We start from the raw sequence: 57,671 nt of genomic DNA, 5'->3' as shown, positions 1-57,671 counted from the left end.
GTGGTGTAATACAGTTCGGTATCGGGTAACTCATGGCTGATAACCACATCGAGTAAGCCACCGGGCCCCTGCCGTTGCACCGTCACGAAGGGGTTGAGGTAGCTGCGGCTGTAATTGACTCCCGCCGCATCGAACCGGACAAAATGCTGCTCGACCCGTCGGATGAAATCGGACCAGTTGCGGCTGCTTTTGGGCGACCACAAGGCCTCGGCAATGGCGAAGGCACGGGGCCACACCATGTACTCGGCGTGGCGCGTGGTGGGTATCGATTCGGTCCAGAGGTTGGCCTGCCCACCCAGAATCAACTCGGTCCGAACGCTGTCGGGGACGGGTTCGAAGGCATACGAATTACTGAGGCGGCACAGGCTGTAGGTACTCGGTTCGGCCGATGGGTCGCCCTGATACAGATCGAGGTAGCAGTTCTGGTAGGGCGTCATGATCACCGGTCGGCCCTGTTTGGCGGCGGCAATACCCCCGTTCATGCCCCGCCAACTCATGACAGTAGCGCCGGGCGCCAGGCCCCCTTCCAGAATTTCGTCCCAGCCAATGAGTCGCTTGCCTTTGCTGTTGACGATCTTTTCCACGCGCCGCACGAAATAGCTCTGTAGTTCTTCCACCGTCTTCAGCCCGTTGGCGGCCATCAGCGGTTTGCAGGCCTCGCAGGTCGCCCAGAAGCCTTTGTAAGCTTCGTCGCCCCCAATGTGGATGTAAGGCGCCGGGAACAGCGCCGCCACTTCGGTAAACACCTTATCGACAAATAGATATGTACTGTCGCTGCATGGATTGAGCGTGTTGTCTTCCAGCTTGTAGAACTTGCCATTGGGGTAGATGGGTACTTTTTTACCACTGCACGTCAGCGACGGGTAGGCCGAAATAGCCGCCAGCATATGCCCCGGCATGTCGATTTCGGGCACCACCATCACCTGCCGTTCGGCCGCATAGCGCACCACCTCCCGAATCTCGTCCTGCGTGTAAAAGCCGCCGTAGGATTGGGGTTCGCCGGGAATAGGGTTCTCGCGGCTGTTCCATGGGCCAGTGCGGGGGGCTCGCCACGCGCCCGCCTGCGTCAGGTTGGGCAGGCTTTTGATCTCGATTCGCCAGCCCTGATCGTCGGTCAGGTGCCAATGGAACACGTTGTATTTATAGCGAGCCATCAGGTCGATGAAACGCTTCACGTAATCTTTCGTGAAAAACGAGCGGCTCACGTCGAGCATCATACCCCGCCAGCCAAACCGGGGCTGATCGCGGATGGTGCAGGCAGGCAGCGTAGTCGTGCGTGCAGGTACGTTACCCGCAAACCGGAAACCGGGCCGTTCGCGGTCGGGCGGCAGCAGTTGCCGTAGCGTTTGCAGGCCGTAAAAAATACCCGGCACATCGGGAGCCGTCAGCCTGATTCCCGTTGATGATACCACCAGCTCGTAGCCTTCGCGGCCCAGTCCCGCCACGGCGGCCAGTCGCACGGTGATGTTGTTGGCAGGGCGGGCCAGGTCGTTGATGCGCAGGCCGGGCAGGTTGGTCTGCACGATCTGCCGCACCTCGGCTACGGGCGTTTGTAGGGCCAGCTGCGTTTGAGGCGTGATTGTGAACTGTCCCTTATCGAGCTGAATAGACTGCGGCTGTGGAATCAGGGCGGGTAGGGTAGGCTGGGCAAGGGCGGAGATAGGGAAGCTGGCTGCGGCGCACAGCAGGTGCCACCAGCCCCGACGGTGGGCTGTACGGGGTACTTTCGACGAATTCATGCCGTAAACAGGGCGGATACAGTGAAGTGAATGGTAGTAAAAAGGGGAGACGCCGAAGGGGTTACTCCATCGTCAGCCGCAGGATGCGCCCCGGCCCTTCGACCGACACATAGATGCTGCCGTCGGGGGCCTGTTTGACGTTGCGGACCCGGTTACCCTGAAGCAGCTTTTCTTCGCGCACGACGGTGTTGCCGTCCAGTTCGAGCCGGCTCAGGTACGTTAGCGCCAGCCCACCTGCCAGCAGGTTGCCGCTCCAGGCCTTAAACATTGGACTGTTCACGAACGTCAGGCCGCAGGGGCCGATCGATGGTGTCCAGGTGTACACCGGGTTTTCGACGCCTGTCATCGTGGGTGTGGCCGAGATCGTCGTGCCATCGTAATTGACGCCGTAGGAAACCAGCGGCCAGCCGTAGTTTTTGCCTTTCTGGACGATGTTAATCTCATCACCGCCTTTCGCACTGTGTTCGGTTTCCCAGATCGCGCCCGTCGTTGGGTTCAAGGCCAGCCCCTGCGGGTTGCGGTGCCCATACGAATAAACCGTGGTCGGGGCCGAGTTGCCGGGCAGAATCGGGTTGTCGGACGGAATGGCGCCCGCGTCGGTCATGCGGTGAACTTTACCCCACTCGGTCTGCACGTTCTGGGCGTTTTTGTTGGGCGAATTGGCGCCGCCGTAGCTGCTGGGACCACCTTCGCCCACGCTCAGGTACAGCATACCCGCCTGATCGAACACGATGCGGCTGCCGTAATGCCCTTTCCACTGATTAGTCGCTGCCGCCTGAAAAATAGGCTGCACGTCGGTCAGCGCGTTGCCGTTGAGTTTGAAACGAATGAGCTTCAGCGCCGTATTCGACGTACCGGATACCGTGGCGGCGTAACTGGCGTATATCCAGCCGTTTGCCGCGTAGTTGGGATGCACGCGCAGATCCAGCAAACCACCCTGCCCGCTGGTATTGATGTCGGTGGGCAGTCCGGTCACTTCGGCAACCGTCTGGCCCAATCGGCGATACATACGACCCCGCTTTTCAGCAAACAACAGCTCGCCGCTAGGCAGAAAATCCATGCCCCAGATGATCTCGTAGCCCGTCAGGAGAGTCTCCGTGCGCAGGCCCGCCGTTGTCGTGCCTGTTCCCGATTGGGGCGGCGTGGTGGGGTTGGTTTCAGTCGACGTAGGGTCGTCGGATCGTTGGCAGGCGGCGAAACCCAGTGCAGCGGCCAGCGTTAGGGAGACAAAGATTGATGAGCGGATCATAGCGTTATAAGTCGTTGAGTGTTATAGCGCTAACGACGGTGTTGGCGGCTTTGTTATTAGCGTCGGGTTAGGCGGCGCGGGAGGCACCTACAAAAACACGCCGCTTTCCGAAACCTAAGGCCGTTCTTCTTTCTTATTAGAACTATGGCAGATACTGTTCAAAATCATATCCGAACCGCCCTTGTAACGGGCGGTTCAAAAGGCATTGGCTACGGGGTAGCCGAAATGCTCATCAAGGAAGGCGTGAAAGTGGCGATTACGAGCCGGTCGCAGGAAGCCGCCAATAAGGCCGCCGCTAAGCTGAACCAGTTGAAAGACGGCTACGCGCTGGGTTTTGCCGCCGACGTGCGCGATCTGGCATCGCAGCAGCAGGTGGTCGACCAACTGCTTGGGCAGTGGGGACGGCTCGATTACGTCATCGCCAACGCCGGGGTAGGTCATTTTGCGCCCATTCAGGAACTGACGCCCGAGCAATGGCAGGAAACGATCGACATCAACCTGACGGGTGTATTCAACACGGCCAAAGCGACAATTGCCGAGCTGAAGAAAACCGAAGGCTATTTCATCAGCATCGCGAGTCTGGCTGGTACCAATTTCTTCGAGAAAGGCTCGGCCTACAACGCCAGCAAGTTTGGGCTGGTTGGTTTCTCGCAGGCCATCATGCTCGACCTGCGCAGCGAAGGTATCAAGGTCAGCACCATTATGCCCGGTTCGGTGGCGACGGAGTTTGCCGACCACGTACCCAGTGACGCCGACGCCTGGAAAATCCAGCCCGAAGACATCGGCAAACTGGTAGTCGATCTGCTGAAGATGCATCCGCGCACCCTGCCCAGCAAGATCGAAGTCCGCCCCACAATTCCGGGTGGAAAGAAGTAATCGTGAGGTTTAAAGTCCAATGTCCAACGTTCAATGGCTGACGTTCAACTAACTTGCTAAAAAAGACAAGTGCTGCTGACTTTAGACATTGGACTTTGGACTTTGAACCCTGAACCTTGAACATCATCTCCATGCGCCACATCGTCATTATTGGGAACGGCATTGCCGGGATTACGGCTGCCCGCGAACTGCGCAAAGGCAGTGATGATCAGATCACTGTCGTGTCGTCGGAAACCGATCATTTCTTTTCGCGGACGGCTCTCATGTACATCTACATGGGCCACATGACGTATGCCCACACGAAACCGTATGAAGATTGGTTCTGGGCCAAAAACCGCATCGACCTGCTACGGGCACACGTAACCGGGGTTGATTTTGACCAGAAACAGCTCACCACCGACGCGGGGCAGATACTCCGCTACGACGTGCTATTGCTGGCGCTCGGCTCGCAACCCAACCGACCCGGCGCGCTGGCGGGTGAACGCTCAGGTACGTTGCTACGGGGTGTGCAGGGACTCTACGGTATGCCCGATCTGGAGCAACTGGAGGCATTGACCGCTGAAGGCATCAGTCGGGCGGTGATCGTTGGGGGTGGGCTCATCGGTATCGAACTCTGCGAAATGTTGCTGTCGCGGCAGATTCCGGTGTCGTTTCTGGTGCGTGAAAAAAGCTTCTGGTCGAGTGTGTTGCCCGCCGAGGAATCAGAACTGGTCACACGCCATATTCGCGACCATCACGTCGATCTGCACCTGGAAACCGAAGTGGCCGACCTGCACGATGATGGCAACGGCCGTGTGGCGGCCGTATCGACTACGGCCGGGCAACGCCTCGACGCGCAGTTTGTGGGCGTTTCGGTGGGTGTCTCGGCCAACATCGGCTGGCTGCGGGGTACGTCGCTGGAAACCGACCGGGGCATTCTGGTCGACGAATACCTGCGCACCAACGTACCTGACGTGTATGCCCTCGGCGACTGTGTGCAGCACCGCACGCCGCCGCCGGGCCGCAAAGCCGTTGAGCAGATCTGGTACACGGGCCGGATTATGGGTGAAACTGTGGCCAAAACCCTGCTGGGGCAACCCACGCCCTACCAGCCCGGCGTATTTTTCAACTCGGCCAAATTCTTCGACATCGAGTACCAGACCTACGGCGACGTACCTGCCCGCCTCCCCGACGACGGTACGGTGGCGACGTTCTATTGGGCGCACCCCGACGGTAAAAAAGCGTTCCGCGTCAATTACCGCGCCGATACGGGCGCCGTAACCGGGATGAACGCGCTCGGTATCCGGCAGCGGCAGGAGGTCTGGACGCGCTGGATCGACACCAAACGACCCATTGGGTACGTGCTCGAACACCTGCCACAGGCCAACTTTGACCCCGAATTTTTCCGCCAGTACGAACGTGACATTATCGAAGCCTACAACGCACAACAGCCCGGCGAGCCCGTTCGGCTTAGAGCGAAAAAAGGCTTGTTCGGGTTGTTTGCGTGAGCGGTTTAGCTTTGAGTAAGCAGGTTGATGCTACTTTTGATAGTATCATTTGATACTATCATGACCTCGTCCTACACGATTATCCCCACGTAATGGTCACGGCCTGTTCCAGATCGGGGTGAAGGCTAATGGCGACGGGGCAGGTGTGAGCAATCTTTTCCAGCTTTGTTTTCTGGGCCTCCGTGATGGGCGTACCATCGGCGGTGGTGGCACGCAGGGTCATGGCAATCTCGATGCGGGCAATGCGGCGCGGCGGCTCCGTCGACATGACTTTGGTCACGCTGGCGTCGCTGTTGAGCAGTTCGATGCCGTCGCGGCGGGCAAAAATAGCCATCGTCGTCAGGATACACGTACCCAGCGCATTGGCGACCAGATCGGTGGGGGAGAAGGCTTCGCCCCGGCCCTGGTTGTCGGTGGGGGCATCGGTGTAAATCTGGGTGCCCGATTGCAGGTGGGTATCCTGGGTACGTAGGTCGCCGAGGTAGCTGATCTGGATGGTTGGCATGCCGACAAGTAAAGTGAGTTGAGGCGGTAAAAATCGACATTCGCTAGACAATCCGGCCACGCTTTTCCCGAAAACTTTTCTGGCAATAATGACCAGCAAAGCGATCAGGTGCTTGTCAGGCAATCAGGCCAACGCCACTCAACAGGCTCACTGCCTGCAAAACGGCTCCTATCTTCCTGGTGATGTCGTCCAGGATGAGCGCGATATTGGCCAGATGATCCGACGTCTCTTCAATCTTTTCAGACAGGGCAGTCAGCTTCGCTACCTGGGCCTCGATCTCGTTGGCTTGTTGGGCTAAATCCAGAATCAGAATATCGTTGGCGAGTTGGTCTAACTGCTTAATTGCCTGGCGGAGCAGGGTTTTCTGGGCTTCATCCGTGAGGCTATCCCGTTCGGCAATGAGTGCGGCTTGCGCTTCGTTGATCGCTTTAAACAGGGCAATGAGGGTCGTTTTCATGGCTAGTGGGGGTTATAGCTTCACCTCTTTGTAGGTCGTCTGTAAATCCTGAACGGCGTTGTACAGCCCCAGCAGTTGCTTGCCAAGGCTGGCCAGGGTTTGTTTGGCCATCAAGGATTGCTTCAGTTCTGCGTGGGCCAGCCGTACCTGCCTGAAGGCCAGCACGGTTTGTTTATTCAACTGCTTGAGTTGCTGCTGTTGGGCAACCAGTGCAGACACGTTTACGGCCATCTGATAGCGCTCAACAGCAGCCCCGGTTGGTATGGAGCGTAACAGGCCATCGACGTTGCGCGTGTTGACCAGTTCAATGCCGTCGATAAATACGCTGACGTTGTTTTGAAAGTACGTTTCGTTGGATTGGCACAGCGCTGCTACCAGCGCATCGCCCTCGGCAACGAATCGCTGAATAGCCTTTGTCTGTTTGCCACTGATATAGCGCCCGCTCAGGGCTTTCAACGTGCCGCTCAGCGCCGCCCCAACCCCCGATACGCCGGGGATAAACGCGGCTACTTTGTCGACCGATTCTCCGAGGGCATCGGCCGATGTGCCGGCCGTAGTGGCGAAGTCAGGCGATGAAAGGCGTTGAAGAGCGGTGGCGTAGGCGCTGATAGCGGCCATGCTGGCTTTGAAACGGCGGGCTGTGTCCAGGCTTCGTAACTTCTCGCTGTGAAGGTCAGCTATGGCTTTATAGGTCAACGGATCGGTTGCGCCAACGTTCTGGCTGGCGTTTAGTACGCGCCGTTTGTATTGGCTGTCAAGTACTTCATTTAGTACTTTCTCCGGATAGTCGACCCCTTTGCCCGTTAGCGTAGCAAACTGGTTGACGGCTTCGACCTGCGATTGGGTCAACGTGGCGCAGCCGGTCAGCGCGGAGGCACCGGCAAACAGCAAGACGATGAGAAGACGTGACATAGGCGTATAAGGGGTAAGGGAGTGGTGTACAAATGCGGTGTTGGGTGATCAAAGCTACACAGACCTGTACCATAAGGGTAGCGCCTTTTTCCCATATAAGCAAAGGCGTATTTACCGTTTATGTGGTTAGTTTTGTTGACCGCACCCGTCGGCGTCGCATGGTCAAAGGCATTGGCCAACGGGCCGCAGTGGCTGCGCTCCCTACATTTAACAAACCTTTACTCATGGTTAACGAACCCGTAGCCTCTTCGGGCCAACCCCTCACGGAACAGACCGACAACCGATCGGCCCTGTACACGCTCATGACTGTCTGGTTTTTCTGGAGTTTTGTGGCGGCTTCCAACGGTATCCTCATCCCACTGTTCAAAGACAAATTCAACCTGTCGCAGACGCAGGCGCAGTACATCGACTTTGCTTTCTACGCGGCTTATTTTGTGGGATCCATTCTGTATCTATTGGTGTCGGCGTCGATCAAAACCGACGTATTGAACCGAATTGGCTATAAAAACGGGATCATCTACGGCCTGCTGGTATCGGCTGTGGGTACGTTGCTGTTCTATCCGGCGGCGCAGTTACAGTCATATTCGCTGTTACTGTCGGGGCTGTTTATCGTTGGGTTGGGTTTCTCCTTGCAACAGACGGCCACGCAGCCGTTTATGATTGCGCTGGGGCCACCCGAAACGGGCTCGCAGCGGATCAACCTGGGTGGGGCTGTCAACAACCTGGGGGGCACCATCGGCCCCGTGCTGGTGTCGTTTGCCATCTTCGGGTCGATCTCGCCCGAAGCCGCTAAAAGCGCGACCGTTGAATCGGTGAAAGTGCCTTATCTGGTGCTGGGGGGGCTTTTCCTGGCACTGGCCGCTTTTTTCAAACTGTCGAAACTGCCGCATATTACCAACGATGAGAAGGTAGAAGTAGGTACGGGTGTACTGAAATTCCCGCAGCTGATCTTGGGCATGACTGCCATTTTCGTCTACGTGGGCGTTGAGGTAACTATCGGTTCGAACCTCGGTGAGTATCTGAAAAAAGTAGAAAACCTCGAAGCCTCGCAGGTGTCGAAATACGTGTCGCTGTTCTGGGGGAGTATGATGATCGGCCGCTGGACAGGCTCGATCTCGAACTTCAATCCAACGCCCGCCATGAAGCGGATGCTGGTGTTTGTGGTGCCGTTCGTTGCATTTGGTATCGTATTGGGCGTAAACGCGCTCTACAGCGGCGACGTAACCGACCTGTTGCCCTACGCCGTTTGCGTGCTTGTAATGATTGCTACCTTCCTGGCTGCCCGCGAAAAGCCCGTTACCATCCTGCTCTATTTCACCGCCGCCGGTGCTCTGCTGGCCCTGATCGGCGTGCTGACTACGGGCAAAGTGGCCCTGTTCTCGCTCATCAGCGGTGGGTTGTTCTGCTCGATTTTGTGGCCCAGCATCTTCTCGCTTGGTACGGCGGGTCTTGGCAAATACACCAACCAGGGGGCGGCGTTCCTGATCATGATGATCCTTGGTGGGGCGATCGTGCCGGTATTGCAGGGTAAACTAGCCGACAGCATCGGCATTCAGCAGTCGTACCTGGTAGCGGTAGCTTGTTTCGCTTATCTCTTTTTCTTCGGTATTCGCGTGCAGGCTGTGCTGCGCAAACAGGGTATCGATTTTGATCAGGCCGTGTCTGGCGGTAAGAGCGGGCATTAACATAGTTTGTGGTTTGTGGTTTGTAGAGTATGGCGGGCCAGTAAATCGCTGGAAGGGCTATGAGGCCTGTTCAGCAACCGCTGCGACGTAAACGAACCACAACCTACAGTAGCTGACCGGCAAAAACGACGAACTGTAGATTACCTATGGCTAAACGCAAGACTACCAATACCGACGTACCTGCTGCCGAACTGGCGGCGGTTACGCCCCTTCCCACACCAGAGAGTGAGCAGGCTGCCTCAACAAGCAGCGAAACCAGTAGCGGATCGGCCCCCGGCCACTATTCGCGCTTCTCTGACCTCGACATTTACCTGTTCCGCGAAGGCAAGCACACCCGCCTTTACGAAAAATTCGGCTCGCACGTGGTTACGCACAACGGCGTGTCGGGTACGTATTTCGCAGTATGGGCACCCTCGGCCAGGTACGTGTCGGTGATTGGTGATTTCAACGGCTGGGACCGCGGCAGTACCACCATGAACGTGCGCTGGGATTCGTCGGGAATCTGGGAAATTTTTGTGCCCGGTGTGGCTACCGGTACCACGTACAAATATTTCATCGTCCACGAAAGTGGGCGCGAGCTGGAAAAAGGGGATCCGTACGCCCATTTCTGGGAAATTCCCCCGCAGACCGCCACCAAAGTGTGGGACACGTATTATGAATGGAACGATCAGGACTGGATGGCCACTCGCCACGAGAAAAATGCCCTGAACGCCCCCATTTCCATTTACGAAGTACACCTGTCGTCGTGGAAGCGCGATCCCGGCAATCCCACCCGCGAACTGAGCTACGGCGAAATTGGCGATTCGCTGGTCGAGTATGTCAAAGAAATGGGCTTTACGCACGTGGAGTTCATGCCCGTGATGCACTACCCGTATCCGCCGTCGTGGGGCTATCAGGTGACCGGCTATTTTGCGCCGAGCAGCCGATTTGGCGCGCCGCAGGATTTTATGCAGCTGGTTGAGCGGTTGCATCAGGCGGGCATCGGGGTCATTCTCGACTGGGTGCCGGCTCACTTTCCCGGCGATGCCAACGGGCTGTATGAGTTTGATGGCTCGCACCTCTATGAGCACCCCGACCCGCGCATGGGGTATCATCCCGACTGGAAATCGTACATTTTCAACTACGGTCGTCCCGAGGTACGTTCGTTTCTGATCAGCAACGCGCTGTTCTGGTTCGACCGTTGCCATGCCGACGGCCTGCGGGTCGATGCCGTAGCCTCGATGCTGTACCTCGATTACTCGCGTAACGCGGGTGAGTGGGTGCCCAACGTCTTCGGCGGGCGCGAAAACCTGGATGCCATTTCGCTGTTTAAGGAAATCAACGAAGCCATTTATCGGGAGTTTCCGGGCACACAAACCATTGCCGAAGAATCGACCGCTTTCCCCGGTGTGTCGCGGCCGGTCTACACAGGCGGACTAGGTTTTGGCATGAAATGGATGATGGGTTGGATGAACGATACCCTGCGCTACTTCGAGCGGGAGCCTATCAATCGCAAATACCATCAAAGCGAGCTGACATTCAGTACCGTATACGCTTTTACGGAAAACTTCGTGCTGCCGCTCTCGCACGATGAGGTCGTGTATGGGAAACACGCGCTGGTAAGCAAAATGCCGGGCGACGAATGGCAGCGCTTTGCCAACCTGCGGCTGTTGTTTGCCTATATGTTTACGCACTCAGGAACCAAACTGCTGTTCCAGGGGGGCGAATTTGGCCAGACAGCCGAATGGAATTTTGATCAGAGCCTCGACTGGCACCTGCTCGACCATGGGCCGCACAAGGGGATGGCAGCTTGCGTGAAGGCCCTCAACCAGTTGTATCGCACCGAACCGGCCATGTATGAGCGGAATTTCTCGTCTGATGGCTTCGAATGGATTGATACGACCGACCACGAAAACAGCATACTGGTGTATGCCCGTAAAGGCGAGAAAACCGAGGAAACGCTGATTGTGGTGCTCAACATGACGCCTGTACCGCGCCCTGGCTACCGGATCGGGGTTCCGGCGGCGGGTAGCTACGGCGAAATCTTCAACTCCGACGATCAGAGCTACTACGGTAGTGGCCTGCTCAACCCGGCGCCGATTCAGACAGAAGCTACGCCATTGCATGGCAAAGAGCAATCGATCACGCTGACGTTGCCGCCGCTGGGTGCAACGGTGCTGAAATGGATCGAATAAAGTAAGGCACTCTCTTGTCGATTGTTACAAAAACCCCCTGCTGGCAGGGGGTTTTCTTTTTTTGATTTAACTTAACTAAGAGTGGTCATTTGCCCGGTGATACCACTGTCAGCAATCCGTATGTTCAGCCGGTTGGTTTCTCTGCCCGCTAATACCACCCTGTTTACCGACTCGACTGCGTCGAACCAAGCGACCGACCAGTATCGGTTGCGGGCAGTTACCGCCGCCGCCGAGTCTATTGCCGACGTGTCGATCTTGGTCAATTGCCAGGTGGGTGGTCAGTTGGCTAGCTTGCAATCGGGTGACTGGTACCGGGCCCGCGTGTGGTCGTGTGGTGAATTACCAACGCTCACCGCAATCATCCAAATTATGCTTCGTCACGTCGTGACACTCCACCAGCAGGCCTGGACAAAACGCATCCGACTTAACGGCATATTGCGTTTTCAACAGAGTAGCTCCATACGAATAGGGCAGTAGGCAAGATAGCTCGTTGCTTAGCCACTGCTCAATTGAAAGTTAACTAGCTGTTGTGATACAAGCCTGAATAGCGGAAGCATGTTATTCCGAACGTGAAGTTCATCAAACACGCGCTGAAGTCGGTATCGTTTCAAGATGTCGTTGGCACCTGTATCGGGAAATAAGATATCGGCCGTGATGGTACCTGTCAGTACGTCAAATGTAAACTGTGCGTTGATCAGGTTAAGAAACTCGTTGATTTTTGACAGCTTGAAAGGATCATTTAGCACTTCAGGGTGGCAATACAAGCAATAGGTAGAGACCTCGTTGATCAGTTTCGATAGGTTAAGGTATTGGTATCGAAGCGTTTCGTTGCCAGGACGGGCCACAACTTCATGGTAGATGCGATTAAGGATAGGCTCGAAACCCACCAACGCTACCATCGTGGGCTGAGTGGTGTCATGAATAGCAGCACTAATGTTACTTAGTAGGGAATCCCGGTTAGCGGCCGACAGGCTCAGAGCTGTTGCAGAATAGTCATATACCAAAGCGTCTTTGGTGCGGCGATACGACATAAACGTGCGCAGGTGTTCGTTGATCGTCGGGTTAGCCAAATGAAAAATCTCCAGGTGATGGCGTGCCAGTTGATCATAAACGTACTCGAGTTGTCGAACGGCCGAGAACGCCATTGGCTCTTCCATGGCCGCCGTTTCACTGGGTACGTCGGTCAGTGATAGCCCCATCAAGTAGCAGCAGGTGCCATAGCCAACAGCGATGCGACAAACTTGAACAGGCTTATTAGGCACATGTTCGAAGGCCTTGTTGAACGTATCGCGCAGCATAAAGACGCCATCGATCTGCCTTTCTTCCAGCAGTTTTACCAAATCGTCAGCTACGTAAACGTTGTCTAATTTTTGGGTCTGCGCTTGAAGTTCGGCCGGATCGCTGAGGTTCTCGATCCAGTTTGGTGCACCTGCTTTGCCCGAAAAAGCAAACCGAATACCGTTGGGTACCTTCGATACCCCATCTTCGCCGATGACGCCCAATGCGCTTAACAGCAACGCTGCATAAGACGTAAACCCCGAGGCGAGCCGTAGTTCTGTATCTGCGTGATTGACCGAAAACTGGGAGGCATGTACGGTTTGCCAAAGGTCGGCTGCTGTAGCGTCGGCGCGATCTAATACAATTTGCGCAATCTTCCGATAGGTATCATCCTTGGCTTTAACCTGCTGCTTCAGAATCCGATTGAAGCCTGCCGGGTCGAGTTGTTCCCCAAATTTTTGGGCTTGTTTAACAAAATCGCTTTGCGTGCCGCTCCCGATATGTTTTCTGAGATAGATAGATAACTTTTCTTCTGGAGACATAAGCGTAAATGATAGACTTTAGCCTAATGTAGATTCTTTTTCTGAATTAAATCAATTATTGTCAATATCGATACTGATAACTTCAATATTTATTCATCAGTATGCGGTCGAATCACTATTATGAAATAATATAAAAAAATTGTTTTTAAGGTGTTGTTATTATGAAATATTAGTTTAGTATTGTGTAGAATTCATTGAAAACTAGCCTAACTAACCAGATTGTATGCAAACATCCGCTTTACCATCGCCTCAGTGGGGGGAGGTGTTCGGCTGGCGACGGCCCCGCTATTTTATGGTGTTAACAGAACGGTACCAGTTTGAGCAATATGCCGCCACATATTGTCGGGTATCGGGTAACCCTATGTCGGTATGTTATCTCGAACGATGCGACGTAGTGATCGGCTATTACGAGGCTGATCAGATGGTTGGTGGGGTTGCTTTCAGCACTCTCGAACAGCAACCGTTGCGGGTATTCACCGAACTACTGCCGGATCAGGTCGACGATCTGCTGCGAGGGCATGAGTTGACAGTAACTGACCTACTGGAAATTGCCGGATTTTATATCGACGGACAGCGCGCAATGATCTGGGATCGGTTAAGGATGAATCTGATGCTGATGAGTAAAGCTCAAGAGCTAGCGATTAAGCTACAAAAAACGCATGTTGTGGCAGGCGCCTTCGAAACTGGGCTACAGATTGAGCAACGTAAAATTCTTACGCTGATGCTGTACCGCAACACAACCAATCTGAAGAAAGGCCGGGTGGTAGAGATATACGCCGGCCACCGCAAGCGCTTGGTGCCAGCTGGCATCTGGGTGATCGGTCAGAAACTACTCAAATGGCTTAGCCACAAGTAGTGATCGGAGTAAGAAGGAGAAACAGCTACCAATATACAAAAAGGAAAGCCCCACTCAGCGCTGAGTGGGGCTTTCCTTTTTGTATATTGGTAGCTGTTTTAGTGAATAACAAATTCACTAAATGCTTCTATCCTAATCTACTCAAAATTATGTACACGTACCCCGTCCGCGTCCTGCTGGTGGATGATCACCCCATTGTGCAGAGTGGGCTCAGTTATGAACTTGGCCGCTCTGCTGGCTTACAAATTGTTTGCGCAACTCAGACCGTTGATGAATCATTAGTGCAGCTTCGACGGGATGTTGTCGATGTCGTGCTCTCGGACCTCTACCTGGGAGGGGCAACTACGGGCATCCAGCTGATGCTGCAACTGCGTGAACTGAGCATACCCTTACCGGTGCTAATCATGAGCTCCGATGAAAAACCCGCTACGATCAGGCAGGTGTTGGGAGCCGGGGCTGCGGGGTTTCTGAGCAAGCGTAGTACCCCTGCTGATTTTGAACAGGCCATTCGCTGGGCTGCTAATGTCGATCGTTCACCCGATCCATACATTGCTCCTCACGACTTACGGCTGCGCATGCATCAGCTCGCGACGCCACCACGCCCCCAGCAAGCTACGCAGTTGCAGCCGCTCACTCGAAAGGAGGTGGAAACGCTGCGGGCTTTTGGTCAAGGGCTTGAACCGAAGGAGATCGCTCATGAGCGGCGGGTGGCCGTGACTACCGTCTATTCTCAGCTTAACATGGCTCGCGAGAAACTCCAGATTCATCACGATGTAGAGTTACGCAATTTTGCCATTCGCCATTTGCTGGACTAGGCCTCGGTATCAATCCGGGTCAGGACTGTCTTTCACTGTCCGGCCCAATAGGTAGCTCAACGATGACCCGAGTGCCGCCACCCGATAATAAACCGATCTGAAACTGACCCACAGCCTGCTCGACCCGCCGCCGAATAGTGGAGAAAGCACGGCTGTCGGTTAGTTTATTTTTGGTCACACCGATACCGTTATCCTCCATCTTAAGCAGTACGACCGTCGACGTAGGGCAACGTACCTGGAGGCTGGCCTGCGAAGCCCGTGCATGCCGTAATACATTCTGTAGCAGCTCAAACGCAATGTTGTAAAGAGCAAATTGAGTGTTGGGGGGCAACAGTTGGGCTTTAGGGTCAACGTAGAGGCCGAATGAGGTGGTTGATACCAGATTGAGTTCGTCAATAAATGATGTAAGCGCGGGAGCCAATCCGCCTTGGCGGTTAAACTCGTCGGGCATCAGATTATGGGCAATTAACCGAAATCGCTGGTGCGCCTGTAGCAACAGGTATTGAACAGATTGAATATCATCGATTGAGATAGCTGGTTGCCGACTCAGCCCATCGAGCCGAAGTTGCAGGCTGAACAACATGCTTCCGAGATTATCGTGGAGGTTGTCGGCCACCGTGCGACGCTCGTCGATACGGGCTAATAAGCGGGCTTCAGTCTCCTGGCGCTCCCGTTGCTGGCGTTCCTGTTGGTTGAGTAACGCCGCTTCTCGTTGCTGGGTCTGTGCAACACGCCGTTCGTGTCGTTCGCGCCGCGACTGCGCCGCAATGCCCAGCGTAAAGCAACTAATTTCAAGCATGGTGCCCCCACTGAGGGCCATTGCACTTAGGTTGCTACTCATGGCTGTCAGCAAGCCAGAGCGGCTTAAAACAAGCAGCAGGCCGCCCGCCAGCAAAGCACCTGTACCAACTACATAATAGATAGCCCAACGCTGCCCCTGCCAGACGACATAGCAACCCAACGCAAACATGGTCAGCATAATGGGAGTGCCCTGGTAAACTAGCAGTGCTGCTCTTGGTAGCCACCAGTCGGGGAGAGACAAGGCAAACAGGGTGATATTCAGCACGCCTAAACCGATAAACACCCGATGCCAGATCGGGGCTGTCTGGCGAAGGGCAAACAGTTGATTAAAAAAATAGAGGTAAGCAAAAATCCACAGCGTGAAAAAGAGATTGATGCCATGCGAGAGCAGCCAGGGACGCTCAGGCCACAAATAACGCATGCCAAGCCCTACTCCCCGGCTTGTCTCATAAAGCAAATAGCTGGCTACCATGAGCCCAACCAGTAAGTAGCGACGTTCGCGGGTGAAGCCGTACAGTAGCAAATGAAGTAGCATTGCCAGCAAGGCAAAGCCTGAGTAGATGCCCCAGCCGTAATGAAGCAGGATCGTATAGTTGTCAAAAGCGGCTTCGCGCCAGATCGTCAGGGGTAGGTATTGAAGCCCCATCTCATTGCGGCTGTGTACATAAAGTGTGAGCGTCTGGCCCGGCCGTACCGGCATGGTAAACACGAAATGGGGATGGGGTACCTCCCGACGATCGCCCAAACTGCACGAGGTAGACCGATGTGTTTCCAACACCCGCCCAGTGCTGTCGAGAACAAATAGGTCTACGGAGGTAGCTATCGGAAATGCATTCTCCAAAAAGAGAATTTCATCAGGTTTTTGATTGGGTCCCACCACGCGGATACGTACCCGCACCCAATAGTCGTCGAGGGTGTAGCCTGCGTTAGGATACTGCGTATTCACTAACCGGAAACGCTGAGCCACGGCCGGGCTGGTTACGTCGTGTAACGTCAGGTGACGAGACGAATCGGCCAACCACTCAGCCCAAGGCCCTGTCTCAATGTGTATCTGGCTGCTGTCGATAATCAACACTGGTTGAGCTTCCAGCTGATGGGTCCATAACCCGCTGATTAACAAAAGAATCAGTCCTTTCCGGAAGGTAAATAGCGACTGCATGACGCGTGTGGATAGACTGCAAACATAGGGAGCAGATTTACCCAAACCGCCATAAAAGTCACTTAGTATATCGTAATTATTACGATTTTTTGGTAACCATATGGTGTGAACCTTTGAAGCGTTGTTTAACCGCTTCTATCTCATACCATGAAAAAAATAGTGTGTCTAACCGCCAGCTTGCTGGCGGCCCTGTCGGGCTTTGCCCAATCTGAAAACTACCGCGCTTTTAAGGTCGATATCACCACCGGATACTCAAAGTCAGGTCAGAGCGGAACCGGTACCAGCGGAGGTATCAATTTCTCGATCGAGCCTAAGTACAACATCACCGACAACATTGCGGTGGGCGTGAAGGTAGAAGGTGCCGTGCTGGCGTCAGCCGAAAGCAGCGGTATTACTGCTCTGGCTATTGTGCGGGCTACTCAACTCACGGGTGAATATTATGTTGGCGAAAGCACCGTGCGACCCTATGTTGGTCTTGGCCTGGGACTTTACAAGGGCTACCTGTATCTGTCGGATAACGATGATTCAGAGCTGATCGCTGGAGAGAGCAGCCAATTCGGTATTGCTCCACGAGCGGGTTTGCAAATTGGGCACTTCCGGTTGGGGCTCGAATACAACCTCGTAAAAGACAGTAATTATTTCTCGTTAAAGATTGGCACAACCATCGGTGGTGGGCGCAAATAACGTACCCGACCTGTCGTGCCGTGAGCCTGTAAGGCTCTGATAAATAGCTGATTTCATGAAAAAGATACTACTCTCTTTTGTGCTCATGCTTGTCATGGGCACGCTGACTCATGCCCAAATTGCCAAACGCTTCGGAGTGGTTGGCGGACTCCAGTCGGCATCGATCCGGTCGACGGGCCTGGATAGTAAGTTCGGCTTCCATATTGGCGGGGTGGCTGAACTCGCCATCAACGATAATGTATTGATCCGCCCCCAACTGCTTTATAGCACAAAAGGGGCCAGTGTGAGCGCAAGCGGGCTTACATACTCGATCAACCTGTCATACATCGAGATTCCTATTCATGCTGTATACAAAGCAGAGGTCGGAACGGGTAAGCTCTTCGGTGGGCTAGGCCCCTATATCGGTATTCTGGCTGGTGCCCGCGATTCTGATGGGGATGAAGTCGACGGCCTGAAATCATTGGATGCGGGCCTTAGCTTGCTTGGCGGCTACGAACTGACTGAGCAGAAAATCAGCGTCAACCTGTTCTACAACACGGGCTTCACCAACATCGCTACCAATGCCCCCCGCACGAGCTCAAGCAATACCAACAGCACGTTCGGCTTATCAGTCGCTTACTTCTTCGGTGAGTAGTGAGCGGACTATCCTCTTAATCAGTCGTATTCTGATAATTCTGTGAAGCATCCAGCGCCATCTGCACCGATCGGGTGGCACTGTTTTCCTTTTGAAAAATGGCAACAGCGTCTCAATCAATCTAATCAGATGATGAAAATTTACACATACAGCCTACTCTTTTCCTGCCTCACAACCGTTGCACTAGCACAGAAAGGGCCGGTGGCCCCGTCGGCAACGGGCAACGCCGAAGGCCTCATTCGCGAAACGGTTGATGCGGGTCAGGAGTTTTACCCGCGCGTAAGCCCAGATGGTAAATCGCTGCTTTACAACAGTCTGGAAAAGACAACGTATTTCACGGTTTCGGAGACGGGAAGTTTGACGACCAAAACTGACAAGAAATTCAGAATCATTAAAAAGGAGATTGGGTCGCCGGTGACAAACCCGCTCGTGGTTGATGCCGCTTATCCAACCTGGTTGCCTGATGGGTCAGGTATTATTTTTTCCTACATCAAGCCCATGCGTCCCGTCATTGCGCGATCGAATGGGGCAGGGGTTGGCCTGAACTATATCTCGCAGGGCGAAATGGGCGAAGATGATGCTGAGCCAGTCATCAACCGCGACATGAGCCAGATCTACTTCACCACCTTCATGGGCAAGAGCCGGATGATCTGCTCGATGGATGCCAAGGGCGGCAACTTCACGGTTCTGACAGAAGGTGGGCACCTGGCGCTGAATCCCAACGATAACACGAAGATTATTTACAACGGACGCGTGGGTAAGGTGGTGCAGGTGTTTACACTCGATTTGAAGACGGGTCAGAAAGCCCAACTTACCCAAGGCGATTACAACAATAAAGACGGCGCCTTTTCGCGGGATGGTAAGTACATCGCGTTTGTGAGCAATCGCGAAAATCCGAAGAAGAAGAACCATCACCTGTACATGATGAAGGCCGATGGGACCGAACTGATCCAGCTTACTCAAGGCGACACAGACGAGGGTGATCCCACGTTTGGTCCGGATGGTACGATCTACTTCTACTCCAACGCCGACCGGAACTACAACATCTGGAAGGTAAAGCCCCGCCCAACGCGATAGCTAACGATACTATTGGTGTATAACTGCTTGATAATCATGTTGAATCATTCTATCATTGGCGCTGCCAACCGCTTCTGGTTGGTTGTATTTGCCATCTCGCTGACCCTGCTGGCAGGCAGCTGTAAAAAACCAGCCGACGTTCTGCCGGCTGAGATCGACCCGGCTAACGCATCCTTGCTGAGCCAGGTGCTCATCATGCCTTCAGGAACGCAGACCCAGGCGGGAGACGCTCCTTCCCCAACTACTGGTAGCGGTGCGCCTGTCGTGAATTCACCCTACACCACGGTGATCTCATCCAACGGCAGTACAGCACCACTCACCTATTCCTATCGGAACGTGAGTGGCAATTTGGCAGGCTGTTACGTACAGGTAGTGGGCGCCGATCGGTACTTCCGCATCCCCTACGCCAGTAATTCATCGGCCAGCGGTCGGTTGTCGTTGCCGGTAGGTATTCCGACTAACGTATTGGATGGACAATTCACGCTGGCATTCTGTGTATATGATGCGAATGGTCGGGTAAGCGCCCCCGTAACAGTAACCATCAACGTACTACGTCTGGGAACTGGTGCCGTTCAGGTGAGCTTATCGTGGGATGATGACACCGATCAGGATTTGTATGTAACGGATCCGGCTAATGAAATCATCTCTTACAAGAATACGTCGTCGTCATCGGGTGGGGCGCTTGATCGGGATGATACAAGCGGCTATGGTCCTGAAAATATTTTCTGGACACAAAATGCGCCAGATGGAAGGTATCAGGTTCGAGTAAACGCCTACAGCGCGGCTTCACAAACCAACTTCTACGTGACGGTTAGCTACCCCGGTGGATCGAAGTCGTTTACGGGTATTACCTCGTTCAACGCCCGAACAGCCAACGTCACTACGTTTACCAAGAGCGGTAGTACCATTACGTTTTAGGCTGTCGAGGCAACTGAAGCGGGTGAGTCAAGCCTAAGGGGGCTTGAGCCGTTAGCGCCTGAGTCCCCTTAGGCTTGACTCACAACGTCAGTTCATCAAGGCGATCCGGCTCCATCACGAAGGTGTTGATGTCGACAAAACCCCGAATGCCACGTACCCAGCCGTTTTTGTTGTGCTGCCAGATATAAAGTTTATCGGCATCGTAGCGGCGCAGGTCCGATTTGGAGTAATCGGCAATCCAGAGCGGATACACGTCGAAATGCTCTTTGATGAATCGCTTGTATAGGGTGGCATTGGTGTAGATGATCGGTCGAATGTTGTACTCGGCTTCGATGGCATCCAGAAACGTGTGCAGATCGGCGATAATCTTGTCGTCAGGTACGTTGTTGGTCACTTCGAAATCGAGCACGGGCGCCAGATCACCCGCTTTCAGCGAAACCCGTTTGATGAAATTATTGGCCTGTTTGATGGGGTCGCGGGTGGGGTGGTAAAAGTGGTAAGCGCCGCGCCGCAAGCCCACCCGTTTAGCCTCTTTCCAGTTTTTGGCGAATGTAGGGTCGCCCAGGGTGGCGCCTTCGGTGGCTTTAATGAAGACAAACTGAAGACGAACACCACCTGTATTCATCGCCGCAACCCGATCCCAATTGATGCGGTTGTTGTGCCGCGACACATCAAGTCCATGCACGGTGTAGCGGGTCGGGAATTTAATGCCATAGGCCTCTACAAACTGCCACTGCATGGTATCGGTCGGCCGCGTTAGCCGCCAGATAAGCAACCCGATTACCAGCAGCCCCAACCCGAGCCAGATAACGCGTTTGTATTGATGGTAGATAAAGCGGAGGAGTGTAGATACCTTCATGCAGGGGCAACAATCGGTCCGGAGCGTTGAGTCACCGGCGCCTCGGACCTTACAAACATACGAAAAGCAGCGGGCGCGGGACGAAAGCCGATGGGTAGTTGACACCCGTTGACCTTCACCCCGCGCCCGTTGCGCGTTAGGCTGACCAGGACTAGTCTGACCCTTCCAGTTTCACGACCTTGTTATAAAGGCCTAAAATCAGAATAGGGGCCGCCCATTGGCCAATCAGCAACGCCTCATGACGTTTGCCATTGGCGAAACAGGCCGCCGCCGTTGCGAGTGCGCCCAGACCACCCCACAGAAATACATCGGAGGGGAGCTTGGCGGTTTGCTGTTCGATAGCCTCCGCTACGGGGCCTTCATCGTGCTTGGGATTCAAGTTCTTTGGCATGACGTTGAGAAATTAGTGTACGTTTGACTAACAGGCCCCGGTAGCTAATGTTTGAAAAAATGGGTTGTCGGTAACTGGATAACGCATAAAGCCAGCCCGGCTGGGCTGGCTTCAATTATTTGGTTACGTCAAACCGATACATACCTGAACCCACTTCAACCGTAACGTACCCAGCCGCCGTGTTGCGCACAGGTAACGCCAACGCCTGCCCGTTTTCGCGAATCTGCGTGGCCGACGTAGCCGGAATCGAAACCAGGGCGGTGGTGTTGGCCGGTACTTCCACATCCATCACCACGTTGCCATTGGTTGTCTTCCAGCCCGACTTGGCCTGCCCGTAGGGCGTTTGCAGGGTGGCTTCGGCCTGCGTCAGGCGGGGGTCGAGGTGCGGGCGGATGCGCAGCTGATGGTAACCCACCTGCTGCTCGTCGGTGTCGAGGCCTGCCGCCACGCGGTACATCCAGTCGCCAATGGCCCCGTAGGCATAGTGGTTATACGAGTTCATGCCCGGCGTCTGGAAGGTGCTGTCGGGTTTGATACCGTCCCAGCGTTCCCAGATGGTGGTAGCACCCATTTTCACCGGATACAGCCACGACGGGTATGTCTCCTGCAACAACAGGTCGTAGGCTACGCTGTCGTGCCCAAATCGGCTCAGTACATGGCACAGGTAGGGCGTACCCAGGAAGCCCGTCGTGAGGTGGTTTCCATACGACTTGATGTTCTCCACCAGCCGCTGGGCGGTAGCAGCCCGCTGCGATTCGGGCAACATATCGAACTGGAGGGCCAGCACGTGAGCGGTCTGCGTATTCGACAGCAACCGCCCACTGGGGGTTACGTACTCCTGCCGAAATGCCGCCTTCACGCGGTCGAGCAGGGCCTGATAGGTTTTTGCCTCGTCAGTCTTACCCAGTACCTGCGCTGCGTTAACTAACAACTGTGTCGAATGCGCGAAGAAGCACTGGGCGATGAGGTATTTGTCGGTCACCGCCGACCGGCCATCGTTGTCGTCGAACGGACGATAGAAGAGCCAGTCGCCAAAATGGAAACCAGTATTCCAGAGCGGGCGGCCATTTTCGTCGGTTTTGCTTTGCTTGGTCATGTAATCGACCCAGGCTTTCATGCTGGGGTATTGTGTCGCTAGCAACTGCCGGTCGCCATAGGCCAGATACATATCCCAGGGGGTAACGGTAGCCACGTCGGCCCAGCCAGCACTACCCGAGGCCCCCGCCCCCAGCACGTTGGGCACCACAAACGGCACCGACCCGTTGGGGAGTTGATCAGCCGCTACGTCGCGCAGCCATTTGCTGAAAAATGCGTTGACGCCAAAATTGAACGCCGCCGTGCGCGAAAAAGCCTGTGCGTCGCCGGTCCAGCCCAGCCGTTCGTCGCGTTGGGGGCAGTCGGTGGGTACGTCGAGGAAGTTGCCCCGCTGACCCCACTGAATATTATGCTGTAATTGATTGAGCAGCGCGCTTGAACTGGTGAACGTACCTGTGGGCGTCATGTCGGAATACAGCGAAACGGCCGTAAAACTGCTGGGATCGACCGTGGCGATGCTTTGGGCGTCGCCCTCTATACGCACGTACCGGAACCCCTGCCAGGTGAAATGAGGCTCGAAGAACTCGGATTGGCCAGTGCCTGCGAGCATATACGTGTTTTCACATTTGGCGGCCCGCAGGTTTTCGGTGTAGAAATTCCCTGCCTTATCCAGTACTTCGGCGTGCGTTAGCCGTACCTGACTTCCCGCTTTGCCCGTAGCGCGGAGCATCACCCAGCCAACGAGGTTCTGCCCAAAATCGAGCACCTGCTCACCTTTGGGCGTGCGGATCAGCTTGGGCGCGGTGAAGGTTTCGTGTTTGCGAACGGGTTCGTTTACCGTCGTAACAAGATGATTTTTTGGGTAATCGGCCACCACAACCGGATGCCAGTCTGACGCGCTATAGCCTGCTGTCGCCCAGTTGGGTTTGTCCATACGGGCGTCAACGATTTCGCCATGATAGACTTCTGAGTGACGGACGGCCCCCGTCGACGATTGCCAGCTGCCGTCGGAAATGATCGTTTCGGTGCTGCCGTCGGTGTAGGTGATCAGGAGCTGAAAGAGCAGCGCAATGTCGGAACCATAGTGATTACGGGCGCTCGACCACGCCAGGTTACCCCGATACCAGCCACTACCGAGCATAACGCCCACGGCATTCTGGCCGGCCCGCAGCAGGTTTGTAACGTCGTAGGTCTGATATTGGAGGCGCTTGTTGTAGCTTGTCCAGCCGGGGGTCAGGTAAGCATCGCCCACCCGCTGCCCGTTGATCTGCGCTTCATACATGCCGTGGGCCGTGATGAAAGCCGTTGCCGAACGAATGGCTTTTTTAGCCGTAAAGGCTTTCCGAAGCAGCGGCGAGGGCTGACCAGCCGTGTCGGCGGGGTTAGGGCCAATCCAGCGGGCTGTCCAGTCTGTGGGGCTCAGCAGGCCCACCAGGAACGTACCTGGCGCGCTCCAGGCCGACGGCTTGCCAGTCTGATCCCACACCCGTACCTGCCACTGATACCGCCCGCCCGACGCCAGCGGCGCACCTTTGTAGCGCACATGCACGGATGAATCCGACGCTACGCGCCCCGATTGCCAGGCCGTGCCTTTAGCAAGGGCGGCTGTCGTCGGGCTAACCCGAATCTCGTAGGCGGTCTGTTTGGTATTGCGCGTGGGAGAGGTCAGTTGCCAGCTCAGGCGGGGTTGCGGGGTGCCCAGCCCCAAGGGGTTCGTGAGGTTTTCGACCCTGAGTTGCGAAACGGTGGATTGCGCGAAAAGCAGGCTCGTTAGGCCCGTGCCGGCCAGGGTAAGTAAGAGCGTACGCATAGAAAAGAGTAGGAAGCAGTCTGACAAATGCCCGAAAGGTAGACAAGTCTATCTTCGTTTCGTCCTACTGCTTCCTACTCTGGCTGTAACCAACGTTCAACGTCCAATGGCCAAGGTTCAAAGTTGGCTACCCCACTCTATTCTGGCGGTAGCCAACTTTGAACCTTGGCCATTGGACGTTGAACGTAAAACTTATTTATTCGGTTGCGGCGTCTTGCGCAGGTAAGGCTTCACAAACGTGACGCCTTTGGGGAATTTCTCCTCGAGCTGATCGTTAGATACGGCGGGCGTCACGATCACGTCTTCGCCTTCCTGCCAATCGGCGGGGGTAGCTACCGAATAGTTGGCCGTCAGTTGCAGCGAATCGATTACGCGCAGAATCTCGAAGAAATTCCGGCCCGTGCTGGCTGGGTACGTTAACGTCAGCTTGATTTTCTTATCGGGACCAATGATGAACACCGACCGAACGGTTGCTTTCTCGCTGGCGTTGGGGTGAATCATGTCGTAGAGGGTGGCTACCTCGCGGTTTTCGTCAGCGATCAGCGGGAAGTTAACCGTCGTGTTGTTTACCTCGTTGATGTCCTTCACCCACTCGTGGTGCTGATCAATCGGGTCAACACTGACGGCGATCACCTTCACGCCACGCTTGGCAAACTCGTCGCTAAGCTGGGCAGTGCGGCCCAATTCGGTGGTGCAGACAGGCGTAAAATCGGCCGGGTGCGAGAAAATCATCCCCCACGAGTTGCCAAGCCATTCGTGAAAATGAATTGGGCCTTCGGTGGTGTTGGCCGTAAAGTCAGGAGCAATGTCGCCTAATCGGAGTGACATGGTTAAATCTGTTTAGTGTTGTTATTCGATCAATTTAATAGGATAATCTATAAACGGAAAAACCGGTTGTGCACCGGCTTCCTGTTTCTTCTAGGCGTAACGAAGGGGTAAGGCGAAAGGGTTCCAGAACGGAACTCCGCTGGCTAATTCGCGCGGGTGCTGTCTTTCTTCACCCGAAACTCAGGTGGTGCCGGTGGCCGGATACCGCCCACTTCACGCTGCATTTCGTCTTTGCTTGTCTGGTATAACGCCCACTGTTCGGGGGTCAGAATGACTTTCAGCTTCACCTCTTTGTCTTCGTTGTACATCATCATGGCATCGCGCATCTGCTTGTTCTGAGCCTCGCTAGGTTTGCCGCTGCCATTCAGCGCCACAATTTCCTTGATGGCTTCCTGCTGTTGCTTGCCATACTCGTTGTTGAGGTCTTTCACGGCTTTGGCCTGCTCTTTCGTCAGATTGAGCTTTTCCTTGAGCCATTTGGTTTCGCGGTTGGCCAGCTCGCCTGCAATGTTGGGTACACTGGGCTTAAAATTGGCCTGCGATTGGCCCATGCCCATGCCGCCCATACCACCGCCCATGGAGCGACCCATGCCTCCACCGTAATACTGACCGAAGCTGGCGGAGGTTGTGGCGATAAACAGACCGGCCGATAGCGCCAGTAAGCCAAAGGTTTTCATATAGAATACGTTACGATTGTGGGTACGAAATAAGGTATTCCTTATTAAAAAGGCATGATAGCCGTAACCACCATGCCTTTTTAATAAGGAATACCTTACACTAACTTGTCTTCAACGGCCATACGCACCAGTTCGGCGGCATTACGTACCTGAAGGCGACGCATCATGTTGGCGCGGTGGTTGTCGACCGTCCGAACACTCAGCTGTAGCTTTTCGGCAATCAGCCGGCTGCTCAGCCCTTCGATGAGGTAGCTGAGAATCTCTTTCTCTTTCTTCGACAGTTTCGAGCGGCGGGTTTTACCAACAGTGGCGTTGGGGTCTTTCCGCATCTGCTGCATGTAGCCGTTCAGGATGATGGTTGCTACCGGCGAGCTAAAGTATTTCTCGCCCGTGGCCACCGTCTTGATGGCTTTCATCATCTCATCGCTCGACGAATCCTTCAGGATATAGCCAAGCGCGCCAGCCTCAACGGCCCGCAGGATGTAATCCTCGTTGTTGTGCATCGACAACATCAGGATCTTCACGTTTTTGTAGGAACGGGCCACCTGTTGGGCCGTCTGGATACCCGACATACCGGGCATCGAAATGTCGAGCAGCAGCACGTCGGGCAGGGTGCCGTCGGTCTGGTGCTTTTTGAGTTTTTCGAGTGCTTCTTCGCCGTCGTTGGCTTCGTCGATGATATCAATACCATCACCTTGTTCGAGCAATAAGCGAACCCCGTCGCGAACAATGGCGTGGTCGTCAACCAACATTAATTTGATCATAATCGTGAGCAATTAATTGTGAATGATACGGAATACTGACTGAGATTTTGGTGCCCTCTCCGGGCGTTGAGTGAATCACAAAGGTACCGTTGAGCAGTTTTATTCGTTCATGCATATTGTGCACACCCTGTCCGTGTGGTTCTTTAGTTAGACGTTGCGTTTTAAAGCCGAGGCCATCGTCCTCAATAGTAAACTGTATTTGTTGATGCTGTTGTTGCAGGTGCAGGCGAATATGGCGGGCTTTTCCGTGCCGAATGGCGTTGGTAATCGACTCTTGCGCAACCCGGTAGAGGGTAATCTCAACGTTCTGGTCCAGCGGAAGCGGGGCATTATCAAATTCCTTGTCGACGGTATATTCGATCTGAGCTGACTCGGCCGTTTTTTGTTCCGCCCGATTATGGGCTTCAGCGAGCCGACGCAGCGCAACCGATAAACCAAAATCACTTAACACGCTGGGCATCAGATTGTTTGAGATCGACCGGGTTTCCTGAATCGTTTGGCTAATCAGATTTTTCAGCGTAGCCAGGTTCACTTCGTCGGCCCGACCTTTCGCCAGTTTTACTTCCAGCCCCTCAATCTGAAGTTTAATGGCGGTGAGCATTTGCCCCAAACCATCGTGTAGCTCGCGCGAGAGCCGCTTGCGTTCTTCTTCCTGACCGGTAATCAGGTAGGCCGTCCGGCTTTTTTGGGCGTCGGCCTGTTCCTGAAGTTGCCGTTGACTAGCTTCATAAAGTTGTTGTCGCGCCTTTTTTAACGATTTATTAAGTGAACGGAGCTTTCTGTTAACATCGGCCGTGCGCTTTTCGGCTACGATTAGCCGCGACAAGGTCTGGCGGAGACGATCAACGGCCGGCCGGAAAACAAACCAGCCAATGCCTGCCAGGGTCAGCAACGTAAGGATGTGGAAGATAAGCTCAAGCCGCTGTAGACGAGTTAGTTTATAGCGTAGCTCACCGGTATATTGTCGGGTAACGGCGTCGATCTTTTCCAGAAACAACGACTCATTGGCAAGCAGCAGAGCGATACTGGCTTTAGCCTCCGAGCTTTTCATTTGCGCTGGCCCACTCACCCGCAGCAACTGGTTCAAACTGGTTTGTAACGCGTTGAAATGTGGCTTGACCGCTTCATACAGCCGATTGACAGTATCACTGTTGCTGACTGAGCGGTTGGAGGTGAAGCCTTGCGGTCCGAGTACGGTTCCCTGGCGCCCCGCAACATGGTATCGCTCGAAGGTTTTGAAGAGGCTACCCAACTCATTGCGGGAGCTAACAAAAAGCACCGAATCGTGCTGATCGGCCAACTGAAGCACTTTTTTGGCAAGTTGCTGGCTTTGATTTCGTTGAAGAGCGGTGTAGCGAATCACCCACAACTCATCCTGGAACTTATCAATCTGCCACTGCGTAATCACTTCAGCAACTGTCAGCAACAGCGCCAAGCTCAGCAACGTAGCTACGTACAACTTGGTTAATTGGACGGGTGTGGTCATCAGACCTTCATGTTAATCGTTGAGTAAAGCTGATAGGGCCAAATTCAATGTGTATTGGTTTCTGGTAAAACTAACAAATATTGTAGTTTTACTAATTCATTATCTGAAAAACTTACTTACTCATTGTCTAAAAAACTTACTTAAGTATGATGCGTCTCATTGTCTTTCTGTTTATTGGCAGTCTTAGCTTGGTAGGTTTTCGCCCAGCCCCCGTTGCTACGTCACTAACGCCATCTGCTGCTGACCCTGTCAAGCTTTCCTGGGAAGCGTTGCGCGACGTAACATTCAAGAAGAAATGGTACGCCGAAGAGTCGGTATATATGCTTTACCCAACTTTCGGCCCAACAGTTCAGAAAATGAACGGAAAACCCGTGGAACTTACCGGTTATGTGTTGCCCGTTGATCTGGAATCGAACGTATATGTACTGTCGGCATTTCCGTACTCGGCCTGCTTTTTCTGCGGGGGAGCCGGTCCGGAGTCGGTTGTTTCACTCAAATTCAAGAAGCCGGGCCGCAAATTCAAGACCGACGAGCGCCGCACGTTCCGGGGTACGCTGAAACTGAACGCCGATAATATCTACGAACTAAACTATATTATCGCTGACGCTGAGATGGTTGACGCCTCGTAGGCTGGTTAGGTCCACTTTTTTTGTCCAAAGGGCTTGACTGATGCCGCCGAATCGCACATCTTTGCACCCGCAATGGGGGATTAGCTCAGCTGGCTAGAGCGCTTGCATGGCATGCAAGAGGTCATCGGTTCGACTCCGATATTCTCCACAATAAAGCCGCCGATCGATTTGATCGGCGGCTTTTTCGTTATTAGTCGACCTGATAAGGATTTACTGAGCGGTCTACTGACGTAGTCTGTTGATAAGCCTGAAACGATCTGTAAACCTGCTGACTTGGCTAGAATGGCCGTAACGCTTTCACGAAACGCCCCTTAAAGTAATTGGAGTAGAGATTGTCTTCGCGGACGCCGCGCGATGACGACGCGTGGATGAAGCGGATATCGTTAGCGGCACGTACCTCCGTTACGATAGCCACGTGTGATACGTACCCCTCTTTGCCGCTTTCCGGAACGAAGAAGACCAGATCGCCGGGGCGGATGTCGCTTACCTCAATCTCGTAACCCACTTCTGACTGCTGCCACGAAATGCGGGGCATCTTCAGACCGACCGACGAAAAGGCGGCACAAACCAGCCCCGAGCAATCGATGCCATCATAGCCATTCCCACCCGAGCGGTAGGGGGTACCCGTATAGGTCCGGGCCTGATTGATCACTTCACCAACATACCGGCTGCCATACGTACGGGAGTCGACGGTGCGCAGGGGAGCCGCCGTTTTGGTAGCCTTGGCTGTGGTGGTGGGCCGCGCTGCCGGGCGGCGGGTGGCCGTTGAGGCCGCGTTGCGGCTTGATGAGGACGACGACGAAAAAAGCGGGCCGGTTGACGAGCAGGCGGTGGTAAACAGCAACAGGCCCGGCAACAGCCAGAAACGGTAGGGCATAGGACAGGAAAATAGGCGTAGGGCCGACCGCCAATGGCCGACGTCCAACCGCCGAAGTAAGAGACAGGGGACGTTCGCCATTGACGGTGAACCTGACTGGTTATTCGACAAAATCCAGCGGCTAACCTATCAAATTTTCATCGATAACGCAATCCGCTTGCGATTCGTATCGACTTCCAGCACTTTCACCCGAACGGTCTGATGAACCCGAACTACCTGATTGGGGTCAGACACGTACCGGTCGGCGAGCTGTGAAACGTGAACCAGCCCATCTTGCTTAACCCCAATATCGACAAAGGCCCCGAAGGCAGTGATGTTGGTCACGACGCCCGGCAGCACCATGCCTTCGTGCAGATCGGCGATGGTTTTAACGCGCTCATCATAAGCAAAAACGGTGAGTGCTTCCCGAGGGTCGCGCCCCGGCTTGTCCAGCTCAGCCAAAATGTCGGTTAGCGTAGGTAACCCTACAGCCGCGGATACGTACCTGTCGGGTTTGATTTGTCTGCGCAGGTCGGGTTTCTGCACCAGTTCGGCAACCGAGCAGCCCAGGTCTGCGGCCATCCGGCCCACGAGTTCGTAGCGCTCGGGGTGAACGGCCGAGTTGTCGAGCGGATTTTTGGCGTTGGCAATGCGCAGAAAGCCAGCCGCCTGCTCGTAGGCTTTGGGGCCGAGCCGAGGCACTTTTTTGAGTTGTTCCCGCGCCTGAAAGGGGCCGTTCTGAGCCCGATACGCCACAATATTCTGTGCCAGTTGCGGCCCTAGTCCCGACACATATTGCAACAGATACGCGCTGGCTGTATTGAGCGACACGCCCACCGAGTTCACACAGCTTTCGACCACGTCGTCGAGGCCTTTTTTCAACGCGTTCTGGTCTACGTCGTGCTGATATTGCCCAACTCCGATCGATTTGGGATCAATTTTGACCAGTTCGGCCAGCGGGTCCATCAGTCGCCGCCCAATGCTGACCGCGCCCCGTACGGTTACGTCTTTGTCAGGAAACTCCTGGCGGGCCACCTCAGACGCCGAATAAACGGATGCGCCCTGCTCGCTGACCATCACCACGGGCTTTCCGAGGCTCAGGCTTTGGATGAAGGCCTCGGTTTCGCGTCCGGCCGTACCGTTGCCAATAGCAATGGCATCGATCTGATGTTTCTGCACGAGTGTCTGCACCGTCTGGGCAGCCCGTTGTTTCTCAGCTTCTGACGCAAACAGGTTTAATACTGTTTCGGTCAGTAGGTTGCCCTGAGCATCGAGGCAAACCGTTTTGCAGCCCGTCCGGTAGCCGGGATCGATCGCCAGTACCCGCTTTTGACCGAGCGGAGCACTGAGCAGCAATTGGCGCAGGTTGGCGGCAAAGATGCGGATCGCCTCTTCGTCGGCTTTGTCTTTCGAGAGGTTATCGAACTCTGTTTCCAGAGCTGGGCGCAACAACCGTTTGTAACTGTCTTTGATTGCCAGGGCCATCTGGTCTTGGCTAGCTTTTGTAGCACCGGCGTACTGCTTGCCCAAAAACTGCCGGTCGAGGCGGTCGAGTGCGGCGTCTTCGTCGGGAGCTATACTCACGCTCAGGATACCTTCTGCCTCACCACGGCGCAACGCCAGCAGGCGGTGGGAGGGGACCCGCCGCAGGGGTTCGGCAAAATCGAAGTAGTCTTTATACTTCTGGCCGTCGGTTTCCTTGCCTTTCTTCACCGTCGAGCGAATAATGGCTTCGCGCTCAAACAGAAGCCGAATCCGTTGGCGGGCATCGGCATTGTCGCTGATCCGTTCGGCAATGATGTCCCGCGCACCTTGCAGGGCATCGGCTACCGTGAGGGGAGCCTGTCCCGCTTTGGCGGGGTTATCACTAAGGTAACGGAGAGCGGTTTGCTCGGGGTTGGGGTCGCGCAGGCTAAAAATACGGTCGGCAAGGGGTTCGAGGCCCCGTTCGATGGCCATCATCGCCCGGGTTTTTCGTTTTTGCTTGTAAGGCAGGTAGAGGTCTTCCAGTTGGGCGAGCGTAGTGGCCGCCTCTAGTTTCTGACGGAGGTCGGCGGTTAGTTTGCCCTGCTCGGTAATGCTCGCCACAATAGCGTCGCGGCGTTTATCAAGTGCCTGCAAGGTCTGCGCCTGATCGCGGACGGCCGCAATCTGCACTTCGTCGAGGCCGCCAGTGGCTTCTTTTCGGTAGCGGGCAATAAAGGGGACCGTGGCGCCTTCAGCCAGCAACTGAAGGGTTTGCGTTACTGATCTGACTGGTAAGTTGAGTTGGCCAGCCACTAATGAATCGTAGGAAATAGGCATCGAATAGAGAACGTGTAACTGCCCATCTTTTGGCAGCATTCAACTGCCAAAATTAACCGACTGGCGCTATTCAACTGAACCTGTTTTAACGCAGGGTCTATAGCTATCAAAAAATATGCCAACAACGACATACTCATCATATGAAGTAAACTGATGTATGCGGAACTAGTTAATAAGTACTTACAATCAGAAAAGTGCCTTTATTGGTGTAGACCGTTCAAAAGTTTTTGAATGTATTTTCTTGATAATTTCTGTTTCTGGGTAACTCTAAAGAAAGGCTTGTAGCGTGTCTTTTAATAAGTTGAAAAATAAAATAGTTTAAGAAATTATTCGGAAAATTACATGAAATAACAATCATCTAGCGATTTATACGTACCTAAATTCGATTCAGCCATAGCGCTGGGTCTGGTCACTCATTATGAGTAATTATGGCTAAGTGTTCTGCTTTAAATGTAACTCGCTGATTACTATGCGCATTGATGGCATATTATTTGACGAAGAACTTGTCATACATCCAACTTTATATCTATGAGAAGAGCCTATACGTGCAGCGAACGCCCTGTTCGTAATTCCATCCCTTGTGTGCTACCTGAAGCAAGCACGCGAACCTAAGCAGTTACTTGATAGTCTGCTAATCCTCTCTCCAGTTACCTGGTCATTCTCCTTCTGAAGGGTTTTGCGTGTGGCAAATCACTCAGGTCCTTTATGTTTCATTAAGTAGCCCTGCCGGGCTGATGGCAACGTCTCATTTGGGCGGAAGGGCTGCTCTATACCTTTATCTAACCATGACAGAACAACTAAAACAGTGCATTCTATCCTACCTGAATTTGCGTCGATCACTGCTCTGGACGCTACGAGAAATTAACCATCAACGTGCCGATTGGTATCACGATATTGGCCTTACTGCCGCCATCAAGCGTCAACGTGAACGGGACGCCAGTGGCTGGAATTTCGCTGAATTACAGCAAATTGCCGATTGGACCGGGGCGTCAAAACAACCGATTATTCTCTTGAAAAGTAAACTGGTCGATGTGCCAGGCCTGGTAGCCCGGATGCCGGTACATGATCGGCAGCGGTTTTATCAGAAGTGTAATATGGATTTGCAAAAGCTCAACGTTCGGGTGCATAACATCAACGCCTGGAAGTTGGATGAGCTGGAGCGGATGGTGAAATATATTGATGAAGTGGGTCAGCGTTAATGGCTGCCTTCAGCGTAATTAGGTCGGGCTCGGGTTTGTAAATCCGGGCCCGGCATTTTTTTAAAATGTGACCGGACGAAGTCTGAAGTTCGGACGACGTATATAAGGTGGCGGTCTCGTACTGCAACCAATTACTCAGACCCGTTATCTTCTGCTTATGTTGCAAGGTCAATTGCTGAGGTTGGTAATAGGCCGTTAAGCAGAATACTGTTAATAGACCCAAGTGACCTAGGTAAATAACCGTTCGAGACTTAGGCCCGTCACGCAACAAAAAGGTTGTGTAGAGCCCTATAGTGATCATGGCCGATAGCAACTGATACCGGGAGTTAAAAGCCGTGTTGACACCGATGCGGCAGCGAGAAAAGGCAATGAGTAGGTCAACGGCAAAGAACAATGCAATGAAGGTATATAATAGTGGGTACCGACGAGCATATCCACTCAGCGTTAGATAGCCGAAGTAGAGCCAGCTGACCAAACCGATGGCGTAACAAGCCATCAGATTCAACTGCCAGAGTGTAGGGTTGGTCCAAGGGACCTGAAAGCTGGCGCCCGGAAAGGAGAGGGCAAACCGCACGAATACACTGCCATGATCTCGCAATAAGTTAAGCGGTTGCTGGCTAAGGTGCGTTGGCTGATAACCGTGAAGATAGGCGATCATAACTAGCGCGGCACTTACCAGCCAAACCAAGCAGACATACCACCGCTGGTATAACAGTAACAAGAGCAGGCCACCAGCCCACGCCAGCGCACCGCACCCGAATGAAAAGGTGGCAATGACAGCGCAAGCAGTGCCTATCCCTAGCCAACGTACCTGGCCCCAGCCGTTGCGTCTTTGGACCTGATGCAGGCTGATAAGCGTTAAGGTCATGCCTAGGAGCGCCGGGTAAGATTGAGACCCGCCTGATACAAACAGGTACGTCTCCCAGGTGTTCAGGCTAAACAGCAGCAGCACGAGCGGTAACAACTGCTGCGGACTTAACCGGACACCACACAAACGAATAAACCGTAAGATTGCCCAGAGCAGTCCGGCCAGAAAAAGACTTTGCCACAATAAGAGCTGACGGAAATTGGCCTCGCCCAGCAGAGAATAGTTCAGCAGCGCCAATAGCCGGCTAACGACAATCCGGTGTTCGTTGTGCTGGCTCAGTAACAAGTCGAATCGACGAGTTGGGTTGGCCTCATAATCCAGCAGAAACTGTAGTGTGGCCTGGTAATCGTCTGCTACAGGTACGTTGATCGCATACTGGTTGAGTACCCAATAATAGATAGTCAACGCTGTGGCAATCAACGCTATCGCCATCCTAGCTGTCCAGAAACTAGTCGTGTTTGACCACTGGAGGTGGGCGCGCCACGAAAGGTCTGATGGGACTGGTATCAGCATCGTTATCTTGGTTAAGTAGACATCAAACAAGCTATGAAAAATCGTGCCTGTATCTGCCTACACCTTATTGGGTAACGATGCTGATTAGTAAACGGTCGTAAACGGCGTTTTATAGTTACATGAGCGAAGCTAGTCGGATACTGACGGCCCGCTTGTGGGCGTCGAGCGATTCAGCCTCAGCCATGGTTTCAACGATTGGGCCGAGTGTCTGCAAGCCCTGTGGCGTAATCGACTGAACCGTTATTTTCTTCACAAAACTGTCGAGCGATACGCCGCTGTAAGCGCGGGCGAAACCGTTGGTCGGGAGCGTGTGGTTCGTCCCCGAAGCATAATCGCCCGCCGATTCAGGGGTGTAGTTGCCCAGAAAAATTGATCCGGCATTGGTGATCTGCTCGGCCACTGTTTCGGCGTCGGCAACGCTGAGGATCAGGTGCTCGGCCGCATACTGATTTAGCAACTCGACCGCCTCGGCCGACGTATCGACCAGAATAGCCTTGCTGTTGCCAATAGCCTTGGAAGCCAGATCGCGGCGGGGTAGGCGGCTGAGTTGGGTATCAAGCACCAGGTTGACCGCCGACAGGAGTTTCTTACTGGTCGACACGAGCAGTACCTGGCTATCGGCACCGTGCTCAGCCTGCGACAGCAGATCGGCGGCCACAAACGCGGGTACTGCCGTGTCGTCGGCGTAGATGGCTACCTCACTCGGCCCGGCGGGCATATCGATGGCGGTACCTTCCTTCGCGACCAGCATTTTGGCGGAAGTAACGAACTGGTTGCCCGGCCCGAAAATCTTGTACACCTGCGGAACGCTCTCGGTGCCATAGGCCATAGCCGCAATGGCCTGCGCCCCACCGATGCGGAAGAGTTTAGTAACCCCCACCAGTTTGGCTGCAAAGTAGATGGCGGGGTGATTAGACGGCGAGCACAACGCCACTTCGCGGCAACCCGCCAACTGCGCGGGCACGCCCAGCATCAGTACGGTGCTGAACAGCGGAGCCGTGCCGCCGGGGATATAAATACCGACTTTGTCTATGCCTACACTACGCCGCCAGCAGGTTACGCCGGGCATGGTTTCGATTTTCTCGACGGGCTGCTTCTGGGCTTCGTGAAACGTACGGATGTTTTGATAGGCCTGTCGGATAGCCGCTTTCAGGTCGTCGCTCAACTGGGCTTCGGCGGCGTCCAGTTCTGCTGCTGAAACAGCCAGTCCGGTCTCCGACAGATCGACCTGATCGAAGCGGGCGGCAAGTTCAATCAGAGCCGTGTCGCCCTGCTCACGTACCTGCGCCAGAATGGGAGCCACAATGGGTTCAATCTGTGCCGATGACTGCGTAGGACGGGCCAACAGACGCGGCCACTCGGCCCGGTCCGGGAAAGGAATGATTTGCATCTCGCTCTTACGAGAATGTATAATGTACGATGTACAATGTATAATGGGCTTGCTCCGGCAACGTACCTGCGCAGTATAGGACCATTGTACATCGTACATTATACATTGTACATTCCTTTTCAGTTTATCATTTTCTCAATCGGGACAACCAGAATGCCCTCGGCACCGGCGGCGCGGATGGCTTCTATGTTTTCCCAGAACGCGTTTTCGTTGATGACCGAATGCACCGAGCTCCAGCCTTCCGTGGCCAGAGGCGTCACGGTGGGGGCCTTCATGCCAGGCAGCAGCTTGGCAATCGACGGAATGGCGTGATTAGGGGCGTTCAGCACAATGTATTTATTGTTTTTGGCTGCCTGCACGGCATTGATCCGGAACAGCAACTGATCCAGAAGCGTCTGTTTATCGGCAGAAAGGGCTGGGTGCGCGATCATGATGGCTTCCGAACGGAAGATGGTTTCGACCTCCTTAAGCCCATTGCTCAACAGCGTGCTGCCCGAACTGACGATGTCGCACACGGCCTCGGCCAGGCCGATGCTCGGCGCGATCTCGACGGACCCGCTGATCTCATGAATGGCCGCTCTGACGCCCTGTTCGGCTAGGTACGTACCCAGCAGGCGCGGATACGACGTAGCAATGTTTTTGCCCTCAAGGTCGCGGACATCGGTATAGGTTTCACCGCGGGGAATGGCGATCGACAGGCGACATTTAGAAAACCCCAGCCGGTGGACGGTCGTTACGTTGCGGCCTGTTTCGACGGCTACGTTTTCGCCCACGATGCCGAGGTCGGCCACGCCGTCCTCAACGTACCCAGGGATATCGTCATCGCGCAGGAACAGAAACTCCGCCGCGAAGTTGGAAGAAACCGATTTGAGCTTGCCCGTTCCGTAGTCGAAGCGAATACCGCAGGCTTTGAAGAGTTGATATGAATCTTCGCTCAGCCGCCCCGATTTCTGGAGCGCAATGCGAATAGGTGATGCCATTGGGTGAGGTGGTCAAATTTGCGGGTGCAAAGATAGGGCTAAAACGGGAGGTAAACAGGGGCTTACTTTTCCAGAGCAACGCATATGAAGCAACACCCAGCTATCAATCGTGAGGGTTGCTGATCCGGAAACAAGGGACTTGCTCCATACAGGTATGAAGACTATATGTCGTTTTGTTAATTTATGGTTTCTGTTGCTTCCTGTTCTGAGTTGGGCGCAAACCATTATGATACAAAGTGGTCAGTTTGTCGATGGCTGTGTTGGGAGCCCCATCAATTTGTCGTTTACAACATCGGGACCGTTTTCAGCGACCAACACATTCCGGGTACAACTGTCGTCTGACAATGGGCAGACCTATGTTGAGCAGCCAGCGTCATTTACGGGGAGCCCCGCCCAGATCACCCTGCCCCCACCTGCCATCCCTAACTTTTATTACTACTGCCGGATTGTGGCTACCGACGACCTACTGCGTAATAGGCCATCCAGCCATGTCTTGCTACGGCTAAAAGACAAGCCCCACGTAGTACTGACAGGAAGCTCGGCTGACAGTATCCCGATCAACCTCTATGAGACGGCCTATCTGACCATGACCTTCAGTGGTGGCGGCAGTTACTCACTGGTCATGCAGGATGGTACCTACCTGACGGACTACGCGCCAACTCAGGTTCAGGTCAAGCCCACAAAGACAACCTCCTATTCGGTTATCAGCGTGCAGAATAGTTGTGGCGTGGGCACGTCGGAAGGGCGGGCTACGGTGTTGGTCAACGAGCAGCAGACCAAAGCCTTGCTGGCAAAGCCCGTGGTGCTGTGCGACGAGGCAACCATCCCGGTTTATTTCGCTACCGAAGGGCCACTGCCCGCTGATCTGACCTTCGAGGCGCAACTCTACGAAGGCACGGGCAATCCGGCCATCGCCACACTGCCCATCAGCGGAACAGGCAGTCCCTTATTACTGACGGTACCGGCGTCGCTGATGCAGAAAAAGGCGGCAAATTATCAGGTATTGATTCGTGCCAAAAACCGCACACTGGCGTTCTGGTACCCAGGGGATGGCTACAGTCTGACACGCGACCTGTCTGCACCCCGCCTGTCGCTCACAGGGTCGGCAACGGTGGCCTTCGGGGAGCCTACGGGTTTTTTTGTCAACTATGCCGATGTTTCCGATGGTACGGTTACGCTGAGCAACGGTCGGCAGCTTACCCTGAGAGGAACAAACGGACGCGCATGGGTGCCGGTCGTGGTCGACCGCCCGACTACCTTCAGCATTGCCGCTTTTGAATCGACCTGTGGCCACGTACCTACGTATGGCGAACGAAGCGTTCAACTGGACGTGAAACCTGGTATACGGGTCGACTCAGTGTCGGCGAATCGGGTGTGTGAAGGTACGCCAGTGACGGTGTATTACTCGACCACCCCTGGTTTTTCGCTTCCTGCCCGCATGCGGTTTCGGACGACGGCAACGGAATGGACCGAGGCTGTTCAGACCCAACCGGGCCAACTCACGTTTGTCGCGCCACTGCGTCTGCCAAATAGTTTCAATGCAGGCTATACGACGATGGAACTGCGCGATCTCGTATCCGATAACTTGATTGCCACCGCCCAATTGTCGCTGGTTGTTAAGGGTAAATCACGAGCCGGATTGTTCCAAGGTGATGGACCTCAGACGATAGCACCAGGGCTTGTAACCCTGTTGTTCAGCTACACGTCTAATCAAAGTGATAACGTAGTTGTGGAGTTGAACTCGGGCCATCGGTTTACCCTGTCTGAAAACTTCACAAACTTCCCGCTATATGTATCACGCTCAACTACCTTTTCGGTAGTAGCCACCCATACCGAATGTGGAACCGATTCGACCCGTTCCGTAGCAGCGTTCATCGTAGATAAGCCGACAGAGTCGCCAACGATTGTGCTGCAACCGGGTGCTATTACACGTCCGGAAAGCAAATCGTATAGCCCAAAGGTTGTTTGTCCTGGTCAGGCGTTCTGGATCAACCCAACGGTCTCAGGTACGTTTGCGGCAGATAATCAGTTTCAACTAGAGATTGCCGATCAAAACGGAAACTTCACCGGACCAGCCTATCTGACAACGACGTCGCCAACGGCTATGTCGATTGCCTGGCCGGGTAGTGTGAAATCGCTGACGGTGCGGCTGTCAGCGACGAATCCGGTTGTGCGAAGTGAACCGCTGACGCTACAGAACTATTACAATGAGCCGAGGATCGCGCTACGTTCTGACGTGATTACTGGGATTTCTGGTGGCATTTCAGAGGCTGGCAGCGCCACGCTGGTCGCTGGTCAATCAATGCAATTAATGTATGAGCTGTCTGGTACTGCGCCGTACAGTTTTACATATGATAGTCCGCAGCGTCTCGTGACGTCGCAGTTAAATTTCCTGCTGTTTAGCTACAGTAATGCCACACTGCTACTCGGCTGGCAGGTTGATGCGAATGGCGTATACGGCCTCAGACGGGCAACCGACGGTTGCGGACGGCTGTTTCCTAACCCACCGGTTAAACAGGTGGCGGTGGCATCGTCGACAATTGTTACGGGAACGCCAGCGATTAGTTGCGCGGGATTGCCCATCCAGATTCCATTCAGCGTGACTGGAACCGTGCCGCCAAACACCACTTTTGTGGTGCAAGCTTCGCTGGATCAAGAAAACTGGCAACGGCTGCCCACCTCCCGGTCAGGTAATCTGCTGTCAACGCAGTTTCCGGCGATATTCGACAATAAGCGAGCCTTTTACCGAGTAGTAGGCCTACTGCCTACGGGAGATACGCTGGCTGGGACAACCAGTGCTGCATGGATACAAACGCCACCCAGCCTGCGCCTGAGCAGCCCTTCTGGTCAGGCGATTGTCAGTCTGGTCGGCTTTGACGGCGTTTCGCTGCCTGTTCAGGCGATCAACTTATCAAATTCGTCCAGAAATGTACTCATCCGTAATCAGTACACGGGTCAGACTGTCAGCATCGGAGAATCTGATCAGTACTATGTCACTTCACCGGGGATATACACGATTGTTTCAGCATCTAATCAGTGTGGATACGGATCGGGAAGTGGGTCGGTTCGGGTCGTGCGAAAACCGACGTTAAGTCAGTTCGTCACCAATAAAACGGCTTACTGCACGGGTGAAACCGTTGCGGTAACGTATGTAGCAACCGACATTACATCGGATAATTCGCTGTCGTTGTATTTGACCGATGGCCGGGCGACCAAAACACTGTTGACGCAAACGACCGTAGCTTCAGGTACGTACTCATTTTCGCTGAGCCCGGCCATGCCGCCTGGCTCCTATTCGCTGGTGTATGAGTCGGCCCTGCCAGTAGAGCCATTGAGTCAGGTGGCGACATTTACGGTACAACAGCCACTTAGTCTCACGCTGGGGCCTGCCCGTGCCGTGGTGTACGCCGATGCCGTCCCGACGTTACCACTGAAAGTCAATACCAATGCTGGGCCTTACAGCCTTACGCTTAGTTCGCCTAGTGGAGTATCGGCGCTCGTGGGTACGTATGCGTCGGTGCTGACGCTGCCTCGGGTTGAAACGGGTACATATACACTGCTGGGAGCCGCTAATCAGTGCGGATCAGGGCGTGTGACGGGGAGCGCCTCAATCACGGTGTTGCCCGCTTCAGCAGTACGCATCGAGGCCGATCCCAAAGCCATCACCGCACTCAACCTGTTGTGCATGGGCAGAACATACACGCTACCCATCTCGGCTAGTGGTACGTTTGGGGCTAACAATGTATTTACTGCTTACCTGACCGATTCGACGGGCGTAAACCGCCTGACGTTGCCCACCATCAGTAAAGGCGATGTGCTGACCATTACGGTGCCTGTCGATGCGCCCGTGGGAGACAGGTATCTGCTCCGCATAGGCAGTTCCGATCCGGTTCATCTGGGAGCCTCCTTGCGTAACGCTGTTCAGATTCGGCCTACGCCAACGGCTGTGCTGACGGGCAACAATACGATCATGAAAGGCGACTCGACCCGCCTGCTGGTAACGATGACCGGAGCGGGCCCCTGGCAGCTTACGATTGCCGATGCGCAGGGGCCCCGTTCCTTTATTGCTGCGCAGAGCCCCTACAGCCTGACCGTCCGGCCCGACACGACGACAAACTACCGGATTACCGAAGTGCGCAATAGTCAGTGTGGGGTAGGCACAGCGAGTGGTACAGCCCTGATCGCCGTCTCGCGCCTGTTGGCAACGGAGCCACTCGCCGTGCAGGTACGTGTGTGGCCTAACCCCACGGTCGGCAGCTTGCAGGTGGCCGGTGAGCTACCCGCCGACGGACCGGTGCAGTTGTCGCTTCGTAGTCTGCTGGGTACGTTGGTGCAGAGTGTGGGGGTGAGCTCCCACCAGCGGCAATTGCAACATACGCTCGACCTGAGCCAACTGCCCAGCGGCCTTTACATTCTGACAGCCGAGCAGCAAGGCCGTCGTAGTCAGTTTAAGGTCGTGAAACAGTAAGCCCTTTGTAAAACCGATCATCTGGTTGCGAGTGAATCGCTACTAACATGCCTGAAGCGTGACCCTAGCATGGTCCGACAGATAGTTGGCACAGAGGGTATTGTACCTGCCGATTTCCGGCTAAATTGCGGATAGCCAGCTGGTAAACCTGCCGGAACGGCTTTTGTCTTACCTTTGTTTCATAATCAAGCGGTTAGCTGGCCAGGAGCAAAAGGTCAGCGTACTCATAACTTTTTCAACGCTGCAACCTTGACATTCCAGGACTTTAACCTCCACGACGACCTGCGGGCGGGTGTGGATGCCATGAATTACAAACAGGCTACCCCTATTCAGGAACAGGCCATCCCCCTTATTCTCGAAGGCAAAGACTTGATCGCCTGCGCCCAAACCGGCACCGGCAAGACAGCGGCTTTCCTGATTCCCCTGCTCGATCGGATCGCTCACGCCAACCACGACCATACCAGCACACTGGTGTTGGTGCCTACGCGTGAGCTGGCCAAGCAGATCGACGATCAGGTAGAAGGGTTTAGCTATTTCGTATCGGCTACGAGCATCGCCATCTATGGCGGTGGCAAAGGCGATGAGTGGGACAAACAACGCCGCGCCCTTGAGACCGGAGCCGATATCATTATTGCCACGCCGGGCCGTTTGCTGGCACACATGCAATTGGGCTACGTCAACTTCGATAAGCTCGATTACCTCGTGCTCGATGAAGCTGACAAAATGCTCGACATGGGCTTCTCCGACGATATCCTGAAGATCGTTAAGATTCTGCCCACCAAGCGCCAGACGCTGCTGTTCTCGGCGACGATGCCCCCCAAAATTCGCTCCTTTGCCGACCGTATTCTACAACAGCCTGAGGAAATCCGGCTGTCGGTGTCGAAGCCGGCGGCGGGTATTGATCAGCAGGTTTATCTGGCGAAAGATCATCAGAAACTCCCGCTGCTCGAGCACCTGATGGGTCAGATGGATGTGAAAAGCATGGTCTTGTTTACCTCGCGCAAATCGGAAGTGAACGCCATCGTGCGGGCGCTGGCCAAGCGGGGCTATCAGGCCAAAGGCATCAGCTCGGATCTGGAACAGGAAGAGCGCGAAGTGGTGCTGCGCGAGTTTAAAAACAAGCAACTCCAGATCATCGTCGCCACTGACGTGCTGTCGCGCGGGATCGACGTAGACAACATTACCCACGTGGTCAATTTCGACGTACCCCGCGACGCCGAAGACTATGTACACCGCATTGGCCGCACAGCCCGCGCCTCGACTACGGGCACGGCTATTACGTTTGTCAATGAGGCCGATATGAACAAGCTCGGCCGGATCGAAAAGCTCATCGAGCGTAAACTCGACCGGCAGAGTGTGACCGAAGCCCTGGGTCTGGGCCCGGCACCTGTAGCTGGCGTTCGCGACGAACCGGGCCCGTTCAGCCGTGGTCGTGATGGCCGGAGCCGCACAGGGTCAGGATCAGATCGCCGGGCTGGTGGTCGGGGCCGCGATGGTCGACGGCCTAGTGGCGAGCGTTCGCCCCGTCCGGAGGCATCAGTAGCCGCCGAGGGTGAGGTAAGCCCGAATGCTGAAACCACGCCGATGGCCGAGGCAACGACACCGAACGAACAACGTACCCGCAAGCGTAATAACCGCCGCCGTGGTCAACGTCCGGCAGGTGAGTCGGCGGTCGTCCACCCTGCTGAAGCCGGTGCGGACGCTACGGTGGAAGGCACTGTTAACCGGCCGGAGGGTTCGACCAAACCCCGCCGGAAAAAACGCCGCCGTGGGCCACGCCCCGAAGGCGCCTCTGTGTCTGCGCCGTCTACCACCGAAGCGAACGCCGCTTAATTAGCGAAGTCAATCAAAAAAGCAGTTGGGTCAATCGAAGGCGTCAAACCTCGATTGACCCAGCTGCTTTTTTGATACATCCGTGCAACTGGCGAATGACCGTCGACGCCGTGTCGGATTGGGGTAGGCTGATCATTGCCGGACCACTATCTCTCGGTCATCTAGACCATTCCCGACATCGTCGCTATTAAATAGTTTGACGCATACACACCGAGCATCACGAGTAATCTGTTCTGTGGCTTCCCCTCGTAGGCGATGTCGTAGCTGTAATCGAACTTACTCCAATTGAATTTTGGATCGAGTTGCAGCACCTGTTCTTCGTCCTTGTTTTCGATAACGAACTTGTTGTAAAATAGGCCTTTGGCTTTTAGCGCAAATTCCTCTCCGTCCTGAAATGCAAAAATGATTTGGCCATGCCAGTTCATTTTCAAGGTGGCTACGTCTACCCCGGCTTTTGTTACAGTAATGGTGGTGCCGAAAAAGCCAACGGGCTTGACCGTATAGACTTCGGAATTAGCCATCCTGATGTTAACGGCGAGCGAAAACAAATTGTCGTAAATCAGCTGCCCGATCAGCTCTCCATTTTCTGTGACTTGAACGGTCTTTCTATCTGTCGATGTTGCTTTCATTTGTCGAGCGAAGTTGGCTTGTTAAGTTCGTTCGTCTCTTCGGTAAGGGGCCAATAAATCAGTAACATACAAACTGGCTCTGTATGTGTTTTATACTCTTTAGACTTGTTTTAAGAGCAGGCTGCGTTAGCTTAACGGAGTGGCCGATGGGGTAGCGTTCGACGTAGTAGTTGTAGAGCCCCGTTGAGAAGTAAAACTCGACGTTCTTATCCATCAGCTGGAAGCCGTCTTTCATGTACACATAGGCTTTCCGCGACTCGCCAACAGCCTTCAGATTCCTGTTAAGACTAACCAGATCTTCTCTCATGTCTTCAGCCAAGATTGACCTACATTGTATGCAAAATAGTATTTAATGATTACCGTTTAATAAATTAAATAGCCAATTAAAGGTACTTGACTTTGAATGAATATTAACACATACTTATTTAGCAGTGTATTTAACACTAAGTAATATTATGAAACGTAAAAACAGTGTACTCAGATTAGTGCTTGTTCTATGTATTGTAAGCGTAACTGTTACAGGTGCTTATGCAAAAGGGTTTGGTACTACCTGTTCGGCTACACAATCTGTTGACTCAAATGGACAGTGTTCCTGGACTATTACTGAAACAACATGGTTTCTGTGGATTCCTGTTTCGACAACGGTCTCTACTCATCCGTGTTCGAGCAATAATCCTGGAGCTAATGCTTGTGTAGGAGATACGAATCCATCTTAATCTGCTAAATTAGTTGGGCAACGTCGAGAGAGGTTGCCCATTTTTTATGAAATATTCGTTCGCTTTTCTACTATTCCTTTGTGAACTATCAAGCTTTGGCCAGCAACTATCAGGTTTGGTTCTGAATAAGTCAGATAATAAGCCTATTCCTTTTGCCACGATACTTCTTAAAAATGGCAACAATATTTTAACTGGTACTTCTTCTAATGAGAGAGGAGATTTTCTTATAGACTATGATTTAGGAAAAGTAGATAGTGTAGCCGTTTCTGCTATAGGGTTCTATGGCTTAACGATAGCTTGCCCCAAAAGTTCATTCACTATCTACCTTAAAGAACGCCCTATTCCCTTACAGGAAATGGTTGTTCTTTCGAGTACAAACAAGGAAAAAATATTTGGTCCTACTCAAGAGAATGCTACAGTAGTTTTTACACCTAATAGTTATTTAACGGAGCTTGCTACTTATATATATAATGATGAAGGGACATCGGGTTATGTCAAAGATGTTTCTGTATTCGTTGGTGTTCTTGGTAATAAACGAACCCCTTTTCGATTACGTTTTTACAAGAATAATGATGGTAAACCAGGTGAGGAGTTGACAACAACATCGATTGTTGCGAAAGGAAAACGAAAAGGCAAGTGGCTGAAGGTTTCTTTAGAAGAATATAATATTATTTTTCCAGCCGAAGGTTTTTTTGCTTCCGTAGATTGGTTTACGCCAGCCGATGAGCGATTTGCCTATAAAATTGCCTCAACAAAACTTAAGCCAGAAGATCCTTCATTAGTTGATCGATATGGAAATAGTATAGGACTTGTTGTAGCAAAAGTGTCAGCTATGTTCATTCGCGTTGACAACAGTAGTTGGCGAAAATATACGACCAATTTAGACAAAGACATAGTGATGATGCTAAATATAACTGTACGGCTATGAGGGTATACATATTTTTAGTCTTCGGGCTACTTGCAGCCTGTCATAAGCTCGAAAAGAAAAAGACGTTTCGATCTTTCGACGGAGATAGTATAAGTCAAATCACGAAAGTGAAATTTATAGAAATGAAGCATGATTTTGGCTTAATTAGCGACAAAGACACTGTTCGAAAAGCCTTCGTCTTTAAAAATGAAGGTGTTAATGACCTAGTAATTTCAAGTATAACAGTGCATTGTGGATGCACTGTTGTTGACGAGCCACATTCTAAAATCAGGCCAAATTCGATAGATTCAATTAGCGTAAGCTTTAATCCAAAAGGGACAGTTGGGGAGCAGGTTAGAACAGTAGATGTAGAAATGAATACAGACCCACCGCTGCATCAATTGAGTATAAAAAGTGTTGTTCAGAAAGCGCATCATTAGCGAGATTATGAATGTAGCTTTTCGGCCAATACATAATTAATTACCGATACGCTTTCGCTTCGCGGATAACGAACTTGTACTCGGCTACGTCGAGGGCTTTTTTGTAATACGCTTTGGCTTGGGTGGGATTGCCGGCCCGGGCGGCAATGCGGGCCAGTCCGGCGTAGGCAAGGCCGTGTTCTTCCTGCGTGAAAGCAATGTTGACCGGCTGTTTCAGTGCGGCCTGATAGGACCGACCCGCTTCGGCATCGTTCTTCTCGGCTTTCTCGGCCAAGAGCCCCTCAAATGTATGGATGGCGGCGGGCAACAGCTTGTGCTGCATGGTCTTGAGCCGCTTCAGGGCCGCCTCGGCTTCGGAGTATCTGCCCGCCAGCAGCAGCGCCTCTACGTACCTGAGCAGGAAGATGGGGTTCTTGGGGTAGTGATCGACCAGGTAATCCAAATGCTCGACGGCCTTGGGAAAATTGGTCTCGTGTTTCACGTAGATGTGGGCCAGATACAGGTTGGCTTCGGGGCGGGTGAACAGGGCCCGTTTGGCGGCTGTTTCCATCTGGCGCAGGCCCAGGTTGATGTCGCCGTCCTTGAAGAAGACCATAAAGGGCTTCACCACGGGGTGGTCGATGGGGTAGCGTTCGACGTAGTAGTTGTAGAGTCCCGTTGAGAAGTAAAACTCGACGTTCTTATCCATCAGCTGGAAGCCGTCTTTCATGTACACATAGGCCTTCCGCGACTCGCCAACAGCTTTCAGGCTTTCGTTGTCGAAGTTGTGTTTCATGGCCATATAGCCGTGAGCGGTCAGGCCAAGAAAGATGGCTTCGGGGTCGTTCTCATTTTTGGCGATCAGTTGCTCTACACCCTTGATGGCGGCATCGACCTGTTGCACATACTGGTTCGTCACCGTTCGGCTCTCGCTGATAGGCAGGTTCTGCCAGTACAGAATCAGCGCCCGCAGCACTGGCACCACGGGGCTTTGCGGGTAGCGGGTCTGAAGCTGCCGCAGGTACGTTCCTGCCTCGGCAAATTCGTAATTATAGGCGTTATCGAGTACTTTGGTGACGGTTTGCTGCGCGGCGGGGTCGTTCAGGATCTGAGCAGGCGCAAAAAATGGGGCAAGCAGGAGAAGAAAAAGCAGCGGCAGGTGTTTCATAAGTAAGTTTGACAGCCGAGGTTTGGCCTGTACGGCTGGCTTGCGCCCTGATCCCATGTTCATCGGTTACCACCGAATACCAAACCCCAACCGTCAAACTTACTTTTGTGATGAAACGTTTATTATGATTCGATACGATCAGTTTGTACTGGATAATGGCCTGCGGGTATTTGTGCACGAAGATGCCAGCACGCCAATGGCCGCCGTCAATATTTTATACAATGTCGGCTCGCGCGACGAAGACCCCGAGCGCACCGGTTTTGCCCACCTGTTTGAGCACCTGATGTTTGGTGGCTCGCGGCACATTCCCACCTACGACGAACCCCTGCAACGGGTTGGTGGTGAAAACAACGCCTTCACCAGCGCCGACATCACCAATTATTACATCACGCTCCCCTCGGCTAATCTCGAAACGGCCTTCTGGCTTGAATCGGACCGGATGTTGAGCCTGTCGTTCGATCAGCAGGTGCTCGACGTGCAGCAGAAAGTGGTCATCGAGGAGTTCAATCAGCGCTACCTCAACCAGCCTTACGGCGATGTCTGGCTGAAAATGCGCCCCCTGGCCTACCAACAGCACCCCTACCGCTGGGCTACGATCGGCAAAGACATCAGCCATATTGAAAACGCCGTGCTCGACGACGTGAAGGCCTTTTTCTTCAAGTACTACGTACCCAACAACGCCATTCTGGTGGTGGCGGGCAACGTGACTACTGAGCAGGTAAAACAACTCTGCAAAAAGTGGTTCGAGCCGATCCCGGCGGGTAAGGAATACATCCGTAACCTGCCCGCCGAGCCCGCCCAATCGGAAGCGCGTTTCCTGGAAACCACCGCCGACGTGCCGCTCAACGCGCTCTATAAAGCCTACCATATGCCGGGCCGGTTTGCTGCCGATTTTCAGACGGCCGATCTGCTCAGCGACGTGCTGGGGCGCAGTAAATCGTCGCGGCTGTACCGCAAGCTGCTGAAGGAAGAAGCTATTTTTAGCAACGTGGGTGCCTACATCACGGCCTCGCTCGACCCCGGCCTGCTACTGGTGCAGGGGAACCTCAACGAAGGCGTAACGCTCGAAGAAGCCGATGCTGCCGTGCAGAACGTACTTCAGGAATTGATCGACAGCAACGTACCTGACGAGGAACTGATGAAGGTGAAAAATCAGGCTGAATCGACGATGGCGTTTTCGGAGGTAGAATTGCTGAACCGGGCCATGAACCTCGCCTTTGCCGCTAACGCGGGCGATCCGGAATGGGTCAATCAGGAGGCTGACAAGATTCAGGCTGTCACGGCCGATGGCCTTCGGTCGATGGCCCAGCAGATTCTGCGACCCGAAAACAGCTCGACGCTCTACTACCGCCGCGCCTGAGCCAAGGCCCGCCCTTTGTATGGTCGTAAAGGCCCTACGAAGGGCGGGCATACCACTGGATAATCCCTTACGGGAGTGGAGCCGGATTGTGACTAGTTTACTTAACTAATCGCTTGATTCGTAGTCACAATGCTAACCCATCCGTAAGTTTATGCCTCGTCTGTATTTAGCTTTTTGTCTCTTCTTTTTCCTAGGATTGGCTAGTGCACCGGTGGCGGCCAAACCCCGCGTTACCCAGCTGCTCAGCAATACCTACACCACCGCGCAGGCGGGTGTCTGGAACAACACGACTACCTGGGTAGGGGGGCACGTACCGGCGCTTAACGACCTGGTCGTTATCAACCATGTCATCACGATCGAAGCCAATCGGGTTGAGCAGGCGTTTGCTGTTCGATACGGCACTGGCGGGCGGCTGTTGTTTGGCGCCGACGCACAACTGCGGCTCGGCTCTGACCCCTGCACCCCCATCACCGCCGACCCGGTTACCATCCTGACAAGCGGTACGTGGCGGATCAACGAACACCGCTCCAATTTTGGTAACGTGCTGAACTACTATAAACGCGGTGCGCCCAACAATACGATCAATTTTGATAACTCGTATTATATCACGTTCAACGCCAACGGCACGGGTACGAACACCAATACGGGCACGCCCGCCTCGTTTACGTGGTCATTTCAGGACCCCGAGCGGACTAAGATCATTTTTGAACAGCAGACGGTCTACACGTTTTGGGAGAACATCGTCTTCGCGCCTGGTTCGCTGGCCTTTACCGAATATTCGACCAATAACAATTTTACGTACCTGGCGCAGATCAGGCGGGGCTTACCGTGAGGGGTACGTGGTCGTGCCGGAATGGCCGTATGTTTGTGGCCATTCTGCTATTGACTGGTTATGAAAATACGCGTTGGACAGGGCTACGATGTCCATAAATTAGTAGCGGGGCACCCCTTCTGGCTGGGGGGCATCCAGATTCCGCATACGCACGGCGCCTACGGGCATTCCGATGCCGACATTATCTGTCATGTGATCTGCGACGCGCTGCTGGGGGCGGCCAACATGCGGAATATTGGCTATCATTTTTCCGACAAAGACCCGCGCTGGAAAGGCGTCGACAGCAAAGAACTGCTGGCCGAGGTGATGCGGATGATTCGGGCCGAGGGTTGGGAAGTCGGCAACGTCGATGTGACGGTGGTGTTGCAGGAACCCAAGCTGAACCCGCACATTCCGGCCATGAAAACCTGCCTCGCCAAGGTGATGAACGTACCTGAAGCCGATGTCGCCATCAAAGCCACGACCTCCGAGCACATGGGCTTCGTCGGTCGGCAGGAAGGCATCGCCGGTTTCTGCGTGGCGTTGATTGAGAAGCAATAAAGGCGTTCAATGTCCAAGGTCCAACGTTTAACGTTGCTTCGCGCTTAACCTTCGTAAGCGTGAACTAACGTTAAACGTTGGACCTTGGACATTGAACGCCTTTACTTCTGCCCGTATTTGGTTTTGAACTTGTTATACAGGCGCTTGTGCTTGTCATCGAGATTCACCTGACGGCCCTGGATGAAAGCCTGTTCCACCACGTTGGTGCGCATGTCCAGAATGTCGCCTTTCGAGACCACGATGGTCGCCTGTTTGCCTTTTTCCAACGTACCTACGAGCTGATCGATACCCAGGATTTTGGCGGTGTTGGCCGTTACCATCTTCAGCGCCTCTTCACGGTCAGACACCCCGAAGCCGACTGCTGTACCGGCCAGAAACGGCAGGTTCCGCGTGCGCCACCACTCTTCGCCGTAGCTGAGGCCCACCAGCACGCCCGCTTTTTGCAGAATCCCCGGCATTCGGTAGGGGAGATCAACGGCTTCGTCTTGCCGGTTGGGCAGGCGGTGCAGCGCGCTTAGCAGCACAGGTACGTTGTTTTCTTTCAAGAACGACGCGGCTTTGTCGGCCTCTTCGCCACCGATGATCACCACCTTGGGAACGCCCGCCGCTTTGGCGAACCGCACGGCCTCGATGATGTCTTTGGCGTAATCGGCACGCACATACAGGTTCTGGGTGCCGTTGAACAGGCCCCGCATTGCCTCGAAACGCAGATTTACCGGCGCGGGAGCGGGCGTCGTTTCGGCGTAGGCTTTCGCTTCGGCAAACGTGGCCTGCAACGATCGCAGTGTTTCGTCGCGCTTGTCGTTTTTCTTGATAGAGGCTTCAAACGTCTCGAAGTCGAAGTTGCGGGCGTAATAGCCGGGCCAGTTGAGCCACAGCCCGTCGTCTTTTTTCAGGACGGCATCTTCCCAGTTCCAGCCGTCGGTGTGCATAATCGACGACGAGCCCGATACGGTACCCCCCAGCGGCATGGCTTGTGTGATGAGGATGCCGTTGTTGCGGATCGTCGGGATTACTTCCGAATCGGTATCGTAAGCGATCAGCGCCCGCACGTTGGGGTTCAGCACGCCAATCTCGCGCGAGTCGACGGTGGCCCGCACCGACGCAATTTCCTGCAACCCCACCAGCGACGAGGGCGAGATCAGGCCGGGGTAAACGTGTTTGCCCGCCACGTCGATCACCTGATATTGATCAGTGTTGAGGCGCACGGTCGTGGCGTCGCCCACGCCCTGAATCACGCCTTTGTCAAAGGTGATGTAGCCGTTCGGGATGACCTGCCCCGTGCCGGTATGGATGGTGCCGCCCAGCAGCGCGATGGGCCGCTCCTGCGGCCGCGCCGGGGCGGGGTTTTGTGCCAGCGCGCCCGTAAGCGCCGCCAGCGACAATATGGTTGTGAGAATGTGTTTCATAGTGTTGCCGTAGAGACGCATTCCTATGCGTCTCACTACCGGATGGTTTTAACTAGTCTGACCTTGCCTAAGGCTTATGTAAAGGAGGCGAACAGGCTGTTGCTTACGCGTGGGAGACGCATTCCCATGCGTCTCTACTTCTCTTCGCCTTCGGCCATGATGCCTTCAATGTCTTCGCAATGCCACATCCGCTGGCGGCGCATGGTGGGGCGCTGGGCTGTCTGGCCACCGGCTTTCGCCTGAATCATCTTCTGGATCAGACGGGCGCGTTCGCGGTGCATCTGCTCCTGAGTCTGCTCATCGGCGGTGCGGCTGTAATACACGGCGCCGTCGATGATCGTCAGGTCGGGGCGGGCGTAGATCGATAGCGGGTGGGCGTTCCAGAGCACCAGATCGGCGTCTTTACCGGCCCGGATACTGCCCATATGGCTGTCCAGATGGAGCAGTTTGGCCGGGTTCAGCGTCACCATCTTCCAGGCATCTTCTTCCGGAATACCACCATACTCGACCGTCTTGGCTGCTTCCTGATTCAGGCGGCGGGCCATCTCGGCGTCGTCGGAGTTGATCGAGACCAGTACCCCTTCACGGCTCATCAGCGCGGCGTTGTACGGAATGGCGTCTTTCACCTCCATCTTATAGGCCCACCAGTCAGAGAAGGTCGAGCCGCCGACGCCGTGCTTCGCCATTTTGTCGGCCACTTTGTACCCTTCCAGAATGTGCGTAAACGTGTTCACTTTGAAACCCAGCGAGTCGGCCACTTTCATCAACATATTGATCTCCGACTGCACGTAGCTATGGCAGGTGATGAAGCGTTTCTTGGCCAGAATCTCGGCCAGCGCATCGAGTTCGATGTCGCGACGGGGCGGCGCCAACGTACCTGCGGAAACGGCTCCTTTTTTCTTCCCGGCTTTACCCTGCGTCGTGTTCTGTGCGTTGTAATCGGCCCAGGCTTTGGCGTATTCTTTGGCCCGCATGAAGTGGTCCATATAGACCTGCTCAACGCCCATCCGCGTTTGCGGGAACCGCACCCGGTTGGCGTCGCCCCAGTTGGCCTGCTTCACGTTCTCGCCGAGGGCAAATTTGATAAACCCGTCGGCCCCTTTGATGAGCATGTTGTCGGCCGTTTCGCCCCATTTCAGCTTCACCAGCGCCGACTGCCCGCCGATGGCATTAGCCGAGCCGTGTAGCAGTTGCGACGACGTAACGCCACCCGCCAGCTGCCGGTAAATGTTGATATCTTCCGGGTTCAGCGCGTCCATCATCCGCACCTCGGCCGTGCTCGACTGCGAGCCTTCATTGATCGAAAACAGGGCGATGTGCGAGTGTTCGTCGATGATACCGTTGGTCAGGTGTTTGCCCGTGCCATCCACAACCGACACGCCCGATGGAGCCGTAAGGCCGCGACCTACCTGCGCGATTTTGCCATTCTGTACCAGCACGTCGGCGTTGGTCAGGATACCGGCTGCCTCGTTGGTCCAGACCGTCACGTTGCGGAACAGCATGGGCTGCGGCTGCGGGCGCTGGGCGGTACCCATCCCGACAAACGGATACAGCATACCGCCAAGCTCGGGTTTCTTTTTGGTGGCCGTATCGGCTTTGGCCAGGCTGGCACTGTAGGGTTTGCTCAGCGTAGCCGACCAGGTGATGCGCTTGCCATCGGGTTGTTCGCCTTCCCCTTTGTACGAGGTGCCATCGCGGTAGCCCGTCAGGCGGGTCAGGGCGGTGGGCTGGCGTTTGTCAAGCGCTACCCGCATCGAGATCAGGTTGAAATCGACGGATACGGTCGGCGTGAGCTTGGTCGTATCGTTCTGGGTAATCTGGTACTCCGGTTTGTCGGGGTTGGTGCCCGATACGATCAGCTTCAGGTTAGCCTGGCCCGGCGTGGTGGTGTTCTCAAGCTTGAGATCGTACGTACCCCGCAGGTCGGCTACGTTGCGGTTGGTCACCACGTACTGCTTGCCGCGAATCCAGTTTTCGTAAATGACGTTGTCGGCGGCAAACAGGTTGCCCGACGTGATCAGGAAGTTGGCCACCTTGCCGACTGCCAACGTACCCAGCAGGTCGTCGGCCTTAATGAGGCGGGCCGGGCCGGTCGTCAGGGCTTCGAGTGCCTGTTGTTCGGTGAGCCCGTTTTCGATCGCCTTGCGTATGTTGGCCATAAAATCGGCCCGGTTTTTCAGGCCCGCGCTCGTCAGTACAAACGGAATCCCCGCCTGCGTCAGCATGGCCGCGTTGGCGGGTGCCATCTCCCAGTGTTTCATTTCGGCCAGTGATACGTTGTCTGCATCCCAGGGATCTTCTACGTCGAAAGCCGTTGGGTACGTTACCGGCACAATCAGCGTGGCCCCGGTGGCTTTCACCTCGTCGATCCGCTGGTATTCGTCGCCGGCGCCCCGGATGATGAACTGCATGCCGAATTCGTCGCCGATACGATCGGCCCGAACAATGCCCATTTTATCGCCTGCTTCGAAGAACGAAGGCACCCCGGCCATCCGGTTGAAGGCATCCAATGAGAGGTTCATCTGGCCTTTGTTCCCGCCATTTTTGTACCACTGCGCATCGTAGAGCGCCTGCCGCAGCAAGGCTACCGACCCCATGATCGAGTTGGGGTAATTCTGGCCCGACGAGCCCCGGCTGAACGAGAAGTGCTGGCTCAGACCATTGCGCAGTACCAACGCATTTTCGCGTTCGTCGGCCAGTGTCACGAGCGTTCCATTACCCCGGGCAATGCCGTCGTGGGCGTGGGTCAGCACGGCACCAAAGCCCACCTTGCGGTATTCGTCGGCTTTGGCGGTAACCGCCTTAAAAAGCTGACTCGCGTCGTTTTCAGGCTGGATGGCCTGGTTCCAGTAGTAAGGGCCTTTCTTGTTGGATTCGAGCTGTGGAGCACCAAAACCGCCGAAGCCACCGCCGGTGGGCCGTTTCACCTCGGGCATGCCGTAGTCAGAATCGAGGTCGATGAGGCCGGGGTAAATACGCCGCCCGGCCAGATTGGTGACCACTGCCCCTTTGGGTACGTTCACCGACGTACCGACGGCCTCAATGCGCCCATCACGTACGACAAGCGTGGCGTTCTGGAGGGTGGTTTTGGGGTCTACCACGATGGTAGCGTTGGTAAAGGCAAATAGGTTGGCGCGTTCGTCGCGAACACCGTTCTGGGGGAAAGTCGTCTGCGACAGCGTTTGTGCCATTGTCTGCGAGTGACTTACCTGTACCAACCCAATTGCCACAAGAAGCGACAATAGTTGTTTTTGCATGAAGTGGGTAAACTAAAGTAGCTCGTCGTTGAGCCATGAAAACGCAAATAAACAATTTATTAACAGTGCCCCTTCAGACAAAAGATACTATTGCCAGATCAATAGTTCGCGAAACAAAAACAGCCTGTTTATTCGGGAAATAATGCTATTAAACTATAGGTATAAAAGATGGTACACTTTTTGGTAGGCCCCGGCTCGGTTTCGTGAAAAAGGTCTGCTCAATCAAATTGAAAGCAAACCGATCGCGGCGGCTTTCGCAACTGTTGAATGACTTTTTAAGCGTGTAAGGGGTTGATAGCCAACAGCATTTTAGCCTGTATAGTATAGTGTAGGTTCAGATTTTGCAGATGTTATATACTGTAAGTTGATAATTTATAATAAAAATGGCCTCTAAGTTGACGGTATGTAGCTGGGTATATATAACCAGTTACCGCTAATACTGCACTAGTCGGCCATGAAAATCCATAAGGCTCATTCGTTATTCCCTCACCTATATGCCACCCATTCGCTGCTCATACTATGCTTTTTGTTTGGCCTGTTTCCCGTACTAACGCAGGCGCAAACCATTCGCGGTACTGTTTTCAGGGATTTCAATGCGGATGGCCTTTATACGCCCATTACCAATCCCGATAGCTATACGTATGGGGAGCCGGGGGTAGCTGGCGTCATCGTGACGGCCTACAGCGCCAACACCGCCACGGCCCCCATCTCGGCCACGACCAACGCCGCTGGTGCTTATACGCTGACGGTGGGCTCGACCAATCCGTACCGGGTGGAGTTTACTAATGTGGTGGCGGGCGATTTTGAGGGCTTTGCCGGTACCAATAGTCGCAGTAACATCCGGTTTGTTAATGGTGGCACGGCTGGTGTCAATCTGGGTATCAATTACCCTGCTCACTACAATGGCGATACAAACCCGTACCTCATTACTTCCTGCTACACCAATGGCGATCCCATAAGTTCGCCTAGTAGCGCCACTAGTAACCCGGCCAACGACCCCTGGCTGGTAGCCTGGCAATATGATGGAGCCGGGCAGGGCCGCAACGTGTATCTGTCGAAGGGAAGCATCGGGTCGACGTGGGGGCTTGCCTATAACCGGACGAATCAGCAGGTACTGGCGGCGGCTTTCATGAAACGGCACGCTGGCTTCGGCACGGGTGGACCGGGACAGATTTATGCCATCAATCTGTCGAACCCAACCAGCGCCTCTACGACAGTTACGCCTTTCGTGAACCTGAAAACCGATCTGAACATCGAAGTCGGCACGGATCCGCGCCTGACCGACCCCCTTCCGACCGTTAAAACCACCCCCAACCACGATGCGGCTGCTTTCGATCTGGTTGGTAAAATGTCGTTGGGTGACATCAGCCTGTCGGATGATGACAAGACGCTGTGGGTCGTTAATCTCTACGACCAGGCACTGTATCAGCTGCCAATGGGTCCGAATGGGACCAAACCCACTACCTACACCAAACACACACTGCCCAATGCAGGCTGCGTCAGCGGCACATTGCGCCCCTTTGCTACCAAGTTTTACCGGGGAAAAATCTACGTTGGGGCCGTCTGCACAGGCGAATCGGGCGGAACGGCGTCCAGCCTGAAAGCCCTTGTTTACGCGCACGATCCGGCCGGGGCCGCCAGTACCTTCACGCAGGTGTTGAGCTTCCCGCTGAGCTACACACGCGGATATGCCTCCTCGCGCGGCACAAACTCGGGTACCGGTCCTGCCGTAGCTCCTGCCGCCTGGCAACCTTGGATCAGCAGCTGGACGTCCATTCCGGCGAACCTGACCAGAACGGCTTACGATCAGACAGTATACCCGCAGCCAGTGCTGTCGGATATCGAATTTGACAGCAATGGTGAAATGGTCTTGGGCCTCTTCGACCGGTTTAGCCACCAGACTGGCAACGCCAACTATTCACCCATCACGTCATCAACCGCTGTGTATGAAGCGGCCTCGGCGGGCGATCTGCTACGGGCAGGCCGGCAGGCAAACGGCACGTACCTGATCGAGAATAATGCCACGGTAACCAACGTACCTGCCAACAATGGCATTGCCGTGACGACATCGTCGTCGGCCGTTAACCAGTCTATCCCGCAGGGGCCGGGTGGCGGTGAGTTTTACTGGCAGGATATGTATCAGCTAAGCGAATCACCCACGTCGACAACAGCCACGGGCGGGCACCAGGAAATTACCGTGGGCGGGCTGGCCCTGCTGCCCGAACGCGGCCAAACCGTGGTGACGGTGTATGATCCGGCCGCTGCTTTCCGGGCCGCCGGTGCGCGCTATTTCAATAACCATACGGGAAAAACAGACTTCGAATACCAGGTATTGGCTCAGGATGGTGGCCTGACGTTTGCGCAGCGGGCAGCTACCTTCGGGAAGGCCGCGAGTCTGGGCGATATGGAGCTAGTCAGCAAACAGTCGCCGGTTCAGATCGGGAACCGGGTCTGGATCGACAGTAACGACAATGGCGTGCAGGATGCCGGCGAACCACCGTTGTCGGGTGTTGCGGTTACGTTGAAAGGGCCGGGCTTGCCCAGCAACGGGGTGAGCGTCGTGACCAATACCGACGGGGAATATTACTTCTCGAGCGGTCCGGGAAGCACGACGGTGGGCTACCTGTACAGCCTGACCGGCCTGACGCAGGGGGGGAGTTATACGATGTCGTTCCCGACGAGCCTCAGCGCCAACGCGTATGGCATTAGCCGCAAACCCAACGCTGCCAGTGGTGCGCAGGCCGATGCGATCGACACCGATGCCGACAGCAATGGGCAGATCAGCTTCACGCTGGGCGGGGCGGGCGAGAACAACTTTTCGTTCGATGTGGGTTTCGTGCCGGTGGCTTCGTTGGGCGACTATACCTTCGTCGATACAAACCACAATGGCGTGCAGGATGCCAACGATACCCCTCTGGCGGGGGTAACAGTTGTGCTGTACAACAACGGAGCGGCCATCGCTACCACCACAACCGACGCCAGCGGCCTGTATAGCTTTACCGGGCTGGCGGCTCTTAGCTCGTATAGCTATTCGGTTGGCTTCACGACGCCCGCCGGGTACGTTATCACCGGCAGTAATGCTGGCGACGATGCCCTGGACTCCGACGCCGACCCCATCACGGGACGTACCCAGAGTGTAACGCTGGCGGCGGGTCAGAACGATACGTCGTTGGATGCCGGCTTCTACATCCCGTTTGCATCGCTGGGCGACTATGTGTTTGAGGACGTCAACCGGGATGGCATTCAGGATAGCGGTGATCTGCCGATTGCCAATGTGGTGGTAACGCTGTTGCAGGGCGGAACGGTAGTGCAAACGACTCGTACAGACGCCAACGGTCTCTATTATTTTGCTGGTCTCCTGCCCGGTCAGCCGTATTCGGTGAGTTTTACGACGCCGGCGGGGTTTGAAGGGGCAACTTCAGCGACGGTGGGTACCAATCGGGCGATCGATAGCGACCCCGTAAATGGCCTGACGGCGCCGATTACACTCACGGCTAGCGAGAATAATATCACGATCGATGCGGGCTTTGTTCGGCCATTGCCCATTCCTATCCTGACGCTCGCCAAAACCGTCAGCAACAAACGGCCTGAGCTAGGCTCCATCGTGACGTATACGCTGACGGTGAGTAACCCGGGGCCTGGTCTGGCGGCGGCCGGGACCATCCTGCGCGATTCGCTCATCAGTGGCATTGCCCT

44 protein-coding genes, 1 tRNA gene and 1 pseudogene (2 of these 46 running past the window's edge) are annotated in these 57,671 nt (G+C 54.4%); 22 read left to right on the top strand and 24 right to left on the bottom strand.

What is annotated here, in order from left to right:
- Together ACAW74_RS24195 and ACAW74_RS24190 are read right to left on the bottom strand one after the other, a co-directional pair.
- A protein-coding gene (locus ACAW74_RS24195) for a beta-N-acetylhexosaminidase (RefSeq protein WP_370700825.1) crosses the window boundary here: on the bottom strand, positions 1 to 1,739 show its 5' portion. It extends 160 nt beyond the left edge of the window; 1,739 of the gene's 1,899 nt are visible here — the first part of the coding sequence; it begins with the start codon at positions 1,737 to 1,739; its stop codon lies beyond the left edge, outside the window.
- Positions 1,740 to 1,800: 61 nt separating this feature from the next.
- Entirely contained in the window at positions 1,801 to 2,988 is a 1,188-nt protein-coding gene (locus tag ACAW74_RS24190) for a PQQ-dependent sugar dehydrogenase (RefSeq protein ID WP_370700824.1), read from the bottom strand.
- Between the two features lie 144 nt (positions 2,989 to 3,132).
- Between ACAW74_RS24190 and ACAW74_RS24185 the strand changes: the two genes are divergently transcribed.
- Both ACAW74_RS24185 and ACAW74_RS24180 read left to right on the top strand, forming a co-directional pair.
- Positions 3,133 to 3,864, top strand: a complete 732-nt coding sequence (locus ACAW74_RS24185) for an SDR family oxidoreductase (RefSeq protein ID WP_370700823.1) — start codon at positions 3,133 to 3,135, stop codon at positions 3,862 to 3,864.
- Positions 3,865 to 3,995: 131 nt separating this feature from the next.
- Positions 3,996 to 5,351, top strand: a complete 1,356-nt coding sequence (locus ACAW74_RS24180) for an NAD(P)/FAD-dependent oxidoreductase (protein ID WP_370700822.1) — start codon at positions 3,996 to 3,998, stop codon at positions 5,349 to 5,351.
- A 79-nt stretch (positions 5,352 to 5,430) separates the two neighbouring features.
- On the opposite strand, the gene ACAW74_RS24175 is transcribed toward ACAW74_RS24180, so the two are convergent.
- The 3 genes from ACAW74_RS24175 to ACAW74_RS24165 all read right to left on the bottom strand — a co-directional run bounded on the left by ACAW74_RS24175 (position 5,431) and on the right by ACAW74_RS24165 (position 7,225).
- Positions 5,431 to 5,856 carry an OsmC family protein gene (locus ACAW74_RS24175; protein WP_370700821.1) on the bottom strand — a complete coding sequence of 142 codons (426 nt, stop codon included), beginning with the start codon at positions 5,854 to 5,856 and terminating at the stop codon, positions 5,431 to 5,433.
- A gap of 115 nt (positions 5,857 to 5,971) precedes the next feature.
- A complete protein-coding gene (locus ACAW74_RS24170) occupies positions 5,972 to 6,313 on the bottom strand; it encodes a hypothetical protein (RefSeq protein ID WP_370700820.1) in 342 nt (113 codons plus the stop codon).
- 12 nt (positions 6,314 to 6,325) lie between these two features.
- Complete coding sequence (locus tag ACAW74_RS24165; protein ID WP_370700819.1) at positions 6,326 to 7,225, bottom strand: hypothetical protein; 900 nt, start codon at positions 7,223 to 7,225, stop codon at positions 6,326 to 6,328.
- Positions 7,226 to 7,449: 224 nt separating this feature from the next.
- Here ACAW74_RS24165 and ACAW74_RS24160 point away from each other — a divergent pair, with 224 nt between their 5' ends.
- The 3 genes from ACAW74_RS24160 to ACAW74_RS24150 all read left to right on the top strand — a co-directional run bounded on the left by ACAW74_RS24160 (position 7,450) and on the right by ACAW74_RS24150 (position 11,561).
- A complete protein-coding gene (locus tag ACAW74_RS24160; protein WP_370700818.1) occupies positions 7,450 to 8,910 on the top strand; it encodes a sugar MFS transporter in 1,461 nt (486 codons plus the stop codon).
- Between the two features lie 146 nt (positions 8,911 to 9,056).
- Positions 9,057 to 11,084 (top strand): 1,4-alpha-glucan branching protein GlgB, encoded by a 2,028-nt coding sequence (gene glgB, locus ACAW74_RS24155; RefSeq protein WP_370700817.1) that lies wholly within the window; start codon positions 9,057 to 9,059, stop codon positions 11,082 to 11,084.
- 120 nt (positions 11,085 to 11,204) lie between these two features.
- Entirely contained in the window at positions 11,205 to 11,561 is a 357-nt protein-coding gene (locus ACAW74_RS24150) for a hypothetical protein (RefSeq protein ID WP_370700816.1), read from the top strand.
- Positions 11,562 to 11,578: 17 nt separating this feature from the next.
- Here ACAW74_RS24150 and ACAW74_RS24145 read toward each other — a convergent pair whose 3' ends face one another.
- Entirely contained in the window at positions 11,579 to 12,904 is a 1,326-nt protein-coding gene (locus ACAW74_RS24145) for a hypothetical protein (RefSeq protein WP_370700815.1), read from the bottom strand.
- A 223-nt stretch (positions 12,905 to 13,127) separates the two neighbouring features.
- On the opposite strand from ACAW74_RS24145, the gene ACAW74_RS24140 reads away from it, so the two are divergent.
- Positions 13,128 to 13,760 (top strand): hypothetical protein, encoded by a 633-nt coding sequence (locus ACAW74_RS24140; RefSeq protein WP_370700814.1) that lies wholly within the window; start codon positions 13,128 to 13,130, stop codon positions 13,758 to 13,760.
- Positions 13,761 to 13,909: 149 nt separating this feature from the next.
- On the top strand, positions 13,910 to 14,575 hold the full coding sequence (locus ACAW74_RS24135) for a response regulator (protein WP_370700813.1): 666 nt from the start codon (positions 13,910 to 13,912) through the stop codon (positions 14,573 to 14,575).
- Positions 14,576 to 14,594: 19 nt separating this feature from the next.
- Here ACAW74_RS24135 and ACAW74_RS24130 read toward each other — a convergent pair whose 3' ends face one another.
- Positions 14,595 to 16,535: a sensor histidine kinase gene (locus tag ACAW74_RS24130; RefSeq protein WP_370700812.1), complete on the bottom strand. Its 1,941-nt coding sequence runs from the start codon at positions 16,533 to 16,535 to the stop codon at positions 14,595 to 14,597.
- A 147-nt stretch (positions 16,536 to 16,682) separates the two neighbouring features.
- On the opposite strand from ACAW74_RS24130, the gene ACAW74_RS24125 reads away from it, so the two are divergent.
- The 4 genes from ACAW74_RS24125 (at position 16,683) to ACAW74_RS24110 (ending at position 19,848) form a co-directional block, all read left to right on the top strand.
- On the top strand, positions 16,683 to 17,219 hold the full coding sequence (locus ACAW74_RS24125; protein WP_370700811.1) for an outer membrane beta-barrel protein: 537 nt from the start codon (positions 16,683 to 16,685) through the stop codon (positions 17,217 to 17,219).
- A 55-nt stretch (positions 17,220 to 17,274) separates the two neighbouring features.
- Positions 17,275 to 17,853, top strand: coding sequence for a porin family protein (locus ACAW74_RS24120; RefSeq protein ID WP_370700810.1), 579 nt, complete (start codon positions 17,275 to 17,277; stop codon positions 17,851 to 17,853).
- A 129-nt stretch (positions 17,854 to 17,982) separates the two neighbouring features.
- Positions 17,983 to 18,930: a TolB family protein gene (locus tag ACAW74_RS24115; RefSeq protein WP_370700809.1), complete on the top strand. Its 948-nt coding sequence runs from the start codon at positions 17,983 to 17,985 to the stop codon at positions 18,928 to 18,930.
- A gap of 36 nt (positions 18,931 to 18,966) precedes the next feature.
- Positions 18,967 to 19,848, top strand: a complete 882-nt coding sequence (locus tag ACAW74_RS24110) for a YfaP family protein (protein WP_370700808.1) — start codon at positions 18,967 to 18,969, stop codon at positions 19,846 to 19,848.
- 79 nt (positions 19,849 to 19,927) lie between these two features.
- On the opposite strand, the gene ACAW74_RS24105 is transcribed toward ACAW74_RS24110, so the two are convergent.
- The 7 genes and pseudogenes from ACAW74_RS24105 to ACAW74_RS24075 form a co-directional block, all read right to left on the bottom strand.
- Positions 19,928 to 20,707, bottom strand: coding sequence for a glycoside hydrolase family 25 protein (locus ACAW74_RS24105; RefSeq protein WP_370700807.1), 780 nt, complete (start codon positions 20,705 to 20,707; stop codon positions 19,928 to 19,930).
- Between the two features lie 151 nt (positions 20,708 to 20,858).
- Positions 20,859 to 21,098 (bottom strand): hypothetical protein, encoded by a 240-nt coding sequence (locus ACAW74_RS24100; RefSeq protein ID WP_015330831.1) that lies wholly within the window; start codon positions 21,096 to 21,098, stop codon positions 20,859 to 20,861.
- Positions 21,099 to 21,318: 220 nt separating this feature from the next.
- A pseudogene (locus tag ACAW74_RS24095) lies at positions 21,319 to 23,943 on the bottom strand (family 78 glycoside hydrolase catalytic domain); the annotation flags it as partial.
- A 192-nt stretch (positions 23,944 to 24,135) separates the two neighbouring features.
- Entirely contained in the window at positions 24,136 to 24,771 is a 636-nt protein-coding gene (locus ACAW74_RS24090) for a peroxiredoxin (RefSeq protein ID WP_370700806.1), read from the bottom strand.
- Between the two features lie 143 nt (positions 24,772 to 24,914).
- A complete protein-coding gene (locus ACAW74_RS24085) occupies positions 24,915 to 25,448 on the bottom strand; it encodes a DUF4890 domain-containing protein (protein WP_370700805.1) in 534 nt (177 codons plus the stop codon).
- 95 nt (positions 25,449 to 25,543) lie between these two features.
- The gene (locus ACAW74_RS24080) at positions 25,544 to 26,212 is read right to left on the bottom strand and encodes a response regulator transcription factor (RefSeq protein ID WP_015330836.1); all 669 of its coding nucleotides are present in this window, start codon (positions 26,210 to 26,212) and stop codon (positions 25,544 to 25,546) included.
- Complete coding sequence (locus tag ACAW74_RS24075) at positions 26,190 to 27,698, bottom strand: sensor histidine kinase (protein ID WP_370700804.1); 1,509 nt, start codon at positions 27,696 to 27,698, stop codon at positions 26,190 to 26,192. The genes ACAW74_RS24080 and ACAW74_RS24075 overlap by 23 nt, the downstream gene beginning before the upstream one ends.
- A 146-nt stretch (positions 27,699 to 27,844) precedes the next feature.
- Between ACAW74_RS24075 and ACAW74_RS24070 the strand changes: the two genes are divergently transcribed.
- Positions 27,845 to 28,327, top strand: coding sequence for a DUF3299 domain-containing protein (locus ACAW74_RS24070; RefSeq protein ID WP_370700803.1), 483 nt, complete (start codon positions 27,845 to 27,847; stop codon positions 28,325 to 28,327).
- A gap of 74 nt (positions 28,328 to 28,401) precedes the next feature.
- Positions 28,402 to 28,475, top strand: a tRNA-Ala gene (locus ACAW74_RS24065).
- 129 nt (positions 28,476 to 28,604) lie between these two features.
- Here the strand turns inward: ACAW74_RS24065 and ACAW74_RS24060 are convergent.
- Positions 28,605 to 29,204, bottom strand: a complete 600-nt coding sequence (locus tag ACAW74_RS24060; RefSeq protein ID WP_370700802.1) for a C40 family peptidase — start codon at positions 29,202 to 29,204, stop codon at positions 28,605 to 28,607.
- A gap of 129 nt (positions 29,205 to 29,333) precedes the next feature.
- Positions 29,334 to 31,487 (bottom strand): Tex family protein, encoded by a 2,154-nt coding sequence (locus tag ACAW74_RS24055; RefSeq protein ID WP_370700801.1) that lies wholly within the window; start codon positions 31,485 to 31,487, stop codon positions 29,334 to 29,336.
- A gap of 785 nt (positions 31,488 to 32,272) precedes the next feature.
- Here ACAW74_RS24055 and ACAW74_RS24050 point away from each other — a divergent pair.
- Positions 32,273 to 32,686, top strand: a complete 414-nt coding sequence (locus ACAW74_RS24050; RefSeq protein ID WP_370700800.1) for a hypothetical protein — start codon at positions 32,273 to 32,275, stop codon at positions 32,684 to 32,686.
- Here the strand turns inward: ACAW74_RS24050 and ACAW74_RS24045 are convergent.
- The 3 genes from ACAW74_RS24045 to hisG all read right to left on the bottom strand — a co-directional run bounded on the left by ACAW74_RS24045 (position 32,619) and on the right by hisG (position 36,437).
- The gene (locus tag ACAW74_RS24045; RefSeq protein ID WP_370700799.1) at positions 32,619 to 33,986 is read right to left on the bottom strand and encodes a hypothetical protein; all 1,368 of its coding nucleotides are present in this window, start codon (positions 33,984 to 33,986) and stop codon (positions 32,619 to 32,621) included. The two genes, ACAW74_RS24050 and ACAW74_RS24045, sit on opposite strands and share 68 nt — an antisense overlap.
- 196 nt (positions 33,987 to 34,182) lie before the next feature.
- Positions 34,183 to 35,457, bottom strand: coding sequence for a histidinol dehydrogenase (gene hisD, locus ACAW74_RS24040; RefSeq protein WP_370700798.1), 1,275 nt, complete (start codon positions 35,455 to 35,457; stop codon positions 34,183 to 34,185).
- A 119-nt stretch (positions 35,458 to 35,576) separates the two neighbouring features.
- Positions 35,577 to 36,437: an ATP phosphoribosyltransferase gene (gene hisG, locus ACAW74_RS24035; protein ID WP_370700797.1), complete on the bottom strand. Its 861-nt coding sequence runs from the start codon at positions 36,435 to 36,437 to the stop codon at positions 35,577 to 35,579.
- Between the two features lie 226 nt (positions 36,438 to 36,663).
- Here hisG and ACAW74_RS24030 point away from each other — a divergent pair, with 226 nt between their 5' ends.
- Complete coding sequence (locus ACAW74_RS24030; RefSeq protein WP_370700796.1) at positions 36,664 to 40,905, top strand: T9SS type A sorting domain-containing protein; 4,242 nt, start codon at positions 36,664 to 36,666, stop codon at positions 40,903 to 40,905.
- A 249-nt stretch (positions 40,906 to 41,154) separates the two neighbouring features.
- The gene (locus ACAW74_RS24025) at positions 41,155 to 42,738 is read left to right on the top strand and encodes a DEAD/DEAH box helicase (RefSeq protein WP_370700795.1); all 1,584 of its coding nucleotides are present in this window, start codon (positions 41,155 to 41,157) and stop codon (positions 42,736 to 42,738) included.
- A gap of 161 nt (positions 42,739 to 42,899) precedes the next feature.
- Here the strand turns inward: ACAW74_RS24025 and ACAW74_RS24020 are convergent, their stop codons facing one another.
- Together ACAW74_RS24020 and ACAW74_RS24015 are read right to left on the bottom strand one after the other, a co-directional pair.
- Positions 42,900 to 43,367, bottom strand: a complete 468-nt coding sequence (locus tag ACAW74_RS24020) for a hypothetical protein (RefSeq protein ID WP_370700794.1) — start codon at positions 43,365 to 43,367, stop codon at positions 42,900 to 42,902.
- Between the two features lie 58 nt (positions 43,368 to 43,425).
- On the bottom strand, positions 43,426 to 43,674 hold the full coding sequence (locus ACAW74_RS24015) for a hypothetical protein (protein ID WP_370700793.1): 249 nt from the start codon (positions 43,672 to 43,674) through the stop codon (positions 43,426 to 43,428).
- 455 nt (positions 43,675 to 44,129) lie between these two features.
- Here ACAW74_RS24015 and ACAW74_RS24010 point away from each other — a divergent pair, with 455 nt between their 5' ends.
- Together ACAW74_RS24010 and ACAW74_RS24005 are read left to right on the top strand one after the other, a co-directional pair.
- Positions 44,130 to 45,011 carry a peptidase associated/transthyretin-like domain-containing protein gene (locus ACAW74_RS24010; protein ID WP_370700792.1) on the top strand — a complete coding sequence of 294 codons (882 nt, stop codon included), beginning with the start codon at positions 44,130 to 44,132 and terminating at the stop codon, positions 45,009 to 45,011.
- Between the two features lie 107 nt (positions 45,012 to 45,118).
- Entirely contained in the window at positions 45,119 to 45,430 is a 312-nt protein-coding gene (locus tag ACAW74_RS24005) for a DUF1573 domain-containing protein (protein ID WP_370700791.1), read from the top strand.
- Positions 45,431 to 45,470: 40 nt separating this feature from the next.
- On the opposite strand, the gene ACAW74_RS24000 is transcribed toward ACAW74_RS24005, so the two are convergent.
- A complete protein-coding gene (locus tag ACAW74_RS24000; protein WP_370700790.1) occupies positions 45,471 to 46,577 on the bottom strand; it encodes a tetratricopeptide repeat protein in 1,107 nt (368 codons plus the stop codon).
- 124 nt (positions 46,578 to 46,701) lie between these two features.
- Here ACAW74_RS24000 and ACAW74_RS23995 point away from each other — a divergent pair, with 124 nt between their 5' ends.
- The 3 genes from ACAW74_RS23995 to ispF all read left to right on the top strand — a co-directional run bounded on the left by ACAW74_RS23995 (position 46,702) and on the right by ispF (position 49,309).
- Positions 46,702 to 47,937, top strand: a complete 1,236-nt coding sequence (locus ACAW74_RS23995) for a M16 family metallopeptidase (RefSeq protein ID WP_370700789.1) — start codon at positions 46,702 to 46,704, stop codon at positions 47,935 to 47,937.
- Positions 47,938 to 48,088: 151 nt separating this feature from the next.
- On the top strand, positions 48,089 to 48,769 hold the full coding sequence (locus ACAW74_RS23990) for a hypothetical protein (RefSeq protein ID WP_370700788.1): 681 nt from the start codon (positions 48,089 to 48,091) through the stop codon (positions 48,767 to 48,769).
- A 60-nt stretch (positions 48,770 to 48,829) separates the two neighbouring features.
- The gene (ispF, locus tag ACAW74_RS23985; protein ID WP_370700787.1) at positions 48,830 to 49,309 is read left to right on the top strand and encodes a 2-C-methyl-D-erythritol 2,4-cyclodiphosphate synthase; all 480 of its coding nucleotides are present in this window, start codon (positions 48,830 to 48,832) and stop codon (positions 49,307 to 49,309) included.
- A gap of 101 nt (positions 49,310 to 49,410) precedes the next feature.
- On the opposite strand, the gene ACAW74_RS23980 is transcribed toward ispF, so the two are convergent.
- Complete coding sequence (locus ACAW74_RS23980; RefSeq protein WP_370700786.1) at positions 49,411 to 50,718, bottom strand: amidohydrolase family protein; 1,308 nt, start codon at positions 50,716 to 50,718, stop codon at positions 49,411 to 49,413.
- Positions 50,719 to 50,852: 134 nt separating this feature from the next.
- A complete protein-coding gene (locus ACAW74_RS23975; protein ID WP_370700785.1) occupies positions 50,853 to 53,975 on the bottom strand; it encodes an amidohydrolase family protein in 3,123 nt (1,040 codons plus the stop codon).
- Positions 53,976 to 54,429: 454 nt separating this feature from the next.
- Between ACAW74_RS23975 and ACAW74_RS23970 the strand changes: the two genes are divergently transcribed.
- On the top strand, positions 54,430 to 57,671 hold the 5' portion of the coding sequence (locus ACAW74_RS23970; protein WP_370700784.1) for an SdrD B-like domain-containing protein. Its footprint extends 787 nt past the window's final position; the window shows 3,242 of its 4,029 coding nt (coding positions 1–3,242); it begins with the start codon at positions 54,430 to 54,432; its stop codon lies beyond the right edge, outside the window.

This window comes from Fibrella musci, assembly GCF_041321105.1.
Lineage (GTDB): Bacteria > Bacteroidota > Bacteroidia > Cytophagales > Spirosomataceae > Fibrella > Fibrella musci.
Note: the sequence above shows the minus strand (reverse complement) of the source record. Positions and strands in the feature narration are given on the sequence as shown.

Bases quoted from the DNA above. Each gene is read 5' to 3' on its own strand.
- ACAW74_RS24190 (WP_370700824.1), bottom strand. From the start codon at position 2,988: ATGATCCGCTCATCAATCTTTGTCTCCCTAACGCTGGCCGCTGCACTG.
- ACAW74_RS24185 (WP_370700823.1), top strand. From the start codon at position 3,133: ATGGCAGATACTGTTCAAAATCATATCCGAACCGCCCTTGTAACGGGC.
- ACAW74_RS24180 (WP_370700822.1), top strand. From the start codon at position 3,996: ATGCGCCACATCGTCATTATTGGGAACGGCATTGCCGGGATTACGGCT.
- ACAW74_RS24175 (WP_370700821.1), bottom strand. From the start codon at position 5,856: ATGCCAACCATCCAGATCAGCTACCTCGGCGACCTACGTACCCAGGAT.
- ACAW74_RS24170 (WP_370700820.1), bottom strand. From the start codon at position 6,313: ATGAAAACGACCCTCATTGCCCTGTTTAAAGCGATCAACGAAGCGCAA.
- ACAW74_RS24165 (WP_370700819.1), bottom strand. From the start codon at position 7,225: ATGTCACGTCTTCTCATCGTCTTGCTGTTTGCCGGTGCCTCCGCGCTG.
- ACAW74_RS24160 (WP_370700818.1), top strand. From the start codon at position 7,450: ATGGTTAACGAACCCGTAGCCTCTTCGGGCCAACCCCTCACGGAACAG.
- glgB (WP_370700817.1), top strand. From the start codon at position 9,057: ATGGCTAAACGCAAGACTACCAATACCGACGTACCTGCTGCCGAACTG.
- ACAW74_RS24150 (WP_370700816.1), top strand. From the start codon at position 11,205: ATGTTCAGCCGGTTGGTTTCTCTGCCCGCTAATACCACCCTGTTTACC.
- ACAW74_RS24145 (WP_370700815.1), bottom strand. From the start codon at position 12,904: ATGTCTCCAGAAGAAAAGTTATCTATCTATCTCAGAAAACATATCGGG.
- ACAW74_RS24140 (WP_370700814.1), top strand. From the start codon at position 13,128: ATGCAAACATCCGCTTTACCATCGCCTCAGTGGGGGGAGGTGTTCGGC.
- ACAW74_RS24135 (WP_370700813.1), top strand. From the start codon at position 13,910: ATGTACACGTACCCCGTCCGCGTCCTGCTGGTGGATGATCACCCCATT.
- ACAW74_RS24130 (WP_370700812.1), bottom strand. From the start codon at position 16,535: ATGCAGTCGCTATTTACCTTCCGGAAAGGACTGATTCTTTTGTTAATC.
- ACAW74_RS24125 (WP_370700811.1), top strand. From the start codon at position 16,683: ATGAAAAAAATAGTGTGTCTAACCGCCAGCTTGCTGGCGGCCCTGTCG.
- ACAW74_RS24120 (WP_370700810.1), top strand. From the start codon at position 17,275: ATGAAAAAGATACTACTCTCTTTTGTGCTCATGCTTGTCATGGGCACG.
- ACAW74_RS24115 (WP_370700809.1), top strand. From the start codon at position 17,983: ATGATGAAAATTTACACATACAGCCTACTCTTTTCCTGCCTCACAACC.
- ACAW74_RS24110 (WP_370700808.1), top strand. From the start codon at position 18,967: ATGTTGAATCATTCTATCATTGGCGCTGCCAACCGCTTCTGGTTGGTT.
- ACAW74_RS24105 (WP_370700807.1), bottom strand. From the start codon at position 20,707: ATGAAGGTATCTACACTCCTCCGCTTTATCTACCATCAATACAAACGC.
- ACAW74_RS24100 (WP_015330831.1), bottom strand. From the start codon at position 21,098: ATGCCAAAGAACTTGAATCCCAAGCACGATGAAGGCCCCGTAGCGGAG.
- ACAW74_RS24090 (WP_370700806.1), bottom strand. From the start codon at position 24,771: ATGTCACTCCGATTAGGCGACATTGCTCCTGACTTTACGGCCAACACC.
- ACAW74_RS24085 (WP_370700805.1), bottom strand. From the start codon at position 25,448: ATGAAAACCTTTGGCTTACTGGCGCTATCGGCCGGTCTGTTTATCGCC.
- ACAW74_RS24080 (WP_015330836.1), bottom strand. From the start codon at position 26,212: ATGATCAAATTAATGTTGGTTGACGACCACGCCATTGTTCGCGACGGG.
- ACAW74_RS24075 (WP_370700804.1), bottom strand. From the start codon at position 27,698: ATGACCACACCCGTCCAATTAACCAAGTTGTACGTAGCTACGTTGCTG.
- ACAW74_RS24070 (WP_370700803.1), top strand. From the start codon at position 27,845: ATGATGCGTCTCATTGTCTTTCTGTTTATTGGCAGTCTTAGCTTGGTA.
- ACAW74_RS24060 (WP_370700802.1), bottom strand. From the start codon at position 29,204: ATGCCCTACCGTTTCTGGCTGTTGCCGGGCCTGTTGCTGTTTACCACC.
- ACAW74_RS24055 (WP_370700801.1), bottom strand. From the start codon at position 31,487: ATGCCTATTTCCTACGATTCATTAGTGGCTGGCCAACTCAACTTACCA.
- ACAW74_RS24050 (WP_370700800.1), top strand. From the start codon at position 32,273: ATGACAGAACAACTAAAACAGTGCATTCTATCCTACCTGAATTTGCGT.
- ACAW74_RS24045 (WP_370700799.1), bottom strand. From the start codon at position 33,986: ATGGCGATAGCGTTGATTGCCACAGCGTTGACTATCTATTATTGGGTA.
- hisD (WP_370700798.1), bottom strand. From the start codon at position 35,457: ATGCAAATCATTCCTTTCCCGGACCGGGCCGAGTGGCCGCGTCTGTTG.
- hisG (WP_370700797.1), bottom strand. From the start codon at position 36,437: ATGGCATCACCTATTCGCATTGCGCTCCAGAAATCGGGGCGGCTGAGC.
- ACAW74_RS24030 (WP_370700796.1), top strand. From the start codon at position 36,664: ATGATACAAAGTGGTCAGTTTGTCGATGGCTGTGTTGGGAGCCCCATC.
- ACAW74_RS24020 (WP_370700794.1), bottom strand. From the start codon at position 43,367: ATGAAAGCAACATCGACAGATAGAAAGACCGTTCAAGTCACAGAAAAT.
- ACAW74_RS24015 (WP_370700793.1), bottom strand. From the start codon at position 43,674: ATGAGAGAAGATCTGGTTAGTCTTAACAGGAATCTGAAGGCTGTTGGC.
- ACAW74_RS24010 (WP_370700792.1), top strand. From the start codon at position 44,130: ATGAAATATTCGTTCGCTTTTCTACTATTCCTTTGTGAACTATCAAGC.
- ACAW74_RS24000 (WP_370700790.1), bottom strand. From the start codon at position 46,577: ATGAAACACCTGCCGCTGCTTTTTCTTCTCCTGCTTGCCCCATTTTTT.
- ACAW74_RS23995 (WP_370700789.1), top strand. From the start codon at position 46,702: ATGATTCGATACGATCAGTTTGTACTGGATAATGGCCTGCGGGTATTT.
- ACAW74_RS23990 (WP_370700788.1), top strand. From the start codon at position 48,089: ATGCCTCGTCTGTATTTAGCTTTTTGTCTCTTCTTTTTCCTAGGATTG.
- ispF (WP_370700787.1), top strand. From the start codon at position 48,830: ATGAAAATACGCGTTGGACAGGGCTACGATGTCCATAAATTAGTAGCG.
- ACAW74_RS23980 (WP_370700786.1), bottom strand. From the start codon at position 50,718: ATGAAACACATTCTCACAACCATATTGTCGCTGGCGGCGCTTACGGGC.
- ACAW74_RS23975 (WP_370700785.1), bottom strand. From the start codon at position 53,975: ATGCAAAAACAACTATTGTCGCTTCTTGTGGCAATTGGGTTGGTACAG.